Source organism: Phytobacter sp. V69 (assembly GCF_965644215.1).
Taxonomy (GTDB): Bacteria; Pseudomonadota; Gammaproteobacteria; order Enterobacterales; family Enterobacteriaceae; genus Phytobacter.
In genome coordinates, this window is the sequence record NZ_CBFFRL010000017.1 from 1 (window position 1) to 41,042 (window position 41,042).

Below are 41,042 nucleotides of genomic sequence, written 5' to 3' on the forward strand. Positions count from 1 at the left end.
GGAATAGTCATGATAATAGGGCCTTCTGATTAGAAGGCCCTATTATCAATGATTTTTATCCTCGTGACGACACTATCAAGTAAATTCGTATGCCAAATTGTGATCTGGTTTGCGAAAACCCATTTTTCAGCTGAAACCTGGTCGGCGAATGACAAACATTGTCACTTTGCGTTGCTGTCGCTACCATACCTGGATGAAAGAGGGAGTTGCGCCAATGATCGATAAACATTCCACCGTGCCAGTCTATTTACAGCTTGAACAATACCTTACCGGCCAGATTGCCGCCGGTTCGCTCAGGCCTGGTGACGTCATTCCCTCTGAAAACGAACTTTGCCAGCAGTTTGCCATCTCCCGTATGACGGCGCGTAAGGCAGTGGATTACCTGGTCCGCCAGGGCAAGGTGGAACGCCGACGGGGGCAGGGGACATTCGTTGTGCAATCGGGCAAAAACGTGCGTATTTCTCTGCCGCTCGACAGGCATCTCTCCTCCAGCGAGGCGACGCTGGGACTGAATGAGCCGGTAGTCAACCGCCTGATTTGTCTTTATCGCCAGGCCGCCTCCCAGGACATTGCCGATAAGCTGCGTCTTACCCCCGGCAGTGATGTGTGGTTTATGCAGCGTCTGCGTCTGGTGGGGGATATTCCGTTTGTCTTCGAGCAGTCCTGGATGATCAGCGACCCGTTCGACGATCTGAGCGACGCGGATCTGAACCGCTCCAAATATGCCTATATCAGCCGCAAAGGCTTTACCGTTGAGCGCTCGGAAAAAGAGATCCGCGCTGAACTCCCCTCGCAGCAGGTGCGCGATATGCTGGGGATCAACCGTGATGAACCGGTCCTTCACGCCACGTCGATAGCCTTCCTGCGCGGCGATATTCCTTTTGAGATCTCCGAGATCTACTACAACCAGCAGCACTATCGTTTCACCCTGACCGCCGCACGTCCCTGATCTGATGAAAGCGTGAACTTTGTGATCGCGACCGCGTTTTAAATTTAGTGGGCTAGACAACTATACATTTATCCTGGCTATACTCTGTCCCATGTTCAGCCAGTGCCCTAAAGGAAAATAACAATGAGTCGACCGGGTGAGTTTCTACAGGATTTAGGAAAGGCGTTAATGATGCCGATTTCCGTGATTGCCGCAGCGGGGATATTTTTGGGACTTGCTGCCGCACTGCAAAACCCGGCTATTGTCGGTGAGAGCGTTATTCATGCCGAAGTGATGCAGCAGATTATCGGTTTTATCCGCAAAGTCGCCGGGGCGTTATTTGGTAATTTACCGTTACTTTTTGCGATTGCTGCCGCTATCGGTCTGGCGCGAGATGAAAAACCGACGGCGGCACTCGCCGCTGTCATCGGGTTTATTACTTTTCATGTCGGCGTGAATTACAGCTTACTGGCGCAAGGTTTAACACCGCAAACCACCTCGGTGGCGGCATTAGTCGAAAAAGGTTATAGCCAGACCGATGCAGTGATGTATTCCGCTGAATTTGCCAACACCTTAGGGATTTTTTCTTATCAGATGAGTGTGCTGGGCGGGGTTATTGCTGGCCTGGTCACGGTGATTCTGCATAACCGGTTTTATACGATTAAACTCCCGGCGGCCATCGCCTATTTTGGTGGCCGTCGCTTTGTTCCTATTATTACCGTCATCGTCCTGCCGATTGTCGGCGTATTAATGTCATTGATCTGGCCGGTAATTGCCAGTGCAATTATCCATCTCGGTCAGTTTATTGGTGAATCGGGGCCCTTCGGTACCTTTATCTATGCCTTTACCGAACGCATTCTGATCCCTACCGGTTTACACCATATCCTCAACGAAACCGTCCGTTTCACCCCGGTGGGCGGCATGGTGCATGTGGACAATGAAAGCGTGATTGGCGCGCTCTCTATCTTCAACTACGCGCTGGCTCATCCCGGTGCGCTGGCTGATGACGTGGTGCGTGAAGCCACCCGCTTCCTCGCTCAGGGGAAAATTCCGGTGATGATGTTCGGTTTGCCCGCGGCGGCGCTGGCGATTTACCGCTGTGCGAAGCCGGAGCACAAGCAGCGGGTGAAAGCGCTAATGATGGCCGGGACGTTGGCCTCGTTCACCACGGGTATCACCGAACCACTCGAATTCAGCTTTATTTTTGTCTCACCGCTGTTGTTCTTGTTCCATGCGGTGATGACCGGCCTTTCCTTTGCCTGCGCCCAGCTTTTGCAGGTAATGATCGGCAATATTCAGGGTGGCTTTATTGATTTTATTGTCTTTGGCGTGCTGGGTGGGGCTAAGACACACTGGTGGTTTGATTTGCTGCTGGGATGTATTTGGGCACCCGTTTATTACTTCGCCTTCAAATGGATAATTCTGCGCACGAATGCCAGAACACCGGGCCGTGAAGAAGACGAAGTGGCGCATCAACATAGCGGACAACTTTTGGAAGGCGATGCCGCGACGGCAAAGATTATCGCGGGCCTGGGCGGCAAAGAAAATATCCAGAATGTGGACTGCTGCTTCACCCGTCTGCGCGTGAAAATTAAAGATATGCACAAAGTCGACGAGGTCATTCTTAAACAAAGTGGGGCGAACGGATTTATTCGCGCTACCGACACCGATATTCAGGTTATTTACGGTCCGCAGGTGGAAAGTATCGCCAGCGCCGTGAAACAAAATTTACTTGTTCAACAGACGCAATAAGAGAACGGATGATATGAAAACTTCTTTTAATATTGTATTAGTTGGGGGTGGTTCCACGTGGACGCCGGGCTTATTAAAAGCGTTATGTAAACTGAAAACGCGTCTGCCGCTAAAGAAACTGGTGATGTTCGATGTGAATGAAGAACGTCAGGCGGTCATCGGTGAATATGCCAAAGTGCTGTTCCGCGAAGAGTACCTGGATCTGGAATTTATTTATACCGGTGATGAAAACGTCGCCTTCACTGATATGGATTTTATCTTCTGTCAGATGCGCACTGGCGGTTACGCCATGCGTGAGAAAGATGAAAAAATCCCGCTGAGCCTTGGCGTGATTGGCCAGGAAACCTGTGGTGCAGGTGGATTTGCCTACGGCATGCGCTCGATTCGCGACATGATTGCACTGGTGGAAAAAGTCCGCGCCCGTTCTCCGCGCGCCTGGATCCTTAACTACACCAACCCGGCGGCGATTGTGGCCGATGCGCTCAACAAGCGTTTCCCGGATGATGATCGCATTCTGAATATCTGCGATCAGCCGGTGAACCTGCTGCGCTCCTATGGTCGTCTGTTAAAGCGCGACCCGGCAACCTTCGACCCGGTCTATTTTGGTCTTAATCACTTTGGCTGGTTCACTCATCTGTACGATGAAAACGGCCACGATCTGGCGCCCGAGCTGAAGGCCTATATTGCGAAGAATGGTTTTATCCCGGCAGATGCCGAGCAGCGCGACCAGTCCTGGCTTGATACCTACGCGGCGGTGGCGGATATGCTGCGCGATTTCCCGGATTATCTGCCGAACACCTATCTGCAGTACTACCTCTACCCGGAGTATAAGTTCTCTAAACTCGACCCGAACTTCACCCGCGCCAACGAAGTGATCAACGGTCGTGAAAAGCGAGTATTCGATGAATGCCGCACGGCGGTGGCCGAAGGAACAACGCGCAATGTGCACGTTGTGCATAATGACGCCCACGGCGACATGATCGTTGAGCTGGCCGAGGCCATCGCATTCAACCTGAAAAAGAAATTCATCGTCATGGTGCCGAACAACGGTCTGGTCGAAAATCTCGACGATGATGTGATGGTTGAGCTGACGGCGGAAGTGGGCAGCAACGGCCCACGTCCGTATGGTGTAGGTAAAATCCCGACCTTCTATAAAGGGATGATCGAACAACAGTTTGCCTACGAGCGCCTGACGGTGGAAGCCTGGTTTGAAGGCTCATATACCAAAGCGTTGCAGGCACTGACGTTAAACCGGACGATTATCGATGCCAAAAAAGCGCGCAAAGTGCTCGATGCCCTAATTGAGGCTAACCGAGACTTCTGGCCGGAATTGAAATAAGCCAACGGGAGCCTGCGGGCTCCTTTTTTCTCGAGCCACTTTCCAGAATGGGAAAAAGCGTTACCCCTGAAACGCGAAAAATGCCACAATAGTGGCTGTTTATACAGTATTTCAGGTTTATCGATGGCCCTCACCGCTGCGCTAAAAGCGCAAATTGCCGCCTGGTATAAGGCGTTACAACAACAGATTCCGGACTTTATTCCTCGCGCACCGCAGCGGCAGATGATTGCCGATGTGGCGAAAACGCTCGCCGGGGAAGAGGGGCGGCATCTGGCGATTGAAGCGCCGACTGGCGTCGGTAAGACGCTGTCATACCTTATTCCCGGCATTGCCATCGCCCGTGAAGAACAAAAAACGCTGGTGGTCAGTACCGCCAATGTCGCTTTGCAGGATCAGATTTTCAGCAAAGATTTGCCACTGTTACGCAAAATCATCCCCGACTTACGCTTTACCGCCGCTTTTGGTCGCGGGCGCTACGTTTGCCCGCGTAACCTGAATGCGCTGGCAAGTACCGAACCGTCACAGCAGGATTTGCTGGCCTTTCTGGATGACGAGTTAACCCCGAATAATCAAGAAGAGCAGAAGCGTTGTGCGAAGCTGAAAGCCGATCTCGACAGCTACAAGTGGGACGGCTTACGCGATCATACGGATCAGACTATCGAAGACTCGCTCTGGCAGCGGCTCAGTACCGACAAGGCCAGCTGCCTCAATCGTAATTGCCATTACTATCGTGAATGCCCCTTCTTCGTGGCCCGACGTGAAATCCAGGAAGCCGAAGTGGTGGTGGCTAACCACGCGCTGGTGATGGCAGCGATGGAAAGCGAAGCTGTGCTGCCGGAACCGAAAAACCTGCTGCTGGTGCTGGATGAAGGCCATCATTTGCCGGATGTGGCACGTGATGCACTGGAGATGAGTGCCGAGATCACCGCCCCCTGGTTTCGCCTGCAGCTCGATTTATTCAGCAAACTGGTCGCGACCTGTCTCGAGCAGTTCCGCCCGAAAACCACGCCACCGCTGGCGAATCCGGAGCGTTTTAATGCCCACTGTGAAGAGCTGTACGAACTGATTGCCTCGCTCAACAACATCCTCAATCTCTATCTCCCCGCAGGCCAGGAAGCGGAACACCGGTTTGCGATGGGGGAGTTGCCCGAGGAAGTGATGGTGATTTGCCAGCGGCTGGCTAAGCTCACCGATATGCTGCGCGGGCTGGCGGATCTGTTTCTCAATGATTTGAGCGAGAAAACCGGCAGCCACGACATTGTGCGTCTGCACCGGGTTCTGCTACAGATGAACCGGGCGCTGGGGATGTTCGAATCCCAGAGTAAACTCTGGCGGCTGGCATCGATGGCGCAGGCCTCTGGCGCACCGGTCACGAAATGGGCGACCCGGGAAGTACGCGACGGGCAGTTGCATATGTACTTCCACTGCGTCGGTATTCGTGTCAGCGATCAGCTGGAAAAACTGCTGTGGCGCAGCGTCCCGCATATTGTTGTCACCTCTGCTACCCTGCGCTCGTTGAACAGTTTTTCGCGTCTGCAGGAGATGAGCGGCCTGAAAGAGAAAGCCGGGGATCGCTTTGTCACCCTGGATTCACCGTTTAATCACGTTGAGCAGGGCAAAATCGTCATTCCGCAAATGCGCTATGCGCCGCTGGTTGATAACGAGGCGGAACATCTCGCCGAGATGGCGGCTTTTTTCCGCGAACAGGTGGAAAGCAAAGCTCACCAGGGGATGCTGATCTTGTTCGCCAGCCAACGGGCAATGCAACTCTTTTTAACCTACGTTACCGACCTGCGCCTGTTGTTGCTGGTGCAGGGCGACCAGCCGCGCTACCGCCTGGTGGAATTGCACCGCAAGCGTATCGACGGCGGCGAGCGCAGCGTGCTGGTAGGGTTGCAGTCCTTTGCCGAAGGGCTTGATTTAAAAGGCGACTACCTGACGCAGGTGCATATCCATAAAATCGCCTTCCCGCCTATCGACAGCCCGGTGGTGATTACCGAGGGTGAATGGCTTAAAAGCCTCAATCGCTATCCTTTCGAGGTGCAAAGTCTGCCCAGCGCCTCTTTTACGCTGATTCAGCAGGTGGGGCGTTTAATTCGTAGCCACAGCTGCCACGGCGAAGTGGTGATTTATGATAACCGCCTGCTCAGCAAAAGTTACGGTAAGCGCCTGCTCGACGCGCTGCCGGTTTTTCCTATTTCCCAACCGGATATACCAGACGTTATAGTGACAAAACCGAAACAAAGCCGCCGTAAGCGCCGCTGACATTGTGAGCCTGTAAGGAGTTTTGATGGATTACCGCAAAATCATTAAAGAGATTGGCCGGGGGAAAAATCATGCCCGCGATCTGGATTTTTACACCGCCCGGGGGCTTTATGCCCAGATGTTAAACGGCGATGTGCCCGATCTTGAATTGGGGGGCATCCTGATAGCCCTGCGTATTAAAGGCGAAGGCGAAGCGGAAATGCTCGGTTTTTACGAAGCGATGCAGCAACGTACCATGCGCCTGACGCCGCCGGCGGCGAAGCCGATGCCGATTGTCATCCCCAGTTACAACGGGGCGCGTAAGCAGGCAAACCTGACGCCGCTGTTAGCCATTCTGTTGCATAAACTGGGTTTCCCGGTGGTGGTCCACGGCGTTAGCGAAGATCCGACGCGAGTGGTCAGCGAAACCATTTTCACGCTGCTGGGCATTGAAGCAACCCACCATGCCGGTCAGGCCCAGGCGCGGCTCGACGGACATCAGCCAGTCTATATTCCGGTGATCGCGCTGTGCCCGCCGCTGGAAAAACAGCTGGCGCTGCGCTGGATAATGGGCGTGCGTAACAGCGCCCATACGCTGGCGAAACTGGCGACGCCGTTTGAGAAAGACGCCGCGCTGCGACTCTCCAGCGTCTCGCATCCGGAATATGTCACGCGGGTGGGAAAATTCTTTAGCGATATCGGCGGGCGCGGCTTGCTGATGCACGGGACGGAGGGGGAGGTTTATGCCAACCCGCAGCGCTGCCCGCAAATCAATCTGATTGATGCCCAGGGTGCCCGCGTGATTTATGAACGTCAGGATGAACCGATGGATGTCGTGCTGCCCGCGGCGAAAGATGCGGAAACCACCGCCAAATGGATTGAACGCTGCCTTGCCGGTAGCGAACCGATTCCTCAGTCGTTAAAAATCGAGATGGCGTGCTGTCTGGTGGCAACCGGTGAATCGGCGACGCTTGAGAGTGCATTAGCCCGTATTGATGAGAGCTTTTAAGTGATTTGAAGGCGAAAAAAAGCCCGTCTCATCACTGGACGGGCCAAAAAAGGTAACAACAACAGGGTCAATGAGGGTTGGAGCAGTGCCCGCCGGAGGGTCGCCGACGGGGTAAGACATTCTTATTTGTAGATAACCGCAGTACCGCTCAGTTTGTTATTGCTGTTTGCAGAAGTGATGCTGTAACCCGTTGCGCCAGCGGCTGCTGCTTTCTCAGCCAACTGTGCTTCCAGGCCGTCCAGCGTGGTCGCGCCTTCCGCAGAAACCACACCGACTTTATTCATGCTCTGTGCCTGAGATGGGCTAATTGCCTGTGCCGCGAAAGCACCGAAAGAGAGGGTAGAAAGAGCGATAGCAGCTACAGCATATTTGATGGTTTTCATGGTCATTATCTCGCAGGTTATTCTGTTAAGGTGACGTTGTTCCGTCGATGTGATAAGTATCACGGTTTTTTGCGAGAGAGAAAATCTAGAAGAATTGACGACCTTGTTCTAAAAAATTGAACAATCATCAAGTTAATGAATTTGTTGTGATTTATTTATGCGAATTATGCATTTTGCCGTTGCGGCCGGTGCGAGGCAATTTTTCGGCACAGAATGCTACTTTATCTGCGAAATTTTGTGCGCAATAAAGCAACCGCTTGCGCTGATTTGAACGGTAAAGAACAGTCAACGAAGCTGGCTATCTTTAGATCCTCTGCGATTATATCCTGCATATGTATGGCTCTGTAAATCTTTACTCTGTTGGCATTGCACACAAAAACGTACCCCTGGTATTGCTTTACGCCGCGCTTCGGGAATCGGTTCTCCGCACTCTGCACACTCCGTCAAACTTTCCCCGGTTGGCAGGTCGCTACGGGCACGTGCAACCGCATCTTCAATGGTGCTGTCGATTTGATCCTGTACCGCACCGTCATTTGCCCAGCCTGATGCTATGGTGTTTTCTCCCCCGTGATTACAGACGTAGTAATACAATATTTGCGCAAATATTCACCATTTCAATAAGTGGCTGCATTAAATGTGCAGGAATCCGCCGTTCAGTGGACATATTCCGTTCACTTGCGCAAATGTTATATCTGACACAGGAGGTTTGGTGAACGGAACATTGTCCACCTGACTCATATATATATAACTTAGCGATCGTCAGGACGGCGCATATCAAAACGCTGCGCTTCGGTCACCGTGTAATAGGCGGTCGGGCCACCCGCACGTAGAACCGGCTGCGCCTTCGCCGTCTGATAGATACCGTCTTCCAGCAGCGACTCATCAATATGAATGGCCACCACTTCACCCAGAACCAGCCAGCTATTCACCGGTGCGCCTTCTGCGGTGGTGAGCTGAATGCATTGCGACAGGCGGCATTCAAAATTCACCGGGCTTTCGGCCACGCGCGGGGCTTTCACCAGACGGCTTGCCACCGGGGTCAGCCCGGCACGCCCGAACTCATCTTCCCCGTGTGGAATTGACGCGGACGTTTCGTTCATTCGCTCCGCCAGTTCGCGGGTCGTCAGATTCCAGACAAACTCTTTGATCTCACAAATATTACGTACGCTGTCTTTCCAGCCGCTGCTGGCAAAGCCGATAATAGGCGGGCGGTAGTTGAAACAGTTAAAGAAGCTGTACGGTGCGAGATTCTGTCGCCCTTCGCCATCCAGCGAGGCAATCCAGCCGATGGGGCGTGGGCCGATAATGGCGTTGAGCGGGTCGTGGGGCAGGCCATGGCCTTGAGACGGTTCGTAAAAATACATTGCGAGTCCCTGTGGGAAGCGAGTTTCTTTAGCCTCACTTATTTACCCTGCCGCCGTCAACGGGTATCTTACGCCGCTGCCAACAGGAGAATGCCATGAAAGACCAGAAGCCGGGGTTGCATCCGCGTAACCGCCATCACAGCCGCTACGATCTCGACGCCCTTTGCGTCGCGACGCCGTTATTGCGCGAATTTATCATTACCAGTCCGGCGGGTGAGCCGACGGTTAATTTTGCCGATCCCCTGGCGGTGAAGGCGCTGAATAAAGCGCTGCTGGCACACTTTTATGGTGTAAAAGAGTGGGATATTCCGCCGGGCTTTCTCTGCCCGCCGGTGCCTGGCCGCGCTGACTATATTCACCATCTTGCCGATTTACTGGCGCAGAACACCGACGGTATTGTGCCAACGCAGGCCAGCGTGCTGGATATCGGCATCGGGGCAAATTGTATCTACCCACTGATTGGCGCATATGAATATGGCTGGCGTTTTACCGGCAGCGAAGTGGATAACGCCGCGTTTGCCAGCGCACAGGCGATCATCAATGCCAACCCAGGTCTCAGCCGTTCGGTGCGTTTACGTCGTCAGAAAGATCCGGCGGCGATTCTGGCGGGCATCATCCATAAAAATGAGCAGTATGATGCCACGCTCTGTAACCCACCTTTCCACGACAGCGCTCAGGCCGCGCAGGCGGGCAGCGATCGTAAGCGCCGCAATCTGGGGCTGGGTAGCGATGCAGCACTCAACTTCGGCGGTCAGCAGCAGGAGCTCTGGTGCGAAGGCGGGGAAGTGGCGTTTATCAGTAAGATGATTGATGAGAGCAAACAGTTCGCACGTCAGGTGCAGTGGTTTAGCTCGCTGGTCTCCCGTGGCGATAATTTACCGCCGCTGTATCGTGCCCTGACTCAGGCCGGTGCCGTTAACGTGGTGAAAAAAGAGATGGCCCAGGGGCAAAAACAAAGCCGCTTTATCGCCTGGACATTCCACGATGAGGCCCAGCGTAAGCGCTGGGCGCAAACCCGTTTTAAGGCGCAGGCTCAACAGGCGGCTGCTGCGCGCTAATCCCCTGTGGCGCAGGTGTACTGCCCGGCATGGGCAGTACCTGGTACGTCTGTACCGGTGCGCGTACATCGGCTAGATCGAAGTGTTTTTTCACCATGCTGTCCAGCGCAAAGCGGACCGTCCATTGTTTGAGCGGCAGCGTGGTGCAGGTGACCCGCAGCGTAAACGCGGTATTGGTCAACCCGACCAGCCCGGCAAAGGTCGGCTCACCAATAATCAGTCCGCGAATATCTTCCATTTCCATCAGTTCCGCGACCGCATCTTTCAACGCCTGATTCGCTTTTTCCGTGTTTTCGTGGCGATCCACATCATAGTTGGCCACCACCGATCCAATCCCGCGTACGAAGTTGGCAAAGGTGGTGATCGATGACCACGGAATAATATGGTACGCCCCGGTATCCTGGCGCACGCCAACGGAACGGATCGACATGCGTTCAACCGTACCGGTGAGCGGGCCAATGGTCACCAGGTCGCCGGTATTCATGCCATTCTCAAACTGAATAAAGATGCCGGTAATAATATCTTTCACCAGGGTTTGTGAACCGAATGAAATCGCCAGCCCCAGCGCACCGGCCCCGGCCAGCAGCGGGGCGATATTGACGCCAATCTCCGAGAGCACAATCATCACCGTGATGGTACTGATCACCACCGCCAGTGCGTTGCGAAACAGGGTTAACAACGTGCGGGTGCGCGCGCTGGGAAGCGGCCTGCCGTGAATATCTGAGGCGAGGCGGTTTTCGATAATGCTCGCCAGCACCGTCCAGCCCACGGCGGAGAAGAACAGAATCAGCGCGATGCGAATAATGATATCCACCGTTTTTTCTCCTGCGCCATAGGTCAGCCAGTACCAGAAATCGAACAGACCCCAGGCGTTGAGCAACAGCAGCACGGTGGCGCAAACAATGAGGATGCGCGCCGCCTTCATCGATGCGGAAAGCCAGCCGTTGAGCCGCTTTTGCAGCTCTGGGTAGTTGCGCTGCACTTGCGGCGAGAGGGTGATGGTCTTATTGATCCAGCGCGACAGCATGCCGGAAAGGAAGGCCGCGATACTCAGAATTGCCAGGCTGCTGACCGTTGCGCTCATCATAAATTTCAGGCTGTTGCCGGGATCAAACAGCGAGAAGAAGAACAGCACGATGAAATAGGCGCTGGCAAGCCAGTGCCAGATAAGCGCGAAGGCCCGGATAAACAGGCTAAAGAAGGCCAGCGAATGGTCCGCAAGATGAATCAGGTTGTGCTGGATATCACGCTTGTTGCGAAAAATCAGGTACAGCGCCCAGACGGTAATACAGAGCATGATGGTGACGTTTGCCAGCGCGCCCACCTGTACGTTCACCTGATTGGAGATAATCGGCACGGCGACCAGCAAACCGTAGCCTATCAGGCTGCTCAGGGCGCTGAGACGCAGGTGCCAGTAGCGGGCGGTATTATTCTCAATACGGAACGGACGCAGCTCCGGAATACGCGGGCAGAAAATCAGCCGCAGGATGGCTTTGAAGAACTCAATCAGCGCGAAGGCATTCAAAAACAGGCTTTGTTGAAAGGCGATGGTCCGATTTCCGTTATTCAGATTGGCGCTCAGCACCTGGCCGACAAACAGCGTCAGCGCCAGTAACAGCAGATCGATGATAAAGGCGCCGATAATCATCGCCGGAAGCTGCAGCCAGTTATTACGCTCGCGGTTTTTATTGCGCCCCCAGTACCCCATCTTGCGGTACAGCGGCATCACGCTAAAGCGTACTAAAAACCAGAAAGCAAACACCAGTACGGCCAGCAGCAAGAAATAGGTCGCCGCGTTGGTGAATGTGTCTGGATTAAACGCTTTATGGGGGGAGCCGGTAATGTTGCGGTAAAGCTGGGCAAAGCGCGAGGCGAACTGTTCACCGTAGCGGCTGCTCACATCCGTCACGTTCTCCAGCACCGTTTTTTGCTCGACGATCTGCGGCGGCGTGATGGTGGGAACCTGCTCTTGTGGCGGCGTAGCGGCCACTTTGCGTAATTGGTCAATCAGCTCCTGGCGCGATTGCTGATTATCCAGCACATCAGCCAGCGCAGCGTAGGCGGCTTTCTTCTGCTCAACGTCTGGTGCGGGTGTCTCTGCGGCGGGCGCTGAGGCCGTGGTGCCGGTTGTCACGCCGGGAATACCTGCCGCCTGAGTGGGCAGGCAAAACAGACTGATGAGTAACAGGATCCACGGCATAGACTCCTCCGGTGAGAAAGTGCAGCAAAAAGATAAGTATAGATGCCGGGGAACGCGTCGAAGGAATTGAGATAAATCCAGGGGGGAGGCGAATCACCCTCTTCCCGGGCGGGAAGAGGGCAGTGAACACTCAGGAGACGTGCTGCAAGAATTCCTGCAAGCGCGGGCTCGGCGGGTTCTCGATAAGCGTCTGCGGGTTGCCGTCTTCGGCAATGCGACCTTTATCGATGAAGATCAGACGAGAGGCGACTTTCTCGGCAAAGCCGATTTCGTGCGTCACGATAACCATCGTCATCCCTTCTTCGGCCAGGTCCTGCATCACTTTCAGCACTTCATGGCGCAGTTCGGGGTCAAGCGCGGAGGTCGGCTCATCAAACAGCATCATCTTCGGTTTTACCGCCAGCGCGCGGGCGATAGCCACACGCTGCTGCTGGCCGCCGGACAACTCTGACGGGTAGTGATGCGCACGCTCAGCGAGGCCCACTTTTGCCAGCAGCTCTTTTGCCAGTTTCTCGGCTTCGTCCTTTTTCGCCCCGCGTACGCGCAGCGGACCAAACATGACGTTTTCCAGCGCGGTCAGATGTGGGAACAGATAGAACTGCTGGAACACCATACCTGCTTCCTGGCGAATCAGGCGCTCGTCCACTTTCGGGTCGTTCACTTTCAGGCCATCAACAATCAACTCGCCGGCGGTAATCTCTTCCAGCTTGTTGATGCAGCGCAGCAGGGTGGATTTACCGGATCCCGATGGCCCAATAATGACCACGACTTCGCCCTGAGTAATGTTCAGGTCGATGTTATGCAGCACCTGGGTTTGACCAAAGTGCTTGGAGACGTTTTTAAATTCAATCACAGGATTTTCATCCTTCTTTCAAGACGACGCAGAATAAAGCTCAGTACCAGAGTAATGATCAGATAGACAACGGCAACGGCGCTCCAGATTTCCAGAGCGCGGAAGTTGCCGGCGATGATCTCCTGGCCCTGACGGGTCAGTTCGGCGACGCCGATAACAATAAACAGAGAGGTGTCTTTGATGCTGATGATCCATTGGTTACCCAGCGGTGGCAGCATACGACGCAGCGCCAGTGGCAGGATAACGTGGCGGATGGTTTCGCCCTTAGACAGCCCCAGTGCCAGGCCCGCTTCACGAAAACCTTTGTGAATGGACAGCACCGCACCGCGGGTGATTTCTGCGATGTAAGCGCCCGAGTTAATCATGATGGTGACAACGGCGGCGCTAAAGGGGTCGATACGCAAATCGTTGAATGCCATTGGCAGGGCGAAGTAGATAAACATCACCTGAACAACGATCGGGGTACCGCGAATAATCTCAATGAAAACGAGTGCGATGTGGTTGGCGATCCAGCCGCCAAAGGTGCGTGCGAAACCTGCCGCCAGTCCAATAATCAGGCCGCCAACTAAGCCGAGGACCGAGATCCAAAGCGTCATTTTTGCGCCTTCAATCAGAAGCGGAATGGCAGGCCAGATGGCACTCCAGTCAAACTGCATGATGAATTCCTGTAAACCGTGGTGGAAATGTACAAACACCCATAGTGCCGGTTTCCCGGCCTACGGGTTATAAGTCTGCTTACGTAGTCCCGGTAAGCTTAGCGCTTGCGGGCGATTCTACCGTACAGAACAAATTATTATTTAGGCTCGGTACCGAACCATTTTTTATAGATTTCGTTGTAAGTACCGTTATCGCGCAGCGTTTTCAGTGCGCCGTTCACTTTTTCGCGCAGCTCATCGCTACCTTTCGGGAATGCGATACCGTACTGCTGTGCTTCCAGTGAATCACCTACCGCTTTGAACTGGCCATTGCCAGCGGTTTTGATGAAGTACAGGATGTTCGGGGTATCGTGCAGAACAGCGTCAGCACGGTTGGTGCCCAGTTCCATATATGCGTTGTCGATGTTCGGGAACTGACGCAGGTCTTTGGTTTTGATGTTCGCTTTCGCGTAATCAACAGAACCGGTGCCGCTCTTCACTGCAACCACTTTGCCGTCGAGATCTTTGACGCTTTTCACGTCGTTGTTGTTGGCTTTAACCATCACTATCAGGCCGCTTTTGTAGTAGCCATCGGAGAATTCAACTGCTTTTTTACGTTCTTCGGTGATGGTGATACCGGCCAGCGCCAGGTCAACGTTTTTAGTTTGCAGAGCCGGGATGATGCCGCTGAAATCCATCGGTTTCAGGTCGTAATCCAGTTTCAGTTCTTTCGCGATAGCGGCCCACAGATCAACGTCGAAACCGACGTACTTGTCACCCTGCTTGAATTCGAACGGAACGAACGCGGTGTCGGTCGCGACAACCAGTTTGTTTGCAGCCTGGGAAGAAACAGCAAAAGCGAGAGCGAGTGTAGCCAGGGAAAGTTTGAATACAGACTTCATAGTTTTTCCTTTTATATCCACGGGGCGATCCCCTGCGAGAACGTACGCAGTATGAAAAAATCATGCCAGGTTTACAACCTGTTGTTTTGTAAAGAGGCGATCTTCTGGATTTACACAATAAACGAAGCGCGACAGGTGTGATGCACCACTTTAGGGCTTCATATTGGTGCGTGAAGATCTTTTGCACAGAGAACGGTGTTATTTAGCGCAAGAAAACGCCATTAAACAATCTTTTCTTAACGGTTTTGTGACGTGATGATAACGCGCTGGTGGGGTTTCAGGCGGAAAACAGAAAAGTAATGCACCATAAATGTGCAAACCCCTTTGCCGGGTGGCAAAGGGGTCATCTTAGGTACTTATATCAGTACGTCAGGATTATTCGATGTTGGACTCGATAAACCACAGGAATTTATCCAGGTCGCGGGAAGCGGCGGTGAAGATATCTGCGGTGTCTTCATCTTTTGCTTCGCCGATGGCTTTACGTACATCGTTCGCCACGATGGCATAACGGTCAGCCAGTTCTTTCAGGTGATCCTGTACGCTGTGGATATCCAGCGGGTAGCTTTTCAACGCGGTTTTGCTGTTGATGACCTGCGTGGTGCCCAGTGCAACACCACCCAATTGCACGGCACGTTCTGCCATGGTATCCAGGTGATCGATCAGTGCGGTACGGAAGCCGTCGAGCATCTCGTGGACGGCGATGAAGTTAGCACCGCGCATATTCCAGTGGGCCTGTTTAGTAATCAGTGACAGGTCAATGAGCTGGATCACCTGGCGATTGAGCAACTCGATCGTCGCTTTTTTGTCGCTGTCTGATACATCGTTGCGGGTATAAAGCAGATTAGACGCTTTCGTTTTAACCAGTTTAGCGGTACTCATAATCTCATATCCTCTTGATGTTTGTGTCCCAGGTAATTACTGGAACTAAGTATAGCACCTGATTTTTGACTGATGTTTCGAATATACCTATCGGTTCAATAGTAACGACAAACAAGAAAATAACAATCACTGAAAACGGCGAGAATAATAATTATTTCAAAGTGTACGTGTAGCGTAAGAAATTAATAAGACAGAGGAATGTGAGTGTAAGTATATATGCTGAAGTGTGAGTATTTATAGCATTAAGGTATGTGCTATTGACATTGATGATTATTCAGCATGGCGTGTAAATCATACTGAATAATAATTATTATCCTATATCAATTTTCTCAATTTTCACTTCCCGGCGTAACGTCATGGTTGAGCCTATCGAGGCCACCACGATGCACATTAAGGCGGCAATTTGTTGAAGCATCAGCGTTTCACTTAAGAAGATCATACCGGACACCGCCGCCAGCGCAGGCTCCATACTCATCAGCGTGCCAAAGGTACGTGTAGGCAACCGGGTAAGCGCAATCATTTCCAGTGAGTAGGGCAGGGCGGTGGATAATATGGCGACGGCGATACCCAGCGGCAGTACAGACCACTGCCATAATAATCCGCCGGACTGGATTGTTCCTAAAGGGACAAAAACCAGCGCGGCTATTAACGAACCCAGTGCTACCGTTGCCGGGCCATGTTCTTCCCCGGCCTTATGGCCTGAAATAATATAAACCGCCCAGCATGCACCTGCGCCCAGTGCATATGCCGCACCGGTTAAATCCACATGGGAAACATTGTCACCGAGCGGTAATAAATACCACAGGCCAATAACGGCCAGAATAACCCACACAAAATCAATGGCGCGACGGGATCCAAAAAGCGCAACGGAAAGGGGGCCGACGAATTCCAGTGCCACCGCTATACCCAGCGGTATCGTCTGGATCGAGAGATAAAACATATAGTTCATCGCACCAAGCGACAAACCATACGCCAGCAGCGGCAGGCGCTGTTCGCGAGTAAAACGCAGACGCCAGGGCTTAAAAACCACCACCAGAATCAACGTGCCCAGCGCTAGACGCAGCGCCGTCATACCGGGTGCCCCCACGATGGGGAATAACGATTTCGCCAGTGATGCCCCGCCCTGGATAGAGCACATCGCAACCAGCAACACCACAACCGATAACCACACCGGCACTTTACGAGACGACCCAGGCATCCTTTCTCCCGTCAAATTATGTCAATCAAAGTAAAACTTGCAGTCTACTTGAATTAGCCCCGGCTGGTTGAGACTTTGTTGAAAAACAGCGGCGAAATATGCGTAAAATAGATGACATCTGATGGTTAATTAACCTGTCTGATTAGGAATAATCTGGATGAACATACCGGGAGTGAACCTTCATAATGGTATGTTGTGTGGAAAAACGACCGTTTAATGAAAGAGTTAGTAAGCAGGTGAAATGTTCTGTTACATGAAAGGTCTCTTTAGACATCGTTTAGCCCAAAGAGTTTCTTAACAATTTTTGATATATTTAAAACTTAGGATTTACTTGAAGCACATTTGAGGTGGTTATGAAAAAAATTGCATGTCTTTCAGCACTGGCCGCTGTACTGGCCGTATCCGTAGGTTCTGCTTCTGCTGCAACTTCTACCGTTACCGGTGGTTATGCTCAGAGCGATGCGCAGGGCGTGGCGAACAAAGCAAGCGGTTTCAACTTGAAATATCGCTACGAGCAGGACAACAGCCCGCTGGGTGTTATCGGTTCCTTCACGTACACTGAAAAAGATCGTACTGAAGATGGCGCTTACAACAAAGGCCAGTACTATGGCATCACTGCAGGTCCGGCTTACCGTCTGAACGACTGGGCAAGCATCTACGGTGTTGTGGGTGTTGGCTACGGTAAATTCCAGCAGACTGTTGATGTGGCTAAAACCGCAGACACCAGCGACTACGGCTTCTCCTACGGCGCAGGTCTGCAGTTCAACCCGATCGAAAACGTTGCTCTGGACTTCTCCTACGAGCAGTCTCGCATTCGTAGCGTTGACGTTGGCACCTGGATCGCAGGTGTCGGCTACCGTTTCTAATTCGGCTAGCAATAAAAAATCCGCCTCAAGGGGCGGGTTTTTTTTACCTGTTATCCAGAAAACCGGTTAGCGGCGGGTATCGAAAATATCTGTCGCCAGGCGGTTGTAGTCAATTTTCTGTAACTTAAAGTTGGTAATGTAGACTTGCCCGGCCTTTTGCTCGGACATGAACGGGTACGCATTTTGAATCTCTTTGGTGGTAATCCCCGTCCACTGCGAGAAGAAGCTCAGGAAATCGTTCGCTGAACGGCGCGCTTTAATCTCCCGATGCTTAGTGTCATCGCTCGACAGCACCATAAACGGCACCTGGAAGTTTTGTTTAAACAGGTCGTCGTGCGCCAGATACTGCACATCCTTACCGCGCTCTCTGAATGTCAGACCATGGTCAGAGAAGTAAACCATCGAGAAACTGTCATTCGTGGCCACCAGCTGTGAATAGAGTTTACCCAGCAGCTCATCCGTTGACGTAATGGAGTAGAGGTAGCACGAGGTCTCTTTGGACTGCACGAACTCACTGTATTTACCGCCGGAGCGCTCGCAGGTTGAAGGGTGTGAGCCCATCAGGTGCAACACAATCAGCTGCGGCTGGTTGCGTTTAGTGGTCAGTACCTGGTTGGTCAGCTTGAGCAAATCGTCATCACGGGTGTTTTTATCCGCTTCGAAATCGCCGCTTTTCAGGAACTGCACTTCATCCGCACGCTTAGCGATACTGGCAATTGCGGTGTCATACTCGCCGATCTGCCCCTGGTTGGAGAACCACCAGGTCTGGAAGCCCGCGCGGTTGGCGAGGGTGACAAAGCTATCCTGATACTGCGGATTATCATCCACAACGCGGTTCAGCGTCAGGCCCAGGGATTTCTGCGTCGAGCCGCTGGCAGAGATGTAATCCATAAAGAAGGTGCCATTGGCCTGGCTTTCGAACGGGGTGTTGTTCCAGTGGCCGCCAAATGCCCCCACCGCGTCACGACGCACGCTTTCGCCAATTACCACCACATAGGTGTGATATTTCGGCTTAACGCCAAGGATGGTCCAGGTGTCTTTCATGCTGGCAAGCTGCGCCATGTTTTCCTGTTCTTTCACCACTTCGTAGTTGTTCACCACCACATCGCGTACGAAGCGCAGCACCGGAACGCCGGTATCAATCAGCTTGAACTCAAAGCCACGGAAGTGGTTTTGCAGCGGGCCGATAAAATAGGACGCGACGCAGAACACCACGCCAAGCGTATCCCATTTCAGCCACGGGACAGACGGCTGAGTCACCCGGCGACGCAGTGACACAATCCCCAGTGCAAAGATAAACGCGCCAATGGCGTAGTGGTACCACGGGAAAATGGTCAGAATCTCCGTCGACTCTTCCATATTGGTCGAGTGTAGGGCCAGCAGGGTATTAAAGTTCGGCGCGCCATAAGCCTGGCCAAACGGGAAATAGCTGGCGGCAATCAGTGACGTAATACCAATGACCACTTTTTGCGCCCGCGGGGCATGTCGCCACAGCACGCAAAGCGCGCAGGTAAAGACGACGGCGTACAACACACTAAATTCATAACCAAGAGCAAAATTAATCAACATTGACTGGAGAAAGTAGAAACCTGTCCACGGATTGATCGTCTGGCTGCGGAAGGCAACGGATTCTTTAAGGATTATGCTCATAGATTACTTCGCGAAAACGCCATGTGCTCACCCTGGCGAAAGGGTCAAAACCTGCCGAACAGTGCGTGGAGAGGGGGAGTGGTCCACTTCTGCGAGCCGCAATTTGTGCAGGGCTGCGCAAAGATAAAGTTAGCCGTGCAGAAGGTCAACACCTGCTACCGTGTCGTTTTGGGAGGTCGGTTGCAAATCAAACAAATAAGTGGAAATTATGGGTGGCGAACCAATTATAACTGGGGATTGTGACGGAAAAATGAAGCGGCGTACCGCGACGCCGCATTAATGGGATGACTTTTCGTCTTTCTGTGGCTTGCCGCAAAACATATCGCACAACATATTGAGCAGCAGCAGACGTACTTTAAACGGGGAGTGAGTAAACACGCTCATGCACCTCTGAAATTCGTTCATATTGACCTCCTTACTGACTTGTTCGATCCCGACCATCCATGAAGGGGTGAACGTATTACATACAGATATAGCACAGGCTATATTGTATAGCTATGGCTAATACGTTAATTTTTTGTGCTAGTTCACGGATGGTTTACAATGTGCCTTCTCTTATATGATGCGGGTATCGCGTCACACCTCAGAGGAAGCACAATGAATCGTCGCGCAGGTAAGCCAACAATAAAAAAAGTGACGCTGGTAAATGTTGAAGAGCATGTCGAAGGTTTTCGTCAGGTCCGCGAAGCGCATCGTCGCGAGCTGATTGACGATTATGTTGAGTTGATTTCAGATTTGATCCGCGAAGTGGGCGAAGCCCGCCAGGTGGATATGGCAGCGCGGCTTGGAGTTTCCCAACCCACGGTCGCCAAAATGCTAAAACGGCTGGCTACAGTTGGGCTCATTGAGCAGATTCCCTGGCGCGGTGTTTTTTTAACGCCGGAAGGGGAGAAACTCGCTCAGGCCAGCCGCGAACGTCATCAAATAGTGGAAAGCTTTTTACTGGTACTGGGCGTCAGCCCGGATATAGCCCGCCGTGACGCGGAAGGTATGGAACACCACGTCAGTGAAGAAACGCTCGAGCGTTTTCGTCAGTTCACCTTGCAACAAGGGTTGCCGCCTGAATGAGCCTGCCGTTCTTTCGCGCGTTGCTGCGCGATCGCTTCTTACATCTGCTGCTGATTATTGGTTTTGGTCTCTGTTTTGCCGTTCCGTTTGCACCCGCCGCCTGGCCGGGTGCGATTGACTGGCACACCATTATTACTCTCAGCGGTTTGATGCTACTGACCAAGGGTGTGGAACTGAGCGGTTATTTTGATGTGCTGGGACGCCGCATGGTACGGCGTTTTCGCACCGAGCGGCGGCTGGCCATGTTTATGGTGCTGGCGGCGGCGCTGCTTTCAACTTTCCTGACCAACGATGTGGCGCTGTTTATCGTGGTGCCACTGACTATCAGTTTGAAAAAGCTGTGCGAAATCCCGGTCAATCGGCTGATCATTTTTGAGGCGCTGGCGGTGAACGCTGGTTCTTTGCTCACCCCGATCGGCAACCCACAAAATATCCTGATGTGGGGCCGCTCTGGAATGTCATTCCTCGCCTTTATCTGGCAGATGACGCCGCTGGCGCTGGCAATGATGGCGACGTTGCTGGTGCTGTGCTGGTTCTGTTTTCCCAACAAAACGCTCAACTACCACAGCGGGGCCAAAAGTCCGGACTGGCAACCCAAACTGGTCTGGAGCTGCCTCGGTTTTTACCTTGTCTTTATTACGGCGCTGGAACTCAAGCAGGAGCTGTGGGGACTGGCGTTGGTGGCCGTCGGCTTTTTAGTGCTCGCCCGCCGCGTGGTGCTGAGCGTCGACTGGACGCTGCTGCTGGTGTTTATCGCCATGTTTATCGATGTGCATTTGCTGATTCAACTGCCCGCACTGCATCACCTTCTGACCGGCACCAGCCAGCTTTCACCGTCAGGTTTATGGCTGACGGCCATTGGTCTGTCGCAGTTTATCAGCAACGTGCCTGCCACCATTTTACTGCTCAATTATGTGCCGCCGGACACGCTGCTGGCCTGGGCGGTCAACGTAGGTGGCTTCGGTCTGCTGCCGGGTTCGCTGGCGAATTTGATTGCGCTGCGTATGGCGAACGACCGCCGTATCTGGTGGCGCTTCCATCTCTATTCCCTTCCCATGCTGCTGTGGGCGGCGCTCGTCGGCTACGGATTATTCCTGGTCAGATAGTGCTGATTTGTCAGTTTATCCTGGCAAATGTATAGCAACCGCCTAAGTTTAGTGAACGGCGTAACTGTGACGCCGTTCACTGACAGGACTGTTGCGAACTATGGCAGAAAATTCGACCGCCCCTGAGAACGGGCTGGAAACGCAAACGGAAGAGACGCAAACTCGCAAGCGCCCCGGCAAGAAACCCCTTATCATCCTCGGTATTGTGGTGATTGTGATGGTTGTCGTTGCGCTGGTGTGGTGGTTGCTCACCCGCAATGAAGAGACAACGGACGATGCGTTTACCGACGGTGATGCGGTCACCATTGCGCCGAAAGTGGCGGGCTACGTCACTGAACTGCGCGTCAACGATAACCAGCAGGTGAAGAAGGGTGACCTGCTGGTGCTTATCGATCCTCGTGATGCCATGGCCCAACGCGATCAGGCCCTGGCGCAGCTCGGGCTGGCGACGGCTCAGCTCCACCAGGCGCAGGCGCAGCTGGATCTGTCGAAAGTACAATATCCGGCTCAGCGCGATGAAGCGCGGGCGCAGGTGCTGAAAGCGCAGGCGGATTTAGCCAACGCCCAGGCTGCTTATAAACGCCAGCGCGGCGTCGATCCCCGCGCCACCACGCAGCAAAATATCGACAGCGCCAACGCGCAGCTACGCAGTGCGCAGGCACAGTTGGCAAGCGCCCAGGCGCAACTCGAAGTGGCGGATCAGGTGCAGTTGCAGATTCGCCAGCAGGAGACCAGCGTCGAGGCCCGCCAGCGCCAGGTTGAGCAGGCAAAAGCGCAGCTGGAAACCGCCGAGCTGAATCTCTCCTGGACCGAGGTTCGCGCCCCGTTCGATGGCTTCGTCACCAAACGCAATGTGCAAACCGGCACCCTGGTGCAGGCGGGCACGGCGCTGTTTTCGCTGGTCTCGCCGCAAATCTGGGTGACGGCGAATTTTAAAGAGTCACAGCTTGAACGCATGAAACCCGGCAACAAGGTGAGCCTCAAAGTGGACGCGTACCCGAACCTTGAACTTGAAGGGCACATCGACAGCATCCAGCAGGGGAGTGGTTCGAAGTTTTCTGCCTTCCCGTCTGAAAATGCCACCGGCAACTTCGTCAAAATCGTCCAGCGCGTGCCGGTGAAAATCGTTATCGATAAAGGGCTGGATGCGAACCGTCCGCTGCCGCTCGGCCTGTCCGTTGAGCCGAAGGTCACGCTGGAATGACCGACGTTAGTCACGAAAACTGGCGACCGGCCAGTAATCCGTGGGCCGTTGCCTGGGTGGTGACGCTGGCGGTGTTTATGGAGATCCTTGACACCACCATCGTCAACGTGGCGCTGCCGCACGTCGCCGGGTCACTCTCCGCCAGTTACGACGAATCGACCTGGGTATTAACCAGCTATCTGGTGGCCAACGGCATCGTGCTGCCTATCTCCGCCTTCCTGAGCCGCGTCTTTGGCCGCAAACAGTTTTTCCTGATTTGCATCGTGATGTTTACCATCTGCTCCTTCCTGTGCGGCATCGCCACTGAGCTGTGGCAAATCATTCTGTTTCGCGTGTTGCAGGGCTTTTTCGGCGGTGGCCTGCAGCCCACGCAGCAGTCGGTGCTGCTGGATTACTTCAAACCGGAGGATCGCGGCAAGGCGTTTGGCCTCTCCTCGATTGCAATCATTGTTGCGCCGGTGATGGGGCCGACTCTGGGCGGTTGGATCACCGATAACTACTCCTGGCGCTGGGTCTTTTTTATCAATATTCCGGTGGGGATCGTCACGGTGCTGGCCATCTATCAACTGCTGGAAGACCCGCCGTGGGAGCGCAAGTCGGATAAGAAATTAACCATCGACTGGCCGGGGATTGGTCTTATCGCGCTCGGGCTCGGTTGTCTGCAGGTGATGCTGGACCGGGGCGAGGATGAGGACTGGTTCTCCTCTGATTTTACCCGTATCTTTGCCGTGCTAACGGCGGTCGGTATTGTCGGGGCGATTTACTGGCTGCTGTATGCCAAAAAGCCGGTGGTCGATTTGCGCTGCATGGCGGATAAAAACTTTGCCATTTCCAGCCTGTTAATGGCCGGCATGGCGATGATTCTTTATGGCAGCTCGGTGGTGATCCCACAGTTGGCGCAGCAGGATCTGGGCTACACCGCCACCTGGTCGGGGCTGGTGCTGTCGCCGGGGGCGGTACTTATCGTGTTGACCATCCCGCTGGTGCTCAAGCTGATGCCCATCGTGCAAACGCGATGGCTTATCGCTTTTGGCTTTTTCTGCCTCGCTGCCTCGTTCTGGTGGTCGCGAACACTGACTCCGAACATCGATTTTGAAACCCTGATGCTGTTTCGCAGCGCGCAATCGATAGGGCTGGGTTTCCTGTTCGTGCCGCTGACCACCATTGCCTTTATTAGCATTCCGCGCCAGCTCAATGCCGATGCGGCCGCGCTGTTCACCATGTTCCGTAACGTGGCGGGATCGGTGGGGATTTCGCTCTCCACGGCGGCGATTACTGAACGCGCGCAGGCGCACAGCGCGCATCTGGCGTATCACATGTCGCCGCTGAACGAACCCTTCCAGCAGGCGGTGCGTGAATCGGCGGACGCGATTCGTAACTTCACCTCACTGGCGGGCGACCCGATGAACACGGCGATGGGGCAGATGTACAAAACCATGATTGAGCAGTCGCGCTTTCTCGCCTACATCGATGTGTTCACGCTGCTGAGCGTGGTTGCACTGTTATTGATTCCTTTTTGTTTACTGCTTTCGCCCATTAAGAGCGAAGGCAGCGCAGGAGCACATTAATATGTCCAGGCGTGGTCTCTCTTTGATGATGGTGTCGCTCTTACTGGCCGGCTGTGCAGTCGGGCCGGATTACCAGCAGCCGTCGCCGCAAACCCCGACGCACTGGAACGATCCGGGCGATAAAACCGTGGCCTCGCAAACCGTGTCGCAGGCGGTGAACACCCGCTGGTGGACGACGTTCCAGTCACCGCAACTGAATAGCCTGATTGAGCGGGCCATCGCCGGGAACCTCTCGCTACAGCAAACGGTGCTGCGTATCGCGGGGGCGCGCGAGCAGATTAATCAGGCGGGTGGGGCCTATCTCCCGGCGGTTAACGGCAGCGTTAAAGCCACGCGTCAGCAGTTGGGGCTGGACGGGGAGCTGAAATCCCACGATGTGTACGGCCAACTGGATAATGTTGACCCGCAAATCGCCGGGGCGCTCGGGGCATTAACCCAGCCGGTGAACCTCTATCAGGGCAGCTTCGACGCCCAGTGGGAACTGGACTTGTGGGGCAAAGTGCGCCGCCAGGTCGAAGGGGCGCAGGCGCAGCAGCAAAAGGCAATTGAGCAGCGTAACGATGCGCTGGTGTCGCTGGAAGCCGAAGTGGCGCGCGCATGGCTGCAGCTGCGTGGCGCGCAGAGCGTTATCACCACCCTGAAAACGCAAATCGACACGGCGCAGCAGACCTTTGAGCTGACGGACAACCGCCAGCGCGGCGGACTATCGCCGCAGATGGATGTGGAAAATGCCCGTGCCCAGGTGGGCAGCCTGGAAGCGCAGCTGCCGCAGTATCAGGCCCAGGAACGGCAGGCGATGAATGCGCTGGCGATTTTACTGGGCAAGCCGCCAGGGGCACTGGACCATGAACTCAGCGATGTTCAGCCGTTGCCCAAGCTGCCTGCGCTGGTGTCGACCGGTATCCCGTCGACGCTGGCCCGCAGGCGCCCGGATATTCGCGAGGCAGAAGCTTCATTGCACGCCGCAACGGCAGACATTGGCGTCTCGGTGGTGCAGCTTTTCCCGAGCCTGACGCTGAGTGGGCAGTTTGGCCTGCGTAACAGTGAAACCGACTGGCTCACCGACTGGAGCAGCCATTTCTACAGCGTGGGTCCGCAAATTTCGATTCCGATTTTTCAGGGCGGGCGGCTGGTCTCCAGTGTGAAACTGGCCCGCGCGCAGCAAGGGGCGGCGGTGCTGAACTATCGCCAGACGGTGCTGGAAGCGCTGGGGGATGTGGAGAATGCGCTGATCAGCTATCGCGCCGATCAGCAGCGCGAAGCCGGGCTGGATAAAACCCTCGATGCGTTGCATAACGCTTTTACCCTGGCCAGCGACAGTTATCGGCAAGGCATTGCCAGCTTTATTGATGTGCTCGATGCTCAACGTCAGCTGGCACAGGCGGAGCAGCAGCGCGCGCAGGCGCGGGTGCAGAGCAGCCTGGATTTAGTGGCGTTGTACAAAGCGCTCGGCGGCGGCTGGGAGCCTTATCAGCAGGTGCGTTTGCCGGAGTATTCCGTCTTTGGTGATGCCCCGCGTGGATAAGGTTTAGAGGATTGGGCAAGAAATAGACAGGATCACCACATTCCAGCACACGCCGTATTGCGTATAACTATCTGCGTCAACCAACAGTGTGAGGAGACGCCAAATGCGTTATCAAAAACTGGGCAATACCGGTCTGTTTGTGTCTGAGTTGTGCCTTGGCACCATGACGTTTGGTGGTGAAGGCGGCATGTGGGGCAAAATTGGGCAGCTGGATCAGGCGCAAGCCGATAAGCTGGTCGGCAGCGCGCTGGACGCGGGCATTAACTTTATCGACACCGCGAACGTCTATTCCGAAGGCCGTTCTGAGCACATCACCGGCCAGGCGCTGAAAAATCTTAACGTGCCGCGTGAAAATGTGGTGGTGGCGACCAAGGTGTTCGGTGAAACCGGCACGGCGGGCGTGAATTCACGCGGCAGTTCTCGTTATCACATCATTGGCAGCGTGAAAGAGAGTCTGAAACGGATGCAGCTCGATCATATCGATCTCTATCAGCTGCACGGCTTTGACCCGGCGACTCCGATGGAAGAGATGCTCTACGCGTTGGATAACCTTGTGCAGCATGGGCATGTCCGCTACATCGGCGTTTCCAACTGGGCGGCATGGCAAATCGCCAAAGCGCTGGGTATCTCCGAACGTCTGGGTCTGGCGCGTTTTGCCTCGTTGCAGGCCTACTACACCATCGCCGGGCGTGACCTGGAGCGCGAACTGGTGCCGATGCTGCAAAGTGAAAACGTCGGGCTGATGGTCTGGAGCCCGCTGGCAGGTGGCCTGCTGAGCGGGAAATACAGCCGCGATGGTAAAGGCGAAGAGGGTAGCCGTCGCCTGGAGTTTGATTTCCCGCCGGTGAACAAAGACAGCGCGTTTGACTGCATCGACGTGATGCGTGCCATCGCCGAGGTGAAAGGGGTCTCTGTTGCACAGATAGCCCTTGCCTGGCTGCTGCATCAGCCGGTGGTGAGCAGCGTGATCATCGGCGCTAAACGCCCGGATCAGCTGGATGACAATATCGCCGCGACCCATATCCGTTTAACGGAAGAAGAGCTGCGCCAGCTTGATGCAGTGAGCGCCTTGCCGCTTGAATATCCCGGCTGGATGCTGGAACGCCAAGGCGAATACCGCCGTAATCAGTTAGCCCATAAATAACCCCGCGTTGTGATCCTTCCCCGGCGGCCTTTCGCTGACCGGGGATTTTCCCTGCCTGCCTAATTTCTCAATCCCGCTCACAAAAACGATCCTTTCCTTTTGCCTGACTTTTCACCTTTGACTATATGACTTGTCATATATTTTAAATGACTAGTCATATGATGAGGGAGATGTCCAGATGAGTAAAACGCTGCCGTCAGGCTTTTTATGGGGAAATTCCGTTTCCAGTATGCAGACCGAAGGAGCCTGGAACGAGGGAGGAAAAGGGCCATCGGTGTACGATATCCGCGAAGCCAGCGAGTTTGCCTCCGACTGGAAAGTAGCGACGGATTCGTATCATCGGTATCAGGAAGACTTTGATTACATGCGCGATTTAGGCATGAACTGCTACCGCTTCCAGATATCCTGGAGCCGCGTCTGCCCGGACGGTGATGGGGCATTCAACGAGGAAGGTATCGCCTTCTACGACCGCTTTATCAACGATCTGCTCGCCCGCGGCATTGCGCCGATGATCTGCCTGTACCATTTCGACATGCCGCTGGCGCTGGCGGAAAAATACAACGGTTTCACCGATCGCCACGTGATGGATGCGTTTGTCCGCTACGGGCAGAAGATGATGGATTGCTTTGGCGATCGCGTGACCTGGTGGCTGACGTTCAACGAGCAGAATATCTACCATATGCCGGAAGCATTCCGGGTCGGTGGCTACCTGCGCGGTGACAAAACGCTGCGCGAGCTGTATCAAATTCAGCACCACGTGATGATGGCCCACGTGCAGCTCACTCAGTATCTGCATGAGACCAAACCCGGCAAACTGATGGGTGGCATGCTGGCGCATCAGTTGGTCTATCCGGCCACCTGCAAACCGCGCGATATCTTCTGCGCGCAACAATACGATGAGTTCCTCAACCAGAATCTTCTGCGCGTATTTGCCGGGCAGGGCTACAGTCCGGCGGTGATGGCGGTCGTTGAGCGTGAAGGCTTTGGCGATATCTATCGCGCGGATGACCTGGCGCTGATTGCGCGAGTGAAAAGCGACTATATGGCGTTTAGCTATTACGCCAGCAAAACGCTGGACAGCGATGCCATCGCCGCGGATGTGCCGGTGAACTATTACCTGCAACAGGGCGATGTGCCTAACCCGTTCCTGCAAGCCACCGAATGGAACTGGCAGATAGACCCCCTCGGTTTTCGCACCATTATTACCCGCTACTACAACGACTGGCGCTTGCCTGTCTTCCCCATTGAAAACGGGATCGGCGTGATTGAAACCTGGGATGGGGTAAATCCGGTAGATGACGCCTACCGCATTGCCTATCACCGGGATCATTTGCAGGCGATGAAAGACGCCATGTTTGAAGACGGTGCGCAGGTGGTGGGTTATCTCGGCTGGGGGCTTATCGACATTCTGAGCTCGCAGGGCGATATGCGTAAGCGCTATGGCGTGGTGTACGTTAATCGCGAAAACCATGACCTTAAAGATCTCAAACGCGTACCGAAACGGAGCTATGCCTGGTTCAAACAGGTGATTCACAGTAACGGTCGCGAACTGTAATCGCCAGCGTACCGCTTGATGCCGAACGAAGGGAGACCATGATGTCTGAAACAAGAACGACAGCGAACATGCAGTCTTTTGTCGATAAGTTCGTCGATTTTTCCGCCCGCCTGGCCAACCAGGTTCACCTGCGTTCCTTAAGGGACGCGTTTGCCGCCGTGATGCCGATTTTTATCCTTGCCGGCCTGGCGGTTTTGGTCAACAACGTGGTGTTCCCGTGGATCCTGGAGGGCGAGACGTTAGTGCGCTTCAAGGTTTGGGGGGAAGCGGTCATCAACGGTACGTTGAATATTGCAGCACTGTTGATTGCGCCCATGACCGCCTGGTCACTGGCGCGCAATCGCAACTTCGATAACCCGGTTTCGGCGGTGGTTATCGCGCTCTCCAGCTACATTATGATGATGCCGATGCATCTGGATGTGGTGCCGGACGGGGCGAAAGCGGCCGTCACCGTCAGCCAGATACTCTCGTTTGCAAATATTGGCTCCACCGGGATTTTCGCCGGGGTGATTATCGGCCTGCTGTCGACGGAGCTGTTTATCCGCATCGCCAGAATCGAAAAGCTGAATATTTCGCTCGGTGAAAATGTGCCGCCGGCGGTGGGGAAATCCTTCTCTGCACTGATTCCGACCATCATTACCCTGTCGAGTTTTGCGATCGTCGCGGCGCTACTGGCGAACTTACTGCATACGGATTTGATCCACCTGATCACCACGCTTATCCAGCAGCCGCTGCGGCTGATCAACACCAGCCTGCCGGGGACTATCTTTATTTATAGCTTCGGCAACTTCCTGTTTACGCTGGGGATTCATCAGTCGGTGGTGAACGGGGTAATTCTGGAACCCTTCCTGCTTATTAACACCAATGAGAACATGCTGGCCTTTGCCAACGGACAGCCGATCCCGCACATCATCAACAATATCTTTGTCCCCACCTTCGGCATGATTGGCGGTACGGGCAGCACGATCTCGCTGTTGCTGGCGATTTTCATTTTCTCGCGGCAGAAATCGGCGAAACAGGTGGCGCGGCTGTCGATTTCACCGGGCCTGTTTAACATTAACGAGCCGGTTATCTTCGGCTTGCCGATCGTCTTTAACCTGCCGCTGATGATCCCCTTTGTTCTGCTGCCGGCCATAGGTATTTACTTCGCCTGGCTGTGTACCACGCTGGGATGGATGTCGCGCTGCGTGGTGATGATCCCGTGGACGACACCGCCAATTTTAAGCGCCTGGCTGGCGACGGCGGGGGACTGGCGAGCGGTGGTGGTTCAGTTGATAATCATCATCTTTGGTGTATTCTTCTACCTGCCTTTCCTCAAAATAGCCGAGAGAGTGGCCTTAAGAAACAACGGGATAGTCGAATAATAAGAAGGAAAGGTCATGGCGTCGAAATACATTTCTATTGCGCGCGAAATCAAAGCGCGGATCCTGAGCCAGCAGTATCCGGCCAGCGACCCCTTGCCTGACCAGTTTGCCCTTGCTGCGGAATTTAACACCAGTCGTATGACCATCCAGCAGGCGATGCGCCAGCTGATTGTCGAAGGGCTGGTCTACACCCGCAAAGGGCTGGGCACCTTTGTGCGCAAGAACTTTATGCAGCTTTCCCGCTGGGATTTACCGGGCAGCGACTATTATGGCGCAACCAAGACCTGGGAACATGTCGGTCAGGTCACCAGTAAAATCATCAAATTCGAACTGCGTTTCCCTACGGAAAAAGAGCAGGACTCACTGCTGCTTGGTCCCGACGAGCCAGTCTATGACTTTAACCGGTTACGCCTGCTGGAAGGGGAGCCGATGTCGCTGGAATTTACCCTTATGCCGGTAAATCTGGTGCCGGGACTAAACCGCGGGCACCTGGAAAGTTCGGTATTTCGCTATGTGCAGGACGATCTGGCGCTCAAAATTATGGGCTCTTATCGCATTGTGCGCGCCCTGAAACCTGGCGTTGAGGACAGGCAGTATCTGAACTGCGACGAGACGGACCCGGTGATGGAAGTGGAGCAGGTGATTTATCTGGAGGACGGCACGCCGCTGGAGTATGCCCATTGCCACTACCGCTACGATCATGGTGGCATCATTGTGGTGAATAACGGATAACCAGTACGCAATTGCATAGCCATCTGGAACTGGTGCGGTTTGTAGGCCGGATAAGGCGCTTGCGCCGTCATCCAGCAAAAGAACGCGGCATAACGGATGAAAAAAGCGGGCTTAAAGCCCGCTTTTTTCATGCTTGCGCAATGATCAATTCAGACGAACCGGCATACCGGAACGGTTCTGCACTGCCTGGTCGACGATGTTCTGGTCAACGTCAGACTGGCCAGTCACGCTCTGAATGCTTTTGGTCAGAGAGATCGGCACGATTTCGCCGCCGTTGAACTGGGCGTCGGTGGTAGACAGCGGGTTGTGAACTTCGATGTAACGGCTGCCATCCGGTTCGGTAGTGGCTTTTACCGGCTCATCAATAAACTGTACGCGGGTACCAACCGGCACGTTCTGGAACAGGAATTTGATGTCATCATTACGCAGACGCACACAGCCGTGGCTTACACGCAGACCGATACCGAAGTTGGCGTTGGTGCCGTGAATAGCATACAGGCGGCCAATGTACAGTGCGTACAGACCCATCGGGTTATCCGGACCTGCCGGAACCACTGGCGGCAGCGGTTGGCCTGCGGCAGCGTATTCAGCGTGCATTTTCGCTGTCGGGGTCCAGGTCGGGCCGGCTTTCTTACGTTCTACTTTGGTGGTCCAGGCAATCGGGGTGTCTTTACCCAGCTGGCCGATACCGATCGGCAGAACGCTAACGGTTTTGGTCCCTGCCGGGTAATAGTACAGACGCATTTCGGCGCTGTTGATAACGATACCTTCATGAACGGTATCCGGCAGAATCAGCTGCTGAGGCACGTTCATCACCGTGCCGCCTTTCGGCAGATAGGCGTCGATACCCGGGTTCGCTTCCAGCATGTTGGACAGACCCATCTGGTATTGTGCGGCAAAATACTCCAGCGGCTGGGTGTTGTTTTCAGGAATAGTCACGACCTGGTTCTGACCGATCACTCGGCTACCATCAGTCGGAAGCGGATACGTTACAGCAGACGCGGTTTTGCAAAAGCCGACGACGGCAAACGCCGCCGCTAAAAGCGTTGTTAATTTCATATTCATGTTGTGCGAGATTCGTGCCACAGGCCGTTAGGTTGATGGTTCTTGCTATAGATGGGAGCGCATTATATGTGCATTCCCGCGCACAGGGAATTGAGATGTGTACGAAATCACACTTTTTTCCCTTTGGTTTCATTTTAGCCCTTCGTTTCCGGACAGGAATCTAATTCGGAATTGTGGCATAATCGGGTGTTTGTCACACATTTCAGGATACTTCCGTGTTAGTCACCAGCAACGTCACCATGCAGTTCGGCAGCAAGCCGCTGTTTGAAAACATTTCCGTCAAATTTGGCGGCGGCAACCGTTACGGCCTGATCGGCGCCAACGGGAGCGGTAAATCCACCTTTATGAAAATCCTCGGCGGTGATTTAGAGCCGACCCTGGGGAACGTTTCTCTCGATCCGAACGAACGCATCGGTAAGCTGCGTCAGGATCAGTTTGCTTTTGAAGAGTTCACCGTCCTCGATACCGTGATCATGGGTCACGGCGAACTGTGGGAAGTGAAGCAAGAGCGTGACCGCATCTACGGTCTGGCCGAAATGAGCGAAGAAGACGGTTACAAAGTGGCCGACCTCGAAACGCAATACGGCGAGATGGATGGTTACTCTGCCGAAGCCCGCGCTGGCGAACTGCTGCTCGGCGTCGGGATCCCAGTTGAGCAACATTACGGCCCGATGAGCGAAGTGGCACCTGGCTGGAAACTGCGTGTGCTTCTGGCACAGGCGTTGTTCTCCAATCCGGACATCCTGCTGCTCGATGAACCAACGAACAACCTGGACATCGATACCATTCGCTGGCTGGAGCAGGTGCTGAACGAACGTAACAGCACCATGATCATCATTTCGCACGACCGTCACTTCCTGAACATGGTCTGCACCCATATGGCGGACCTGGATTACGGTGAGATGCGCGTGTATGCCGGTAACTACGACGAATACATGACGGCGGCAACCCAGGCGCGCGAGCGTCTGCTGGCGGATAACGCCAAGAAGAAAGCGCAGATTGCTGACCTGCAGTCGTTTGTTAGCCGCTTTAGCGCCAACGCCTCCAAGTCTCGCCAGGCAACGTCTCGTGCGCGCCAGATTGATAAAATCAAACTGGATGAGGTGAAAGCCTCCAGCCGTCAGAACCCGTTCATTCGCTTCGAACAGGACAAGAAACTGTTCCGTAACGCGCTGGAAGTGAAAGCCCTCGCTAAAGGCTTTGATGAAGGCCCGCTGTTTAAAGGCGTTAATCTGCTGCTGGAAGTGGGTGAGAAGCTCGCTATCCTTGGCGCGAACGGTGTGGGTAAATCCACCATGCTGAAAACGCTGGTGGGTGAACTGGAAGCGGATAAAGGCACCGTGAAGTGGTCCGAAAACGCGCAGATCGGTTATTACGCGCAGGACCACGAGTACGAGTTCGAAAACGACCTCACCGTGTTCGACTGGATGAGCCAGTGGAAACAAGAGGGCGATGACGAGCAGGCGGTGCGCAGTATTCTGGGGCGTCTGCTGTTCAGCCAGGACGATATCAAAAAGCCTGCGAAGGTGCTGTCCGGTGGTGAAAAAGGCCGCATGCTGTTCGGCAAGCTGATGATGGAAAAACCGAATATTCTGGTGATGGACGAACCAACCAACCACCTGGATATGGAATCGATCGAGTCGCTGAACATGGCGCTGGAGATGTATCAGGGCACCCTGATTTTCGTCTCTCACGACCGTGAGTTTGTCAGCTCGCTGGCGACCCGCGTGATTGAGATTACGCCGGAGCGCGTGGTGGACTTCACCGGGAACTATGAAGATTATCTGCGCAGTAAAGGCATCGATAACTAATTTCCCGTCGTCTTTCACGCTACAGATGCGTTGGCTGCACCTGCTCACCCTGGTCACTTACTCATGTAAGCTCCCGGGGATTCTCAGGTTTGCCGCCTTCCTGTAACGAGAAATACTTAGGGAAATAGGTCAGGTTCCTTTTCCCTCTCCCTGTGGGAGAGGGTTAGGGTGAGGGCATCAGGCAGCACTACAGCACCCACTCGCTCCGTTCTTCACCGTTAATCAATAGCTTACGTACCTCTCCCTCTGGTAACGACACCTTCAACGCCTTCCATGCCGGACGATAATCACCGGTTGTGACGATCGTCAGATTGATACAGGCACCGTCGCAGGCCATTGCCCATTCCAGCCACAGGGCATTGCCGTTCTGATAGCCCCAGCTTTCGCCGTCATCTTCAAACAGCAGCCCGTCAGTGTGCCCCGTGCCTTTCACCGGGAACAGTTTCAGCTCACGGGTATCATCCGCCGTCGCGCTGACGTGGGTAATGCGCTCACTGAGTGGCAAACCTGCTCCCGCGCGGATCAGCAGCGGCAGTTTTTCCAGTGGTGCGTCGCGGGTAATCCACTGCCCGCCACAGAACCACTCGTGGGTATAAAAATCATACCAGCCGGTCTCGTTTGCCGGCAGCCAGACGCGGCGTTCACGCTGGCCCGCTTCGACCACGCTGGCGACCAGAATATCGCGGCCCAGCAGGAAATCGTCGCACTCTTCAAACGTCTGGACGTCATTTTCGTGATCGAGGAAAGTCGGGCGCAACATCGGCTCGTCGTCGGCATGCGCCTGCCACAGCAGGGTATAAAAATAGGGCAGCAGGCGATAACGCAGCTCGATAGCGCTGCGAATGGCCGGCGTTACCCCCGGATACATCCACGGTTCATTCACCGTATGGTCGTCATTCCACGAATGGATGGTGAAACGTGGGTGCATCACGCCGTTTTGCACCCAGCGCACAAAGAGTTCAGCATCCGGTTTATCGCCGGAGAAACCGCCCACATCGTGGCCCACGTTGTACAGTCCGGACAGGCTCATCCCCAGCCCCATGCGGGTGTTAAAGCGCAGGGTGTCCCAGTTGGTACGGTTGTCGCCGCTCCAGGTTTGCACATAACGCTGCATCCCGGCACAGCCGGAGCGGGAAATCAGATACGGACGTTTGTCCGGGGCAAAACGCTGCTGCGCTTCCAGCGAGGCTCGCATCATCAGCAGCGGCATCACCGGGCGAATATGTTTGATGGCAATCTCGCGGCCAAAGCCGTAGCAGCGCGCTTCACCGTCCCACACTTCAAACTCGTTGTTATCGTTCCAGGTAGAGTCGATGCCCATTTCCAGCAGCTGTGTGGTCACGCCCTCTTGCCACCACTGCACCGTCTGTGGGTTGGTGAAGTCGAGGTTAGAGCCCTCATCGTCCCAGAAGCTCGAACGCTCAGGCGCATCGGTTTCGGAGTCACGAATAAACAGGCCCTTTTCCGCCACTTCGTTATAGCGCGGATGATCCTGCAACAGGCACGGTTTGATGTTGGCCGCCAGTTTCAGGCCCGCGTCGTGGAAGGCCTGACTCATCACTTTCGGCTGCGGCACCTTGTCGTAGTTCCAGTTGAAGACATAGCGCTTGCCGTTAATCGAGGTATAGCCCGACGAGAGCTGGAACGAATCGCAGGGGATAGCATGTTCGGAACACAGGCGAATAAAGTTCATCAGCTGGTTTTGTGCGTCCGGTGCGTCGGTGTAATGCATGGTGGAGCCGCTGTAGCCCAGACTCCACTTCGGTCCAAACAGGGTTTTCCCGGTCAGGCGGACAAATGCTTTAGTGACATCCAGCGCCCGTGCGCCGGTAAAGATATAGTAATCGATATCACCCGCTTCGGCCTGCCAGCGGCGGTAGGCGGTGTGGTAGTTATCGATTTCATTACCCAAATCCAGCCAGCAGCTGCTCAGGTTGTCATAAAACAGGCCGTAGCTGATGTCGTCCCGGCGAGTGAGGGTAAACGGAATATGTTTATAGAGCGGATCGGTGCTGACCGCGTTATAGCCCATCGCATCCAGATTGCGCATCTCATAGCGCTGGCCATTGCGCTGCAGGTTGCCCGCTTTTTCGCCCAGGCCGTAGAAGCGTTCATCCTTTTTGCGGCTCAGATAATGCGCTACGCCGTCGCCATGGGCATTGATCAGATAGGCGCTGGTGGGGCGATCGCCTGCCAGCCATTGCCATTCACCGGCTTCATTGCGGTAATGCCACTCCAGCCAGAGCGGCTGATGGACAGTCACGCGCAGCTTTTCGGTGGCGACGGTTAACTGGTTTTCCTGCTGTTCCAGCGTCCAGGCCGGGCAGGTGAAACCACTCACATCTTCACGACTGCGCCCTTCCCACGGCACATCCTGCGCCGGTGCAATACTCCAGGTTCTGTCCAGCGCCAGCTCACCTTTACGTTTTAGCAGCACGCGGAACAGATTTTCTTCCAGCACATACAGGCACAGCGTGTGCTGCCCGTCGACCAACAGCTCAATATGGTTTTGGGTCTGGTGTTGCAAGGCCCAGTTTTTCAACGTTTTCATAGCAGATATCCATTATCAGGCGCGTTTTGCGCGACGTTCAGCAATAAATGACACCAGGAAAATTGCCCCGATCAGGTCAAAAAAGCCCATGGCGATAAACAGCGGATTGAAACCAATTTTGTCGGCGGTGACGCCAATCAGCAGAGAAAACAGGAAGCTGGCGATCCACGCCGCCGAGCCGCGCATGCCGTTAACGGTGGCCATCTGGCCCTTATCAAAGGACTCGACCACCAGCGCGCTCAGCATGCAGGAGATAATCTGGTGACCGAAGCCGCCAATCGAGATCAGCGCAATGGTGATATAGGGATCGCGGGTGATGGCGACGACACCGAGTGAAATCATCAAAAACGCGCCGGTAACCGAACTGGCGACTACCGAGTTGACGCGGGAGCAGCCGAACCAGCGGGTATAGAGTTTGGTGAGATAGCCACTCGCCACGCTGCCCAGATCGGCGGCCAGGAACGGCAGCCAGGCGAACATTGCAATTTGCTTAAGATCCATCCCGTGCTCTTTCGCCAGATACAGGGGCACCCAAAAACTCAGCACGGCCCAGGCAGGTTCCGCCATAAAGGCCGGAATGGCGATACCGTAAAAGCGTTTGTTGTTAGCAACGGTTTTCAACGCGGTAAAGAAGGGGAGCTTGACCGCCGGTGGTTCGTTGTCCTGCTTGATGAAGGCCAGTTCGTCTTTGCTGAGGTTCGGGTGTTTTTCCGGGTTATGGTAGAACGCCCACCACAGCACCACCCACACCAGCGCCAGAAAACCGGTAAACATAAATGCGCCCTGCCAGCCAAAAGATGCGTGGGCAAAATAGATGATCGGTGGCGCCAGCATGGCACCAATCGAGAAACCGACGCCCGCCCAACCGGCCGCCACAGGACGTTCTGATTTCGGGAACCACTCGCCCAGCGTTTTGGCGTTCGCCGGCGTGGCCGCTGCTTCGGATGCCCCCATCGTGAAGCGCAAAATGGCCAGTTGTAACCAGCTTCCGGCTCCGGCATGGGCGATACAGGCGATAGCCCAGATAATGGCACAGACCATAAAGCCCACTTTCAGGCCAATCACGTCAATCAGCCAACCGCACAGCGGCTGGAAAAGGGTATAAGCCAGCTGAAAAGCACCCACTATCCATGAGTACTGCTCGGTGGTAATGCCCATACTGGTTTTCAGTTCAGGGGCGAGGATCCCCAGTGAGTTGCGGGTGATGTAGTTTACCGTGACGCCCAGTAAAAACAGGACCAGCACCCACCAGCGTAATTTTTTGACTATTCGGCGGCTTTTGCTTGCCACCACTTCATTGTTGTTGATTCCCTGGCTCATTTTTTTCTCCGCACACCGTTCTGTAGGGAAGTCGTTGCGGGCCATCCGGAATGTGTCATACCGATCTGGACCGCGTGGGGATTTTTTTCCGTTCTGGCCTTAATTACGTATACAACTAGTATGGAAGTTGTACGACATGTTTACGGTAGGGGAGAAAAACGGGCAGCCATAGTGGATTTTGTGCAAGAATTCTCATCAATCCGTCACGTTAAAGGGCATTATTCTTTTCTAACCAGCATTCATGAGACTTATGTACCATGAAAATTTTCCCACGGTAGAAATGGAGCGAGATCACAGAATGGATAAAAAGCTAAAAATCAGCGAAATTGCCCGGCGTACCAACCTGTCGACCAGCACCGTTTCCCGTGTGCTGGCAGGGAAGGCTAATACCAGCGAAATGGCCCGCAATCTGGTGCTGGCCTGCGCGCGTGAATTGGGGGTGATGGAGGGGATTGCCGCCGGACGATTGCTGCTCAATAACTTGGTGATTTTCGCCCCTCAGCGGGCGTTCGATGAGCGGTCCGATATCTTTTATTACCGTGTGATTCAAAGCATTAGCAAAGCGCTGGATTCCCACGAGGTGCGGCTGCGCTACTGTCCGCTGGAAGAGCTCGACAGCGATGCCAATGTATTTATTGCGCGAATGAATGAGCCGGAAACCCAGGCGGCAATTCTGCTCGGGATTGACGATCCGCATATTCACGAACTGGCGGCGGATTTTGGTAAACCATGCGTGTTGATCAACTGTCGCGATAAGCGAATGCGCCTGCCAACGATCGCTCCCGATCACCGGGCGATTGGTGAGTTTGCCGCGGATTATCTGTTTGATTCAGGCCATCGCGATATGGTGACCGTGATGTGCCTGCGCCGCTATACCATGGATCTGCGGCTGGCGGGAATTAAAGAAGCCTGGCAGCAGCGCAATCTGCGTTTTCAAAGCAAACGCGATTTAATTACCGTGCCCAGCTTTAGCGCCAAAGAGGCGCAGGAACGGGTCGCGGAGTGGTTAGACTGTCCTGCACATAAAAATCCGCCGACCGCGTTTCTGGTCGGGGGCGATTTTATGGCCGAAGGGACCGTGCGCGCCCTGCAACAACGCGGTTTGCGTGTCCCACAGGATGTCTCGGTGATGAGCATTGATGCGTTCAATCTTGCGGCTATTCAGGACGTGCCGCTGACGGCGGTGCATGTGCCGCGTGACGAGCTCGGCATTGAAGCGGTGCATATGTTGCAACAACGGCTGATTCGCCCGCAAGCGGCCATTGGCTCGCTGTTGATCAATGGCACGCTGGTGGTGCGGGAGTCGGTACGGCGGATACGTCCGGGACAGCGACGTACCGCCGTGGAGCGGGAAGGGCTGTACGGCGTTTAGTTCATCCCCAGCGCCCGTTTACCGTAGGTATTCAAATCGGCCAGCGTAAAGCGGTTCTGCCAGTCGCTTTCGTAATCCTCGCGCGGGAAGTCGCCCGGCGAGGTGCCATTTTCCAGCGCCACTTTCACTTTGCGCGCATAGGCGAGGTTCTTCTCGCACATCGGGGCGGCGGGAATATACATCACGTTTCCCCAGCCCTGTTGATCGTTTACGGGCGCGACCGAATGGATCACATCGCAGTGCCACCAGACGGAATCGCCCGCTTCCAGCGCCGGTATGGTGCTGAGTGCCTCGACCAACAGCGGATGCCATTTCTCGGAAATCGGCAGCACTTTGCCCGGCGCCACGCCGCATAATTCATCTTCCGGCACGTCATCCAGCAGCGGGCGTAACAGCACATAGGCCATCGCTTCCGGGATAGGGACCACGTGCAACAATCCCTGGCCTGGGATCATATCGGACAGCGCCGTCCAACCCTGGAAGGTGCGGAAGACCGAACATTTGGTGGTGTTGTCGACGGTGTACTCTTCCACCTCGGTACGGTGTGCGGCATCCCACGGGTCGTATTCGTCCACCTTGCCGTTAAAGACGCTGGCAAACACCCGCTGATAGGCCGGCAGCAGCCAGCGTTCCAGCGCGCCGGAATCGGTATGCGCGCCCAGCCCTTTTGAGGTGGTTCCCGGTGGGCGACGGCGAATGCGGTCCGGGTAAATCACGCTGACATCCGGGTCAAACCACTGTTTGCCTTCGCTTTCAAAGCGCCACAGACGGTTGAGGAACGACTGCACGGCGGCCATCTCATCGCTCTGGCGTGCCTGCATTTGCGACTGTGACCAGTAGATGGGGTAAATCTCCGGGCGCGAGGCGTCGAGTGAGCCGAAGAAGCTGTCGCCCGGTCCTTTGTAGACGTCGTCAAAGTGGTTTTGCTCAAGGTAGGCCATCATGTCATGGTCCCAGCCGAGCGCCTGCTCGCGAGGGAAATGCCCCTTCATCACCGCGCAGCCGCGTTGTTTAATCAGCGTCCGCTGTAGTTCACTTACCCGTCCTTGTTTCACATCGTCAAAGGGGATCACCGGCCAGACATCCTCACCCTGTGCCTTTAACGCATTGATTTCTGCCACACGCTGGCTAATCCACGCATGGAGTTGGCTGAATACGGCTTCTACGTCACCGATTTGCTGGCGCAGTTCCTGCTTCATTTGCCGGATAGCCGCTTTATGGTCGACGGGTAAATTCTCGCTGGTGAACGTCATAATGGCCTCGCAATCTTTCGTATGAAGGAAAATTAACTTACAAATGATAATTTAAGTTAAAAATAAGTTAATGCAAGTTTAAAAACTTGATGCGGAGCACAAAGCTGAAAGAAGAGGGAGAAAGAGAACAGGGAACAGGCCGGAGCGCACACTCCGGCAGGGAAAATCAGTGGAACGGGGTGGTGCCGTCCAGTACCGCCTGAATCACATTCAGCGCGCCCTGGTGGTTGTTGTCGTCGGTGCGGTGACGGGCGATAGCTTTGATAGCGTCGCTGGCATTTCCCATAGCGAAAGAGAACGCGGTCATACGCAGCATTTCGGCGTCGTTGCCGCTGTCGCCAATGGTTACGCACTCTTGCGGTGACAGCTGCCAGCGTTTAAGCAGACGGGTGATGCCGTTGGCTTTGTGCAGGCCGGGGATAATCAGGTCGACAAAACCGAAGCCGCTGGTTACCGGTTTCATGATGCCGTCGAGCGAAACATGCAGCTTATCCATCAGTTGTGGAATGTCGCTGTCCGGTAAATTGAGCGAGAATTTGAACAGCTTGTCGTTAATCTGATGGTAGTCGCTGACGCGTTGCAGGCGATGGTAGTGCTTTGACATCAGTTTGATAAAGGCATCCGGCGCGTATTCGCTGACGTAGGCACTTTCCAGCCCACAGGCGACAAAATTCAGCCCTTTGTCTTTAAGCAATTCACCGATGACAACCTGTGCTTCATGACGGGTAAGTTCACCGTGGAACAGTTGCTGACCGTGTTCGAACACCAGCGCGCCGTTTTCAGCGACAAAAGAGATCTGCTCTTTCAGTTCCGGGAAGAAGGAAATTAACTGGTAATACTGGTTGCCGCTGGCGACGACGAATTCAATATCACGCTGTTTGAGTTGAATAAACTGTGCCATAAAACGATCGCGGTCGTATTGCTTGGCGTCGTCAAGAAAAGTTCCGTCCATATCAGTGACGATAACTTTCACGGTCATACATAAGCTCCTGGTCTGGGTACCACTCGTAACATTGTAATAACAGTGTGACCTGAAGCACAAATTTATTTCGAATGAAAGTTTGCGTTCACTAGATAGTGTCGTCACAAGATTTTAGCCCAGAGAGCGATGCATCTGATCTGGACGGCAGCGAGAAATGAGGCC

34 protein-coding genes are annotated in these 41,042 nt (G+C 54.4%); 18 read left to right on the forward strand and 16 right to left on the reverse strand.

What is annotated here, in order from left to right:
* Window positions 1-214: 214 nt before the first annotated feature.
* From ACSZPU_RS04010 to ybiB, 5 genes are all read left to right on the forward strand, one after another.
* Window positions 215-949, forward strand: coding sequence for a GntR family transcriptional regulator (locus ACSZPU_RS04010; protein WP_498995720.1), 735 nt, complete (start codon window positions 215-217; stop codon window positions 947-949).
* A 123-nt stretch (window positions 950-1,072) separates the two neighbouring features.
* Window positions 1,073-2,680, forward strand: a complete 1,608-nt coding sequence (locus ACSZPU_RS04015; RefSeq protein WP_498995722.1) for a PTS transporter subunit EIIC — start codon at window positions 1,073-1,075, stop codon at window positions 2,678-2,680.
* Window positions 2,681-2,693: 13 nt separating this feature from the next.
* Window positions 2,694-4,019 carry a 6-phospho-alpha-glucosidase gene (locus ACSZPU_RS04020; RefSeq protein WP_498995724.1) on the forward strand — a complete coding sequence of 442 codons (1,326 nt, stop codon included), beginning with the start codon at window positions 2,694-2,696 and terminating at the stop codon, window positions 4,017-4,019.
* 123 nt (window positions 4,020-4,142) lie between these two features.
* Window positions 4,143-6,284, forward strand: coding sequence for an ATP-dependent DNA helicase DinG (gene dinG / locus ACSZPU_RS04025; protein WP_498995727.1), 2,142 nt, complete (start codon window positions 4,143-4,145; stop codon window positions 6,282-6,284).
* 25 nt (window positions 6,285-6,309) lie between these two features.
* Complete coding sequence (gene ybiB / locus ACSZPU_RS04030; RefSeq protein ID WP_498995729.1) at window positions 6,310-7,272, forward strand: DNA-binding protein YbiB; 963 nt, start codon at window positions 6,310-6,312, stop codon at window positions 7,270-7,272.
* A gap of 122 nt (window positions 7,273-7,394) precedes the next feature.
* On the opposite strand, the gene ybiJ is transcribed toward ybiB, so the two are convergent.
* The 3 genes from ybiJ to ACSZPU_RS04045 form a co-directional block, all read right to left on the reverse strand.
* Entirely contained in the window at window positions 7,395-7,655 is a 261-nt protein-coding gene (gene ybiJ, locus ACSZPU_RS04035) for a DUF1471 family protein YbiJ (protein WP_498995731.1), read from the reverse strand.
* Between the two features lie 285 nt (window positions 7,656-7,940).
* Window positions 7,941-8,207, reverse strand: a complete 267-nt coding sequence (locus ACSZPU_RS04040) for a DksA/TraR family C4-type zinc finger protein (RefSeq protein ID WP_498995786.1) — start codon at window positions 8,205-8,207, stop codon at window positions 7,941-7,943.
* Window positions 8,208-8,404: 197 nt separating this feature from the next.
* Complete coding sequence (locus ACSZPU_RS04045) at window positions 8,405-9,019, reverse strand: flavin reductase family protein (protein WP_498995734.1); 615 nt, start codon at window positions 9,017-9,019, stop codon at window positions 8,405-8,407.
* Between the two features lie 95 nt (window positions 9,020-9,114).
* Between ACSZPU_RS04045 and rlmF the strand changes: the two genes are divergently transcribed.
* Window positions 9,115-10,077, forward strand: coding sequence for a 23S rRNA (adenine(1618)-N(6))-methyltransferase RlmF (rlmF, locus tag ACSZPU_RS04050; protein WP_498995736.1), 963 nt, complete (start codon window positions 9,115-9,117; stop codon window positions 10,075-10,077).
* On the opposite strand, the gene ybiO is transcribed toward rlmF, so the two are convergent.
* The 6 genes from ybiO to rhtA all read right to left on the reverse strand — a co-directional run bounded on the left by ybiO (window position 10,040) and on the right by rhtA (window position 16,744).
* Window positions 10,040-12,277 carry a mechanosensitive channel protein gene (gene ybiO / locus ACSZPU_RS04055; RefSeq protein ID WP_498995738.1) on the reverse strand — a complete coding sequence of 746 codons (2,238 nt, stop codon included), beginning with the start codon at window positions 12,275-12,277 and terminating at the stop codon, window positions 10,040-10,042. The two genes, rlmF and ybiO, sit on opposite strands and share 38 nt — an antisense overlap.
* A 130-nt stretch (window positions 12,278-12,407) precedes the next feature.
* On the reverse strand, window positions 12,408-13,130 hold the full coding sequence (gene glnQ / locus ACSZPU_RS04060; protein WP_498995740.1) for a glutamine ABC transporter ATP-binding protein GlnQ: 723 nt from the start codon (window positions 13,128-13,130) through the stop codon (window positions 12,408-12,410).
* Window positions 13,127-13,786: a glutamine ABC transporter permease GlnP gene (glnP, locus tag ACSZPU_RS04065; RefSeq protein ID WP_498995742.1), complete on the reverse strand. Its 660-nt coding sequence runs from the start codon at window positions 13,784-13,786 to the stop codon at window positions 13,127-13,129. Before glnP ends, glnQ begins: the two co-directional genes overlap by 4 nt.
* Before the next feature lie 137 nt (window positions 13,787-13,923).
* Window positions 13,924-14,667 carry a glutamine ABC transporter substrate-binding protein GlnH gene (gene glnH / locus ACSZPU_RS04070; protein ID WP_498995744.1) on the reverse strand — a complete coding sequence of 248 codons (744 nt, stop codon included), beginning with the start codon at window positions 14,665-14,667 and terminating at the stop codon, window positions 13,924-13,926.
* A gap of 375 nt (window positions 14,668-15,042) precedes the next feature.
* Window positions 15,043-15,546, reverse strand: coding sequence for a DNA starvation/stationary phase protection protein Dps (gene dps / locus ACSZPU_RS04075; protein WP_498995747.1), 504 nt, complete (start codon window positions 15,544-15,546; stop codon window positions 15,043-15,045).
* Between the two features lie 310 nt (window positions 15,547-15,856).
* Complete coding sequence (rhtA, locus tag ACSZPU_RS04080; protein ID WP_498995750.1) at window positions 15,857-16,744, reverse strand: threonine/homoserine exporter RhtA; 888 nt, start codon at window positions 16,742-16,744, stop codon at window positions 15,857-15,859.
* A 353-nt stretch (window positions 16,745-17,097) separates the two neighbouring features.
* Between rhtA and ompX the strand changes: the two genes are divergently transcribed.
* Window positions 17,098-17,610: an outer membrane protein OmpX gene (gene ompX, locus ACSZPU_RS04085; RefSeq protein WP_498995751.1), complete on the forward strand. Its 513-nt coding sequence runs from the start codon at window positions 17,098-17,100 to the stop codon at window positions 17,608-17,610.
* A gap of 66 nt (window positions 17,611-17,676) precedes the next feature.
* On the opposite strand, the gene ACSZPU_RS04090 is transcribed toward ompX, so the two are convergent.
* Both ACSZPU_RS04090 and mntS read right to left on the reverse strand, forming a co-directional pair.
* Complete coding sequence (locus ACSZPU_RS04090; RefSeq protein ID WP_498995753.1) at window positions 17,677-19,260, reverse strand: phosphoethanolamine transferase; 1,584 nt, start codon at window positions 19,258-19,260, stop codon at window positions 17,677-17,679.
* Window positions 19,261-19,536: 276 nt separating this feature from the next.
* Window positions 19,537-19,665: a manganase accumulation protein MntS gene (mntS, locus tag ACSZPU_RS04095; RefSeq protein ID WP_498995754.1), complete on the reverse strand. Its 129-nt coding sequence runs from the start codon at window positions 19,663-19,665 to the stop codon at window positions 19,537-19,539.
* A 192-nt stretch (window positions 19,666-19,857) separates the two neighbouring features.
* On the opposite strand from mntS, the gene mntR reads away from it, so the two are divergent.
* The 9 genes from mntR (at window position 19,858) to ACSZPU_RS04140 (ending at window position 30,526) form a co-directional block, all read left to right on the forward strand.
* Window positions 19,858-20,328 (forward strand): manganese-binding transcriptional regulator MntR, encoded by a 471-nt coding sequence (gene mntR / locus ACSZPU_RS04100; RefSeq protein ID WP_498995756.1) that lies wholly within the window; start codon window positions 19,858-19,860, stop codon window positions 20,326-20,328.
* Window positions 20,325-21,434: an anion transporter gene (locus ACSZPU_RS04105; RefSeq protein ID WP_498995759.1), complete on the forward strand. Its 1,110-nt coding sequence runs from the start codon at window positions 20,325-20,327 to the stop codon at window positions 21,432-21,434. The genes mntR and ACSZPU_RS04105 overlap by 4 nt, the downstream gene beginning before the upstream one ends.
* Before the next feature lie 100 nt (window positions 21,435-21,534).
* Window positions 21,535-22,638: an HlyD family secretion protein gene (locus ACSZPU_RS04110; RefSeq protein WP_498995761.1), complete on the forward strand. Its 1,104-nt coding sequence runs from the start codon at window positions 21,535-21,537 to the stop codon at window positions 22,636-22,638.
* Window positions 22,635-24,206 (forward strand): DHA2 family efflux MFS transporter permease subunit, encoded by a 1,572-nt coding sequence (locus ACSZPU_RS04115; protein WP_498995763.1) that lies wholly within the window; start codon window positions 22,635-22,637, stop codon window positions 24,204-24,206. Before ACSZPU_RS04110 ends, ACSZPU_RS04115 begins: the two co-directional genes overlap by 4 nt.
* Before the next feature lies 1 nt (window position 24,207).
* Window positions 24,208-25,731, forward strand: a complete 1,524-nt coding sequence (locus ACSZPU_RS04120; protein WP_498995765.1) for an efflux transporter outer membrane subunit — start codon at window positions 24,208-24,210, stop codon at window positions 25,729-25,731.
* A 103-nt stretch (window positions 25,732-25,834) separates the two neighbouring features.
* On the forward strand, window positions 25,835-26,875 hold the full coding sequence (locus ACSZPU_RS04125) for an aldo/keto reductase (protein WP_498995766.1): 1,041 nt from the start codon (window positions 25,835-25,837) through the stop codon (window positions 26,873-26,875).
* A gap of 178 nt (window positions 26,876-27,053) precedes the next feature.
* Window positions 27,054-28,430: a glycoside hydrolase family 1 protein gene (locus ACSZPU_RS04130; protein WP_498995768.1), complete on the forward strand. Its 1,377-nt coding sequence runs from the start codon at window positions 27,054-27,056 to the stop codon at window positions 28,428-28,430.
* 41 nt (window positions 28,431-28,471) lie between these two features.
* Window positions 28,472-29,794: a PTS sugar transporter subunit IIC gene (locus tag ACSZPU_RS04135; RefSeq protein WP_498995788.1), complete on the forward strand. Its 1,323-nt coding sequence runs from the start codon at window positions 28,472-28,474 to the stop codon at window positions 29,792-29,794.
* A 15-nt stretch (window positions 29,795-29,809) separates the two neighbouring features.
* Window positions 29,810-30,526, forward strand: a complete 717-nt coding sequence (locus tag ACSZPU_RS04140) for a GntR family transcriptional regulator (RefSeq protein WP_498995769.1) — start codon at window positions 29,810-29,812, stop codon at window positions 30,524-30,526.
* 144 nt (window positions 30,527-30,670) lie between these two features.
* Here ACSZPU_RS04140 and ldtB read toward each other — a convergent pair whose 3' ends face one another.
* Window positions 30,671-31,591 carry a L,D-transpeptidase gene (gene ldtB / locus ACSZPU_RS04145; protein WP_498995771.1) on the reverse strand — a complete coding sequence of 307 codons (921 nt, stop codon included), beginning with the start codon at window positions 31,589-31,591 and terminating at the stop codon, window positions 30,671-30,673.
* 215 nt (window positions 31,592-31,806) lie between these two features.
* Here ldtB and ACSZPU_RS04150 point away from each other — a divergent pair, with 215 nt between their 5' ends.
* Window positions 31,807-33,402, forward strand: coding sequence for an ABC-F family ATPase (locus ACSZPU_RS04150; RefSeq protein ID WP_498995773.1), 1,596 nt, complete (start codon window positions 31,807-31,809; stop codon window positions 33,400-33,402).
* Between the two features lie 187 nt (window positions 33,403-33,589).
* On the opposite strand, the gene ACSZPU_RS04155 is transcribed toward ACSZPU_RS04150, so the two are convergent.
* Together ACSZPU_RS04155 and ACSZPU_RS04160 are read right to left on the reverse strand one after the other, a co-directional pair.
* The gene (locus tag ACSZPU_RS04155; RefSeq protein ID WP_498995775.1) at window positions 33,590-35,953 is read right to left on the reverse strand and encodes a glycoside hydrolase family 31 protein; all 2,364 of its coding nucleotides are present in this window, start codon (window positions 35,951-35,953) and stop codon (window positions 33,590-33,592) included.
* A 15-nt stretch (window positions 35,954-35,968) separates the two neighbouring features.
* Window positions 35,969-37,273, reverse strand: coding sequence for an MFS transporter (locus ACSZPU_RS04160; RefSeq protein ID WP_498995778.1), 1,305 nt, complete (start codon window positions 37,271-37,273; stop codon window positions 35,969-35,971).
* Between the two features lie 298 nt (window positions 37,274-37,571).
* On the opposite strand from ACSZPU_RS04160, the gene ACSZPU_RS04165 reads away from it, so the two are divergent.
* Window positions 37,572-38,645, forward strand: a complete 1,074-nt coding sequence (locus tag ACSZPU_RS04165) for a LacI family DNA-binding transcriptional regulator (protein WP_498995780.1) — start codon at window positions 37,572-37,574, stop codon at window positions 38,643-38,645.
* Here ACSZPU_RS04165 and ACSZPU_RS04170 read toward each other — a convergent pair.
* Window positions 38,642-39,898 (reverse strand): DUF1479 domain-containing protein, encoded by a 1,257-nt coding sequence (locus ACSZPU_RS04170; protein ID WP_498995782.1) that lies wholly within the window; start codon window positions 39,896-39,898, stop codon window positions 38,642-38,644. The two genes, ACSZPU_RS04165 and ACSZPU_RS04170, sit on opposite strands and share 4 nt — an antisense overlap.
* 166 nt (window positions 39,899-40,064) lie before the next feature.
* Complete coding sequence (locus ACSZPU_RS04175) at window positions 40,065-40,877, reverse strand: Cof-type HAD-IIB family hydrolase (protein WP_498995784.1); 813 nt, start codon at window positions 40,875-40,877, stop codon at window positions 40,065-40,067.
* Window positions 40,878-41,042: the final 165 nt, after the last annotated feature.

What these genes read in the sequence shown, in the direction of transcription:
- ACSZPU_RS04140 (WP_498995769.1), top strand. Translation starts at nt 29,810, where the DNA reads ATGGCGTCGAAATACATTTCTATTGCGCGCGAAATCAAAGCGCGGATC.
- ybiB (WP_498995729.1), top strand. Translation starts at nt 6,310, where the DNA reads ATGGATTACCGCAAAATCATTAAAGAGATTGGCCGGGGGAAAAATCAT.
- ACSZPU_RS04120 (WP_498995765.1), top strand. Translation starts at nt 24,208, where the DNA reads ATGTCCAGGCGTGGTCTCTCTTTGATGATGGTGTCGCTCTTACTGGCC.
- ACSZPU_RS04170 (WP_498995782.1), bottom strand. Translation starts at nt 39,898, where the DNA reads ATGACGTTCACCAGCGAGAATTTACCCGTCGACCATAAAGCGGCTATC.
- dps (WP_498995747.1), bottom strand. Translation starts at nt 15,546, where the DNA reads ATGAGTACCGCTAAACTGGTTAAAACGAAAGCGTCTAATCTGCTTTAT.
- glnH (WP_498995744.1), bottom strand. Translation starts at nt 14,667, where the DNA reads ATGAAGTCTGTATTCAAACTTTCCCTGGCTACACTCGCTCTCGCTTTT.
- ACSZPU_RS04160 (WP_498995778.1), bottom strand. Translation starts at nt 37,273, where the DNA reads ATGAGCCAGGGAATCAACAACAATGAAGTGGTGGCAAGCAAAAGCCGC.
- glnP (WP_498995742.1), bottom strand. Translation starts at nt 13,786, where the DNA reads ATGCAGTTTGACTGGAGTGCCATCTGGCCTGCCATTCCGCTTCTGATT.
- dinG (WP_498995727.1), top strand. Translation starts at nt 4,143, where the DNA reads ATGGCCCTCACCGCTGCGCTAAAAGCGCAAATTGCCGCCTGGTATAAG.
- ACSZPU_RS04010 (WP_498995720.1), top strand. Translation starts at nt 215, where the DNA reads ATGATCGATAAACATTCCACCGTGCCAGTCTATTTACAGCTTGAACAA.
- ACSZPU_RS04015 (WP_498995722.1), top strand. Translation starts at nt 1,073, where the DNA reads ATGAGTCGACCGGGTGAGTTTCTACAGGATTTAGGAAAGGCGTTAATG.
- ACSZPU_RS04155 (WP_498995775.1), bottom strand. Translation starts at nt 35,953, where the DNA reads ATGAAAACGTTGAAAAACTGGGCCTTGCAACACCAGACCCAAAACCAT.
- ompX (WP_498995751.1), top strand. Translation starts at nt 17,098, where the DNA reads ATGAAAAAAATTGCATGTCTTTCAGCACTGGCCGCTGTACTGGCCGTA.
- ACSZPU_RS04165 (WP_498995780.1), top strand. Translation starts at nt 37,572, where the DNA reads ATGGATAAAAAGCTAAAAATCAGCGAAATTGCCCGGCGTACCAACCTG.
- ACSZPU_RS04105 (WP_498995759.1), top strand. Translation starts at nt 20,325, where the DNA reads ATGAGCCTGCCGTTCTTTCGCGCGTTGCTGCGCGATCGCTTCTTACAT.
- ldtB (WP_498995771.1), bottom strand. Translation starts at nt 31,591, where the DNA reads ATGAATATGAAATTAACAACGCTTTTAGCGGCGGCGTTTGCCGTCGTC.
- ACSZPU_RS04110 (WP_498995761.1), top strand. Translation starts at nt 21,535, where the DNA reads ATGGCAGAAAATTCGACCGCCCCTGAGAACGGGCTGGAAACGCAAACG.
- mntS (WP_498995754.1), bottom strand. Translation starts at nt 19,665, where the DNA reads ATGAACGAATTTCAGAGGTGCATGAGCGTGTTTACTCACTCCCCGTTT.
- ACSZPU_RS04115 (WP_498995763.1), top strand. Translation starts at nt 22,635, where the DNA reads ATGACCGACGTTAGTCACGAAAACTGGCGACCGGCCAGTAATCCGTGG.
- ACSZPU_RS04125 (WP_498995766.1), top strand. Translation starts at nt 25,835, where the DNA reads ATGCGTTATCAAAAACTGGGCAATACCGGTCTGTTTGTGTCTGAGTTG.
- ACSZPU_RS04090 (WP_498995753.1), bottom strand. Translation starts at nt 19,260, where the DNA reads ATGAGCATAATCCTTAAAGAATCCGTTGCCTTCCGCAGCCAGACGATC.
- mntR (WP_498995756.1), top strand. Translation starts at nt 19,858, where the DNA reads ATGAATCGTCGCGCAGGTAAGCCAACAATAAAAAAAGTGACGCTGGTA.
- ybiJ (WP_498995731.1), bottom strand. Translation starts at nt 7,655, where the DNA reads ATGAAAACCATCAAATATGCTGTAGCTGCTATCGCTCTTTCTACCCTC.
- ACSZPU_RS04045 (WP_498995734.1), bottom strand. Translation starts at nt 9,019, where the DNA reads ATGTATTTTTACGAACCGTCTCAAGGCCATGGCCTGCCCCACGACCCG.
- ACSZPU_RS04175 (WP_498995784.1), bottom strand. Translation starts at nt 40,877, where the DNA reads ATGACCGTGAAAGTTATCGTCACTGATATGGACGGAACTTTTCTTGAC.
- rlmF (WP_498995736.1), top strand. Translation starts at nt 9,115, where the DNA reads ATGAAAGACCAGAAGCCGGGGTTGCATCCGCGTAACCGCCATCACAGC.
- ACSZPU_RS04020 (WP_498995724.1), top strand. Translation starts at nt 2,694, where the DNA reads ATGAAAACTTCTTTTAATATTGTATTAGTTGGGGGTGGTTCCACGTGG.
- ACSZPU_RS04135 (WP_498995788.1), top strand. Translation starts at nt 28,472, where the DNA reads ATGTCTGAAACAAGAACGACAGCGAACATGCAGTCTTTTGTCGATAAG.
- ybiO (WP_498995738.1), bottom strand. Translation starts at nt 12,277, where the DNA reads ATGCCGTGGATCCTGTTACTCATCAGTCTGTTTTGCCTGCCCACTCAG.
- rhtA (WP_498995750.1), bottom strand. Translation starts at nt 16,744, where the DNA reads ATGCCTGGGTCGTCTCGTAAAGTGCCGGTGTGGTTATCGGTTGTGGTG.
- ACSZPU_RS04130 (WP_498995768.1), top strand. Translation starts at nt 27,054, where the DNA reads ATGAGTAAAACGCTGCCGTCAGGCTTTTTATGGGGAAATTCCGTTTCC.